Genomic DNA, 55,741 nt, shown 5'->3' on the forward strand with positions numbered 1-55,741 from the left:
AGCACCACCGCCGCGCCCAGCCGCTCGTGCCCCTCCCGGAACACCGTCGCCGACACCTCGACGGTCTCGCCCACCACCGCCTTCGCCGGCCACCGCCCGCACCCCACCACCGGCGCCACGTCGTCGATCGGGATGCGGCCGAGCTCCGCCTCCAGCTTCACCTGCATGTGCCCCGCTCCCGCTCGTCATGCCGTCCCGGCCCGGTCCGTGGTGCCGTCCGGTACCGGTCGCAGACATCCATGCCCCGTCCGCAACTCCCCGGCATCCCTGGAGCCACAAGATCAAGTAAAGAACCGCCCGACCGCGGTGCGCCCGCCCGACCGCGGTGCGCCCGTGCGGTGCGGGGCGGACCGGTGGCCGGGCGGCTCGTCGCGGCGCTAGGTTGGGCGGAAACCGAAGATCGTGGAGGTGCCGCCGTGGCCGAGGGACCGGAGATCGACACGAACGTCCCGCATTCGGCGCGGGTCTGGAACCATCTGCTCGGCGGGAAGGACAACTACGAGGTCGACCAGCGGGCCGCCGAGCGGTTCCGGGCCGTGTTCCCGCAGATCGTCGACATCGCCCTCGCCGACCGCGCGTTCCTCGGCAGGTCCGTCCGCCACCTCGCGGGCGAGGCCGGCGTCCGCCAGTTCCTCGACATCGGCACCGGCCTGCCGACCATGGACAACACCCACGAGGTCGCGCAGCGCGCGGCGCCGGACGCGCGCATCGTCTACGTGGACAACGATCCCCTGGTGCTGACCCACGCGCGGGCTCTGCTCAGCAGCAGCCCCGAGGGCGCCTGCCACTACATCCACGCCGATCTGCGCGAACCGGGCGACATCCTGGCGAAGGCCGCCGCGACGCTCGACTTCGGAAGGCCGGTGGCGATCATGCTGCTGGGCATCATGCACTTCGTCCACGACGACGGCGAGGCCCGCCACGTCCTCGACGTGCTGCTGGACGCCGTGCCGTCCGGAAGTCACCTGGTGATGACGCACGCCACCCTGGACTTCGACGCGGGGGAGACCGCCCAGGCCGAGGCGCAGCAGGACTGGAACGAGAGGTCGGCCAATCCGATGGTGCCGCGCACGCGCGCGGCCGTCACCCGCTTCTTCGACGGCCTCGAACTCCTGGACCCCGGAGTCGTCTCCATGTCCAGGTGGCGTCCCGAGCACACTCCCTGGGGCGAGCCCGCCGAGGTGGCCGGTTACGCCGCCGTCGCCCGCAAGCCCTGACCCTTCCCTCACGGGGGGAGGCGGACGGCGCCCGCGGGCGTCGGCGGGCGGCGCGCTAGCCGGCGGCGCGGATGACCGAGGCGATGCCGCCGGACGTCGTGACGAGGCGCTGGTACTCCGGCCTGCGCAGCTCCCCGCCCATGAACGGGTACGGGTTGCGGTGCACGGCCGGGCTCGGCTCCTCGCTGAGCGCGGCGAAGTGGATCTCGCGGGCGCCGGTCTCCGCCACGACCCGCGCGACGTTCCGGTCGGTGACGCCGCCGCCGGGCATCACGATGACGCGGTCCCCGGCGTGCCGCACCAGCTCGGCGATCAGCGGCGCGCCCTCCAGCGCGGTCGCGTCCTGCCCGGACGTCAGGACGCGGGCCACGCCGAGCCCGGCGAGGACGTCCAGCGTGCCGAACGGGTCGGCGGCCATGTCGAAGGCGCGGTGGAAGGTGACGGGCAGCCCGCCCGCCGCCGCCATGAGCCGCTCGACGACCGGGCGGTCGACCGTCCCCTCCGGGGTGAGCGCGCCGATCACCACGCCGTGCGCGCCGGCCTCCCGGACGAGCGCGACGTCGTGCTCCATCGCCGCGACCTCGTGCTCGTCGAAGATGAAGTCGCCGCCGCGCGGGCGGATGATGACGTGCACCCTGATCGACGACACGGCGGCGAGCGCGGCGCGGACGGTGCCCAGGGTCGGGGTGAGCCCCCCGTCGAACAGCGCCGCGCACAGCTCGACGCGGTGGGCGCCCGCCTTCTCGGCGGCGACGGCCCCCGCGACGCTGTCGATGCAGATCTCGTAGGTGAGGCTCACGGACGTCCTTCCGGAATGGTGCGGATCTCGCCCACCGGGCGCCCGCCGCCGAGGACGGGGACGGCGCCCAGCGGGTCGGCCTGGGTGGTGTCGGCGCCGAGCGCGGCGAGCGCGCGCAGCGCGATGGCGGTGGTGGCGCGGGGGCTGCCGTCGATGACCTTCACCGCGACGGCGCGGCCCTCGGCGGTGGCGGCGACGAGCACGCCCTCCGCGCCGCCCTTGGCGACCGAGCCGGGCAGCGCCCGCATGAGCTCGGTGTTGACGTGCCCGGTCCCGCCCACGTACTCGGGGTGGGCGCGCATGGCGTCCGCGACCGGGCGGGCGTCCTCGGTCAGGACGAGGGACCGCGCGGCGCGGGCGAGGCCGGTCAGGGTGAGGCCGAACAGCGGCGCGCCGCACCCGTCGATCGCGACGGGGGAGGGGTCCTCCCCGGCGCAGTCGGCCATCACCTGCCGCACCAGCTGCTGCAGGGGGTGCGACGGGTCGAGGTAGGTGTCGAGCGGCCAGCCGTTGGCGGCGCACGCGGCGAGCATGGCGGCGTGCTTGCCGGAGCAGTTCATCCGCACCCGCGACTCGCTCTCGCCCGCCCTGACCAGCGCGTTCCTGGTCGCCTCGTCCTCGGGCCAGGACGGCGGGCACCGCAGTGCCTCCACGCCGAGGCCCGCGTCCGCGAGGATCCCCTCGACGGCCTTGACGTGGAAGTCCTCGCCGGTGTGGCTGCCCGCCGCGATCGCGAGGCGCTCCCCGCGCAGCGCCGCGCCCGCCTTCAGGCAGGCGAGCGCCTGGAACGGCTTGGTCGTGGAGCGCGGCAGGACCGTCTCCTCGACGGCGCCCCGCGCGTGGGCGAGGGAGCCGTCCGGGGCGAGCCCGGCGACGCTGCCGTAGTGGCGGCTCTCGGCGAAGCCGTTGCGCACGACCTCGGCCAGTGCTTCGTACATGTCGATCCTCACGGTCGCGCCGCCGGGGCGGCCTCGCGGACGGCGCGGGACGGACGGGTCCGCTGCCGCGCCTCCAGCGTCCGCGCGAGCTTGGCCAGCGACGCGTTGATCACCAGGTAGATCAGCGCGATCACCAGGTAGGTCTGGATGAGCAGGTGGTTGTAGTTCGCCAGCACCTTCCCGCTGTAGAGCAGTTCGGCGTAGCTGACGACGTAGCCGAGCGAGGTGTCCTTCAGCAGCCCGGCGGACTGGCTGACCAGCGACGGCAGGACGCGCCGGGCCGCCTGCGGCAGCACGACCAGCCGCATCGCGCGCCCGCGGGTCAGGCCGAGCGCGAGCCCCGCCTCCAGCTGCCCGCGCTCCACCGACCGGATCCCGGCCCGGAAGATCTCGGCGAACGCGGCGGCGTTGGACACCGACAGCGGGACGACGAGCTTCCAGAACAGCGGGAGGTCGAGGCCGTACTTGGGCAGCGCGAACAGCACGACGTAGACCAGCAGCAGCGCCGGGACCGTCCGGACGATCTCGACGTAGGCCGCGGACGGGACGCGCAGCCACCGCGCCGGCGACAGCCGCCCGAGCGCGAGCGCGACCCCGGCCGCCATGGCGAGGGCGATCGAGACGACCGCGGCGTAGAGCGTGGAGCGCAGTCCCTCCAGCAGGTACCGCCACATCGGCCACGTCCCGTACGGGCGCCACCGGTCGGCGGCGAGCTGGCCGTTCTCGCCGAACTGGCGCAGCGCGAGCGCGACCAGGACGGCGCCGCCGAGCAGGGTCAGCGCGGTGGCGATCCGGATGCGGCGCCGGGCGCGCGGGCCCGGCTCGTCGAACAGCAGGCGCGGGGAGCTCATCGCAGGATCGCCAGCTTCCGTTCCAGGCCGCCGGTCACCAGCCCGAAGACCGCCGACAGCGCCATGTAGGCCAGGCCCGCCGTCACGAAGATCCAGATCGGCTGAGCCTCGGCGAGGTTGACCCGGTTCGCGGCGGCGGTCAGCTCGACCACGCCGACCGCGGCGGCCAGCGCCGTGTTCATCAGCGTCATGATCGCGATGTTGCCGAGCGGCTGGACGACCGTCCGCAGCGCCTGCGGCAGGACGACCAGCCGCAGCGACTGGACGAACGTCAGCCCGAGCGCGCGGGCGGCCTCGCCCTGCCCGGCCGGCACCGCGTTGATCCCGGAGCGGATCGCCTCGGCCGTGTACGCCCCCTGGTAGAGGGCGATCACGACGACCGAGGTGGTGAACAGCCCGGCGATCACCCCGATCTCGGGCAGCCCGAACACGGCGATGACGAGCCACACCAGCAGCGGGATGTTCTGCAGCACCTCGACGTAGGCCATCCCGGCGGCGCGCAGCACGCGCACCGGGCTGACCCGCATCGCGGCGACCGCGGTCCCGGTCACGAGGGCTCCGGCGAGGGCCAGCAGCGTCAGCTCGACGGTGAGCAGCAGGCCGTCGCCGAACTCCCCGAGGTGGTCGGTGATGACGTTCATGACAGGGCGGGGCCTCCGCTCACTCCGAGCCCGGGGCCGAGCCGATCGCGGGCGGCTGCGGCGCCTCGCCCTGCACGACCGTCCCGATCGAGTTCTTCCAGACCTTCGCCCACAGGCCCGACTGCTGGATCTGCTTGAGCCAGTCGTTGACGAACTGCTTCATCTGCGCGTCGCCGTGCTTGAGGCCGATGCCGTACGGGTCGCTGGTGAACGGCTTGCCCTGGATCTGGATCGACGGGTCCTGCTTGGCGGTCGCGAGCAGCACGGCCTCGTCCTGGACGTAGGCGTCGCCGCGGCCCTGCTTGAGGGCCTGCACGCACTCGGGGTCGCTGCCGAACGTGACGATCTTCGCGCCGGGGGCGGCCTTCTTGATGGCCGGGATCGCCGGGGTGTTGGCGCCCGCGATGACGGTCTTGCCCTTGAGGTCGGCCGGGGTCTTGATGCCCGTCTCGTCCTTCTTGGTGGCGATGACCAGGCCGGAGCTGTAGTACGGCCCGGCGAACGCGACCTGCTTGGCGCGCTCCGGAGTGATGCTGTAGGTCTGGAACACCACGTCCACGGTGCCGTTGGACAGCAGCGCCTCGCGGGTCTCCGACGCCGAGTTGACGATCTTCACGTTGGGCTTGCCGATGATGTACTTGGCGAGCAGCCGGCCGAAGTCGGCGTCCAGCCCCTCGACCTTCTTGGTCGCCGGGTTCTGCTGGGAGAGCAGGGGCGCGTCCAGCGAGCCGCCCACCACCAGCTCGCCGCGCTGCTTGATCTTCTCCATGGTCGAGCCGGCGGGCAGGCTCGCGGCGACCGGGGCCGAGGCCGCCAGGTCGTCGCCCTTGCCGCCGCCGGAGCCGGGCACCGCGGAGTCGGAGTCGCCGCCGGAGCAGGCCGCCAGGCCCGTCAGCGACAGCGCGGCCACCGCGGCCACCGCCGCCCGCCGCATCCCCGCAGGGGTACGCACCATGATCATCAACCTTTCTCGGGTGGCGCGCCATGGGCGGCGCGCCGGGGTCGCACTAGTGGCTGAGGACCTTGGCCAGGAAGTCCCGGGCCCGGTCGCTGGCGGGGGAGTCGAAGAAGGCGGCCGGCGTCGCGGTCTCCACGACCTCGCCGTCCGCCATGAACACGACGCGGTCGGCGACCCGGCGGGCGAAGCCCATCTCGTGGGTGACGACCACCATCGTCATGCCGTCGCGGGCGAGGCCCGTCATCACGTCGAGGACCTCGCCGACCATCTCCGGGTCGAGCGCCGAGGTCGGCTCGTCGAACAGCATCGCCTTCGGCCGCATGGCGAGCGCGCGGGCGATCGCGGCGCGCTGCTGCTGGCCGCCGGACAGCTGCGCGGGCAGCTTGCCCGCCTGCTCGCCGATGCCGACCCGGTCGAGCAGCTCGCGCGCGGTCCGCTCGGCCTCGGCGCGCGAGACGCCGCGCACCCGGGTGGGCGCGAGCGTCAGGTTCTCCAGGACGGTCTTGTGCTGGAACAGGTTGAACGACTGGAAGACCATGCCGACGTCCGCGCGGAGGCGGGCGAGGGCGCGGCCCTCCGCGGGCAGCTCCTCGCCGTCGATGCGGATGACGCCCGCGTCCGGCGTCTCCAGCCGGTTCAGGCACCGGCACAGCGTCGACTTGCCCGACCCGGACGGGCCGATCACCACGACGACCTCGCCGCGGGCCACGTCCAGGTCGACCTCGCGCAGGGCGGTGTGGTCGCCGAAGCGCTTGTACAGGCCGCGAACCTCGATCATTCGGTCACCTACGTCCCAACTTCCTTCGATATCGAAGTCAAAGAGGACGATAGAGCGTCAAATCGACGTAAGTCAACGCGTTGCCGTATCAAGTTCGCGCATGCTATCTATCTGGGGTGCGTAACAGCAGAGACGACGGACCGGCGGCACTCGTGCGGCTGGTGGCGACCGGCCAGGCGGAGTCGCGGGCCGAGCTCGCCCGGCTCTCCGGCCTCGCCGCCTCCAGCGTCTCGCTGCGGGTCGAGCAGCTCATCGAGGCCGGCCTGTTCGCAGAGGAAGGCGCCGGGGCCTCGCGCGGGGGCCGGCGGCCCCGCCGCCTTCGGCTCGCCCGCGCGGCGGGCGTGTACCTGGTCGCCGACCTCGGTGCGCACCACGCCCGCCTCGCGGTCGCCGACCTCGCGGGTACGCCCCTCGCATTGTCCGACCTCGCGTGCGACATCGCCCTCGGGCCCGAGGAGACGCTGGCGGCAGTCCTGCGCAGCCTGCACGCCCTCGCCCGCGAGCACGGCCTCGGGGACGTCCCCGTCCGCGGCGTCGGGATCGGGCTGCCCGGTCCGGTCGACCCGGCGACGGGCCAGGTCGTCTCGCCCTCGCGCATGCCCGGCTGGAACGACTTCCCCGTCCGCGACTACGTGGCCGGCGGCGCCGGCGTCCCGGCCCTGGTCGAGAACGACGCCAACCTCATGGCCGTCGGCGAGCACCGCGGGTCATGGCCGTCCCTCGACAACGTGATGGTCATCAAACTCGGCAGCGGCATCGGCTGCGGCGTCATCGTCGACGGGCGGCTGCACCGGGGGCGCGGCGCGGCGGGCGACATCAGCCACGTCCGGATCCTGTCCGAGGCCACCGTCGACTGCTCCTGCGGCCACCCCGACTGCCTGGAGGCCCACGCCAGCGGCGCCGCCCTCGCCGCGTCCCTCGCCGCCCAGGGCATCGAGGCCGACAACCCGTCCCGGATCGTCGACCTCGTCGCCGACGGCGTCCCCCAGGCGACCAGCGCGGTGCGCACGGCCGGGCGCCTCATCGGCGACGTGCTGACCGCGCTCGTGAACTTCTTCAACCCCGACGCGCTCGTCATCGGCGGCAGCCTGTCCAACGCCGAGCCGCTCGTCGCGACGATCCGGGGCGTCATCTACGAGCGCTGCCTGCCGCTCGCCACCCGCAACCTGGAGATCGCGACCTCCCGCGCGGGCCGCGACGCCAGCATCCTCGGCGCGGGCCACCTGCTCCTCGGCGTCGCGGACGAGTGGATCGACCGCGCCCTGGAGCGCTGAGGCGCTACCCGCTCGCGGACGCCGAGAGCGCCTCGCGGGCCGTCGCCACGTCCGGGGCGATGGCGACGCGGCGCTGCAGCCCCGCCACCTCCGACACCCGGCGGACGATCCCGCGCGGCGGCAGCACCACCCACATGGGCACGCCCAGCTCGGTCGCCCGCATCTGCGACCGCGTGATCACGTTCAGCCCGTTGGAGTCGCAGAACGTGCAGCCGGTCAGGTCGAGGATCAGGGCGGGCGTCCCGGAGTCCAGAAGCCGGACGGCCTGCGCCAGGACCGCCTCGCCGTTGCTGAGGTCGACCTCGTCCGGGAACGTCAGCGTCCCGCAGGTCTCCGTGCGCTCCACTCGTCCCACTCCGAGATCCATGACTCGCCCCAAAGCCGATTTCCTCACCTGGATGACAACGGGGGGTACTTCACTGCGACTGTAAGCTCCAAAGCTGGACGAAACCTGAAAGAAAGAGTCAAGTCTAGGACCTCCCTCATCCATATCGCCGACGAACCCGTTCGCTAGCGATTGATCCTGTTTTGTCGCCTTGGAGGACGCGCGCCCCGACGCCGTCTTGCCGCACCGGACACGAACTTGACGCTCAGATCCCGGTCCCGGATGACCCGCGCGGAAATCTTTGATCAAAGCGTGCCCGTCGGCGCCAGGGAGGGCCCGAACCCGGCGGTGCGCACGGGCTCGCCCGGTCTGACCACCACCCTTGTCACACCAAAGCTCTATATTTCCCCCTACGCCGGAAAGCCTCGTGGACCCCGGAGGTGGGAATGAGCTCGGACCCGGTCGTCATCGACGGCGGCGACCGTTCCTGCGTGCGCCTCCTGCTCGAACTGCGCGGCCGCATCGCGGACCTGGCGCCCGGAACCGTCGTCCACCTCATCGCCGCCGACCCGGCGGCCCCCATCGACCTGCCGGCCTGGTGCCATCTGACCGGCCACGACTACCTGGGCCCCGTGGACGGCGCCCCGACCCCCACCTACGCGCTCCGGGTGGCGGCCGACGCCCGCCCCACCTCCGCCGAGTCTCCCTGGCGCCCCCGCTGACCCGCCGCGCTACCCCTCGCCTCGCGCCTTCGCCGCTTCCACCGCGTCCGCCATGGTCGTGTCGCCCTGGGCGCGGTAACCCGCGACGACGCCCGCGATGTCGGCCTCGGGGCGGTTCTGGCTCATCTTCGCCTTGGCCTCGACGCGCGTGACGCGCAGTTCCAGCCCCACGATCGCCCGCAGCTGACCGGCGACGAACGCGGGCGGGGCGTCGTCGACCGTCCAGGACGGGGCGCGGCCCCGCTCGTGGCGCTCGGTCAGGCGGCGGACCATCGACTCCACCCACGCCGGGTCGTCGTGCACGACGAGGCGGCCGTAGACGTGGGCGGTGAGATAGTTCCACGTCGGCACGACCCGCCCGTGCTCGGCCTTGGACGCGTACCAGGACGGCGACACGTACGCGTCCGGCCCGTGGACGATGAGCAGCGACTCCCCGGCGGCGGGCTCGCGCCACTGGTCGTTGTTGCGCGCCACATGCGCCAGCATCGCGCCGTGCTCGCCCACCGACGGGTCGTACAGGACGGGCAGGTACGTCGCGACCAGCCCCCGCGGGGAGGCGGTGACGAGGTCGGCGGCCCCGCACCCGGCCAGCAGCTCCCTGACCTCGGCGTCGTCCGCCGAGAAATGCGCCGGTACGTACATGGGGGCGACGCTACCCCACGGCGCTGTCGGCCCCGCGTGCGAAGCTGGTGGGGTGAGCGCCGATGAAGAGCGTGACGGGGTTCGGCTGACGAACCTCGACCAGCCCCTGTTCGAGGGGGCGGACGCGACGAAACGCGACCTGGTCGACTACCTGGACGCCGTCGCCGGATGCCTGGTCCCGCAGCTCGAAGGCCGGCCGCTGTCGGTCAAGCGCGTGCTGCGCGGCCAGAAGCCGTTCATGCAGAAGAACACGCCGAAGTACACGCCGTCCTGGGTGCGGACGGTGGCGGTGTGGGCGGCGACCTCGCAGCGGGAGGTGTCCTACGCGCTGTGCGACGACCGCCGCACCCTGCTGTGGTTCGCGAACCAGCGCGCCGTCGAGTACCACCCGCCCCTCGTGCGCGCCGAGACATGGGACAGGCCCACCCACCTGGTGCTCGACATCGACCCGCCCGGCCCGGACGCGTTCGGCGACGCGGTCGCCGCCGCCCACCTCGTGCGCCGCGCGATGGCCGACTCGGGCCTGCGGGGCGCCGTCAAGACGAGCGGCGCCAAGGGCGTCCACGTGTTCGCCCCCCTCGACGGCGCCACGCGCGTCGAGGACGTCGCCGCCGCGACGCGCGCCCTGGCCGTCCGCGCCGAGCGGCTCGACCCCGGCCTGGTCACGACGGCGTTCATCCGCGAGGACCGCGGCGGCAAGGTGTTCCTCGACTCGACCCGCGCGGGCGGCGCGACCGTCGTCGCCGCCTACAGCCCGCGGATCCGGCCGGGAACGCCGGTCTCGTTCCCGGTCGCCTGGGACGACCTCGACCGGGTGGCGCCCTCGGACTTCACGATCCGCACGGCCGCCGCCCTGCTCGCGGGCCGCGACGTCTGGACCGGCCTCATGCCGGAGCCGCAGCCGGTCCCCGCCGACCTCGTCGAGCAGGGCCACACGATCCCGATCGCCCGGGTCCAGGCGATGCACGAGGGCAAGCGCCGGGCCCGGGCGCGCCGCGAGGGGTAGCGGGGGCTCAGGAGCCGAGCACGACCGGAAGGGTCCGGTGGCCGTTGGAGATGAACGACTCGACCGGCCGCAGCTCGGCGGGGTCGACGGCCAGCGCCAGGTCCGGGAAGCGTCCGAAGAGCGCCGGCAGCGCGATCTCGGCCTCCAGCCGCGCGAGGTGGGAGCCGACGCAGTAGTGCACGCCGTGCCCGAACGAGATGTGCTCCTTGTTCGCCCGCCTGACGTCGAACAGGTCGGCGTCGTCGCCGTGCAGGGCGAGGTCGCGTCCCGCGGCGGCGTAGGCGACGAGGATCGCCTCGCCCTTCCCGATCGTCACGCCGTCGACGTCGATGTCCTCCACGGCGTAGCGCAGCGGCAGGTTCGCGACCGGCGCCTGCCAGCGCAGCGCCTCCTCGATGACCTCCGCCCACGGCACCTCGCCGGACCGGACGAGCGCGCGCTGCTCCGGGTGCGTCAGCAGCGCCGTGATCGCCTGGTCGAGCAGGTTCACCGTCGTCTCGTGCCCGGCGGAGATCATCAGGATCAGCGTGTCGACCAGCTCCTGCTCGCTCAGCCGCGAGCCGTCCTCGTCGCGGGAGGAGATGAGCTCCCCGGCCAGGTCGTCGGCGGGCTCGCGGCGCCGGAACGCCACGAAGTCCTGCAGGATGCCGTACATCTCGGTCTGGTTGGCGAAGGCCTCCTCGGAGGTCAGCGCCGTGTTGAAGACGCCGTCCACGCAGCGGCGCAGCGCGGGGCGGGTCTCGTCGGGGACGCCGAACAGCCGGCAGATCACCTCGATGGGCAGCGGGTAGGCGAACGCCTCGCGCAGGTCGGCGCGGCCGCCGGGGGCGGCGGCCAGGCCGTCCAGCAGCGACCGGGTGATCTCCTCCACGTCCGGCCGCAGCGCCTCGGTGCGGCGCGGGGTGAACGCCCGGGAGATGATCGTGCGGAGCCGCCGGTGGTCGTCGCCGTAGGCGGTGAACATGTTCCGCACCGAGACCCACAGGCTCAGCGGCCAGTCCTCCGCGATCTCGCCGTCGATCCATTTCGTCCAGTGCAGGTTCGGGTCCTTGGACACCCGCGGGTCGGCCAGCAGCCGCTTGAGCTGCTCCTGGCCGGTCACCGCCCAGGCGACGACGCCGCCGGGCAGCTCCACGGGGGTCACCGGCCCCCGCGCCCGCAGTTTCGCGGCCTCTCCCTGGACGTCGCTGCCGGCCGGGTCGATGACGAGCGGGATCTCCATTGAGGTCCTCTCCAAGCGGGATATGGAACATGTCCGTAACGACATGCATGCGATGAGCGACGGAGCCAACGTAAGGGTTCGTGGCGCCATGCCGCCAATTCACCTGGAAACGGACACGTCTCGCCTGTTTCGGCCTTTCCTTAAAATGTCGCTTGGTGAATCCCTATCTCAGCCGGCGGCCGAGGCGAGGCCGGGAGGGGCGGCGGCGAGGGCCGCCTGGATGGCCTCGATCAGCGCCAGCGCCGACTCCTCCGTCAGCTCGACCGCGACGCGCGCGGACGGCCCCTCCCCGGCGTTGGTGAAGTCGATGTTCACGGTGTGCTCGTGGCAGGCGTGGTACGGGTGGTCGACGTAGACCGCGCCGCCGGTCACCGTGAACCAGCCGTTCGCTCCTTTCGCCGCGCCGTCCAGTTCCATCTTCACCGTCTGGTAGGTGCACATGAGGGTCTCCTTTCAGGCGCCCAGGTGGCGGTCGAAGAAGGCGAAGATCTTCCCCCAGCCGTCCTTGGCGGCGGCGGGACGGAAGGCGGGCCGCTCGACGGCGAAGAACGCGTGCCCCGCGCCGGGATAGGTGTGGAACTCGTGCTCCTTGCCGAGCCTGGTCAGCTCGGCGTCCAGCGCGGCGACCTCCTCGGGCGCGGGGAACCGGTCCTCCTCGCCGAACAGGCCGAGCAGCGGGCACGACAGGCCGGGCGCCTTGGAGACGATCGACCGGGCGGAGGTCGGGTAGTCCTCGGGCGGGTCGTCGACGACGAAGGCGCCGTAGCAGTCGACCGCCGCGTCGAGGTCCAGCTCGCAGGCGGCCAGGAACGCGTGCCGCCCGCCCGAGCAGTGCCCGATCACGCCGACCCGGCCGTTGGCGTGGTCGAGCGAGTTCAGATGCGCGGCGGCCCCGGCGACGTCGCCGACGAGCTGCTCGTCCGGGACGCCGCCCTTGGCGCGGGCGGCGGCGGCCTGGTCGTCCGGGCTCGCGCCCGCGCCCTCGCGCGAGTACAGGTTCGGGGCGATCGCGGCGTATCCGTGCGCGGCGAACGTCCGGACGAACTCCTTGGTGCCGGGGTCGTAGCCGGGCATGTGGTGGATCACCACGACGCCGCCGCGCGGGGCGTCGCCCAGCGGCCGCGCCAGGTACGCCTCCAGCTCGTCCTTCCCGTGCCCGGTGATGGAGACCGTTCCGGCCCACATCGCGTCGTTCATGCTCGGCGCTCCGTTCCTCAGCGGGGTGTGCGCGCACGCGGTGCTCCCACCGGCGTGCGGACCGTGACAGTCTTCCGCATACCCCGCGAGGCTCAGGCGTTCAACGTTCCCGCGCCGAGGAGGCCGAACAGCAGGAGGCCGACGACGATGCGGTAGACCACGAACGAGGTGAAGCTGTGCCGGGCCACGAACCGCAGCAGCCAGGCGATGGAGGCGTAGGCCACGACGAACGACACCGCCGTGCCCACCGCGAGCGGCAGGACGCCGGCGCCCGAGCCGAGCGCGGACGGCAGCTCGTAGATGCCGGCGCCGGTCAGCGCGGGGATGCCCAGGAAGAACGACAGGCGGGTCGCGGCGACCCGGTCGAGGCCGAGCATGAGCCCGGTCGACATCGTCGCGCCCGAGCGGGAGAAGCCGGGGAACAGCAGGGCGAGGATCTGCGAGGAGCCGATCAGCATCGCGTCGGTGAGGGACGTGTCGTCCTCGCCGCGCTTGTGCGTGCCGAGCCGGTCCGCGGCGAACATCACGGCGCTGCCGCCGATCAGGGACCCGGCGACCACCCACAGCGAGGCGAGCGGGCCTTCGATGAGGGGCTTGGCGGCGACCCCGACGATCACGACCGGGATGGTGGCGTAGATGACCCACCAGGCGAACTTGTAGTCGTGGTGGTAGCGCTCGGACGGCCGGGCGATCCCGACGCCCCACGCCTTGACGATCCGGACGATGTCGGAGAAGAAGTACACCAGCACCGCCGCGATCGCGCCGACCTGGATCACCGCGGTGAACCCGACCACGGACTTGTCGTCCACCGGGATGTTCATCAGACCCTCGGTGATCTTCAAGTGCCCGGTCGAGGAGACCGGGAGGAACTCGGTCAGGCCCTCCACGATCCCGAGGACGATCGCCTGCCCGACATTGATCACGCTCAAGGGCCCGGTTCCTCTCCGACCTGCGCTGGTTTCGCGCCGAGCCTACTGCCGTGCCGTGACCGGGTCCCGCGATGAGAGCGATAACTTCACTGATCGTTAACCGGGTGGACGGGCCCCGGCCATGCCCGGTCCCCGATCTCCTGGACTACCCGGCGGCCTCCGGGGCGGCGACCGCCGCCCCGTGCACGGCGGCGACCGCCGCGAGATCGCGCCAGGCGTCGCCCGGGCGCCGGGTCTCGTCCGGATCGCCGTTGAAGGGGTCGAGGAGGACCGTGCCCGAGCCGAGCAGCCGCAACTGCTCGAGGTCGCCGGCGACCTGCTCCACGGTCCCCTCGCCGGCGAGCCGGTCGGGGCCGGTGACAGGGGAGGACGTCACCCGCAGGGCGATGCGGGGCTCCAGGGCGGGCACCGGACGTCCCTGCTCGTCCGCGACGGCCTTCAGCCGCTCCAGCGCGCCGCGGAGCCAGGGGAGGGTGAAACGCAGAGGGTGCCAGGCGTCGCCGATGCGCACGGCCCGCCGGAGCGCGGCGTCGCTGTTGCCGCCGATCCAGAGGGGGATGCGCCCCGCGCGGTAGTCGCCCTCGTCCTCCCAGGCGGCGCGGATCGCCCGCAGATGCTCGTCGGTGAGGGCGCCGCGCCGGGTGAAGGGCACGCCGAGCGCCGCGAACTCCTCACGGGCCCAGCCGACTCCCACGCCGAGGACGAGCCGCCCGCCGCTCAGGTCGTTGAGGTTGGCGGCCATGCGGGCGACGAGCAGCGGATGCCGGTACGGGACGACCAGCACGGTGGTGCCGAGCCGCACCCGCTCGGTCACGCCGGCCAGCCAGGACAGCGTGGTGAACGGCTCGTAGAACGGGGCCGGGTACTGCGCGGCGACGTCGCCCGTGACCGCGACGTGGTCGGAGACCATCAGCAGGTCGAAGCCGAGGCCCTCGACCGTCCGCGCCCACTGCCGCAGGACGCCCGGGTCGGTGCCGGGGCCGAAATTGGGGACGTTCACACCGAGGCGCATCGCCCCAGGGTAACGGCGCGGCCGGGGCTTGCCGACACTCCGGCTAGGGGCGGGGCCAGGGACTTCCGGCGAGGCGCTCGATGTCGGTGTTGAAGCGCTGGAGGAAGGAGGCGAAGGCCTCGACCTCCTCCGCCGTCCAGTCCGCCATGATCTTGTCGATCCCGGCGACGATCTGGCCGCGCTCGCTGTCGAGGCGGCGCTCGCCCTCGGCGGTGATGCGGAACTTGCGGGCGATGCCGCCGGCCGGGTCGGGGATGCGCTCGACGAGGCCGTCGCGCAGCATGGCCGAGGTCTGCCGGTTCAGCGTCGAGGGGTCCAGGTCGAACGCCTCGCTGAGCTGCCGGATCGACATCGGGCCGTCGATGCGGATGCGGCTGAGCAGGATGTAGGCGCTGCGCTCCAGCAGGCCGCCCTCGCGCCGGGAGCGGCGGGTGGCCAGGCTGTGCCGCCCGAGCAGCATGGTCTCGTACTCGATCAGATCCGTGGGCTTGTGCATGCCGGTCCTTCTCCCGGACGCGCTCCGCCCGGGTCGCTCCTGCCTCGATGCTCGCCCCCCATGCCTACCACAGGGATATGCACCGTACATAAGTTGTGCATCGACCATAACGTATGTATGGTGCACAAGTTCCTCGACCCGACAGAAGGGATGTCACGTGGACGAGTCCGCGCCCGCCGTCCGACCCGGCGGGATCGTCGGCGTTCTCGCCGTGGGCGGCATCGTCGCCGCGTTCATGCAGACCCTCGTGGTGCCGCTGATCGCCCAGCTGCCGCGGCTGCTGGACACCACGCCCTCCAACGCGACCTGGGTGGTCACCTCGACGCTGCTGGCCTCCGCGGTCGCCATGCCGATGATCGGACGGCTCGGCGACCTGTACGGCAAGCGCCGGATGCTGCTGGTCTGCATGGTGCCCCTGATCAGCGGGTCGGTGATCTGCGCGCTGTCCGGCTCGCTGATCCCGATGGTCGTCGGGCGAGGCATGCAGGGGGTCGGCATGGGCATGATCCCGCTCGGCATCAGCGCGCTGCGCGACCTGCTGCCGCCCGAGCGGCTGGGGTCCTCGATCGCGCTGCTGAGCTCGTCGATGGGGATCGGCGGGGCGTTCGGGCTGCCGCTCGCGGCCCTGATCGCCGAGAACACGAGCTGGCGGGTGCTGTTCTGGGGCTCGGCCGCGCTGAGCGCGCTCGTCGCCACGCTGATCTACCTGCTGGTGCCGGCCACGCCCGTCCAGGCACGGGGCCGCTTCGACACCGTGGGCGCGGTCGGTCTCGGCGCCGGCCTCGTGTGCCTGCTGCTCGGCGTCTCCAAGGGCGCCGACTGGGGGTGGGCGAGCGGCACGACCATCGGCCTTTTCGCCGCCACGGTCGTCGTCCTGCTGGCGTGGGGCTGGTGGGAGCTGCGGAGCCGCGACCCGCTGGTCGACCTGCGCGTCACCGCGCGCCCCCAGGTGCTGCTCACCAACGCCGCCTCGGTCGTGATCGGGTTCTCGATGTACGCCCAGGCGCTGATCGTGCCGCAGCTGCTGCAGCTGCCGAAGGAGACCGGGTACGGGCTCGGCCAGTCGATGGTCGCCGCGGGCCTGTGGATGGTGCCGTCCGGCCTGCTGATGATGGCGGTCTCCCCGCTCGGCGCGCGGCTGTCGGCCGCCCGCGGGCCCAAGGTCACCCTGGTCGCCGGAAGCCTGGTGATCGCGCTCGGGTACGGGTCGTCCACGCTGCTCATCGGCGCCGCGTGGGGACTGATGATCGTCACGGCGATCTGCGGCATGGGCGTCGGCCTCGCCTACGGCGCGATGCCCGCCCTCATCATGGGCGCGGTGCCGCGGTCGGAGACCGCCTCGGCCAACAGCTTCAACACGCTGATGCGCTCGGTCGGCACCTCGGTGTCGGCGGCCGTGGTCGGGGTCGTGCTGTCCCAGCTGACCATCGACCTCGGCGGGCACGTGCTGCCGTCCGAGGACGGCTTCCGGGCCGGTCTGCTGATCGGCTGCGGCGTGGCGCTGCTCGCCGGGATCGTCGCGCTGGCCATCCCCGGGCGCGGGCGTTCGGTCACCGCCGCGGGCGGGCAGGCCGCCCCGGCCGAGGAGCGCGCCGCGTTCAGGGCCTGACGCCCGCCGGCGCCGCGCCCGCCGGCGCCGGTCAGGGGCGCGCCGGGGACTCGCGCCGCAGGAGGTAGGTGTCCATGATCCACCCCTTGCGGGCGCGGGCCTCGGCGCGCACGGCGCGGATCTCCTCGGCCACCTCCGCGACCGGGCCGGAGACGAGGATCTCGTCGGGCGTGCCGAGGTAGGCGCCCCAGTAGATGTGGTAGCCGTCGCCCGCCTCGGCGAACGCGCAGTGCGCGTCCAGCATGACGAGCACGTCGTCGGCGGTGGGTCCCTCGGCGGCGAGGCGGCGCCCGGTGGTGACGTGGACGGGACGGCCCACCCGCGTGAGCCCGACGCGGTGCCGCGCGGTGAGCGCCGAGACGCTGCTGATGCCGGGGATCACCTCGACCTCGAACTCGGCGCCCACCTCCTCCAGCGCCGCGAGGGTGCTGTCGTAGACGCCGGGGTCGCCCCAGACGAGGATCGCGCCGGTCTGCCCGTCGGCCAGCTCGCCGGTGACGAACGACTCGTAGATCCGCGCGCGCCGCGACCGCCAGTCCTCCACGGCGGCGGCGTAGGCGGCGGCGTCCCGGTCGCGCTCGGGGTCGCGGGCCTCCACGATCCGGTACGGGTGCCGGCCGTGCGCCGCGATGAGGTCGTGCCGCAGCCCGGCCAGGTCGTGCTTGGCCTCGCCCTTGTCCACGACGAGGAAGACGTCGGCGGCGGCGATCGCCTTGGCCGCCTGGAACGTCAGGTGGTCGGGGTCGCCCGCGCCGATGCCGATGATCAAAAGCCGCTTCACCTGGCCAAGTGTGCCAGTTGTAGACTTGGCGCCGCATTTCGCTCAAGGAGGCCAGTGGACGCGCGTGTCATCACCGTCGTGGGCGTCGGAGCCGACGGGTGGGACGGCCTCGCGGAGGACTCCCGCGCGGCGCTGCGGGCGGCGGACGTGCTGCTCGGGGGCGCCCGGCACCTCGCCCTCGTCCCGGACGGCCCCGCCGAGCGCGTGCCCTGGCCGTCCCCGCTGCTCCCCGCTCTGCCCGGCCTGATCGAGCGGTACGCGGGGCGGTCGGTCGCCGTCCTCGCGAGCGGCGACCCCATGTTCTACGGGATCGGCTCCACGCTCGCCGAGCTGGTCGGCCCGCGGCGCCTGCGGGTGCTGCCGCACCCGTCGTCGGCGTCGCTGGCGTGCGCGCGCCTCGGCTGGCCGCTGGAGCGGGTGGAGGTCGTCAGCCTCGTCGGGCGCCCGGCGGAGACGCTGAACGCCGTCGTCGCCCCCGGCCGCCGCGTGCTGGTCCTCGGCGCGGGGCGGCAGGCCCCGGCGGTCGTGGCGGCGCTGCTCACCGGGCGCGGTTTCGGCCCCAGCCGGATGACCGTCCTGTGCGACCTCGGCGCGGAGAGCGAGACGGTCGCGCACGGCGTCGCGTCCCACTGGACGGACCCGGCCGCCTCGGCGCTCGCGGTGGTGGCCGTCGAGTGCGCGCCGGGCCCGGACGCCGCCCCGCTGCCGCGTGTCGCCGGGCTGCCCGACGACGCCTTCGAGCACGACGGGCAGATCACCAAGCGGGAGGTCCGGGCGGTGACGCTGTCGCGCCTCGGGCCGCTGCCCGGCGAGCTGCTGTGGGACGTGGGCGCCGGGTCCGGCAGCGTCGCGATCGAGTGGGCGCGGGCGCACCCGTCGTGCGCGGCGGTCGCGGTCGAGAGCCGCCCGGAGCGCGCGGAGCGGATCGGCCGCAACGCCGGGGCCCTCGGGGTGCCCGGCGTCCGCGTCGTGGCGGGCCGCGCGCCGGACGCGCTGGAGGGCCTCCCGCCGCCCGACGCCGTCTTCGTCGGCGGCGGGCTCACCGTCCCCGGCCTGCTGGAACGCTGCTGGGACGCGCTCCGGCCCGGCGGGCGCCTCGTCGCCAACGCCGTCACCCTCGAATCGGAGGCCAAAGTGGTCGAGCTCCGCCGGACCCACGGCGGCGAGCTGGTTCGCCTCGGCGTCGAGCGCGCCGCCCCGCTCGGCGGGTTCACCGGCTGGCGCCCCGCCATGCCCGTCACCGTCTGGACGACGCGGAAGGACACCCTGTGACGGTCCACTTCGTCGGCGCGGGCCCCGGCGCCGCCGACCTCATCACCGTGCGCGGCCTGAGGATCCTGGAGTCCTCACCCGTCTGCCTGTACGCGGGGTCGCTGGTGCCGGCCGAACTGCTGGAGGCGTGCCCGCCCGGCGCCCGGCTCGTCGACACCGCGAACATGACGCTGGACGAGATCGTCGCCGAGCTGACCGCCGCCCACCAAGGCGGCCTGGACGTCGCGCGGCTGCACTCGGGCGACCCGTCGGTGTTCAGCGCGGTCGCCGAGCAGATGCGCCGCCTCGACGCGGCGGGCGTGCCGTACGAGGTCGTCCCCGGCGTTCCCGCGTTCGCGGCCGCGGCGGCCTCGCTCGGCCGGGAGCTGACCGTCCCCGGCGTCGGCCAGACCGTGATCCTGACCCGCACGGCCGTGCGGGCCACCCCGATGCCGGACGGCGAGGACCTCGCCACCCTCGGCGCGAGCGGCGCCACGATGGTGCTGCACCTGGCCGTCCAGCGCATCGAGGAGGTCGCCGCCGAGCTGCTGCCCCGCTACGGCGCGGACTGCCCGGTCGCCGTCGTCGCCCGCGCCAGCCGCCCGGACGAGCTGGTCCTGCGCGGCACCCTCGCCGACATCGCCGCCCGGGTGCGCGAGGCCGGGGTGCGGCGCACCGCGGTGATCGTCGTCGGCCGCGTCCTCACCGCGTCGGCGTTCCCCGACAGCCACCTCTACAGCGCCGGCCGGGACCGGGCGTGCGGCGCGTCCTGATCCTCGGCGGGACGGCGGAGGCCCGCGCGCTCGCGGCCCGGCTGACCGGCGTGCACGTCGTCTCCTCGCTCGCCGGGAGGGTGTCGGACCCGCGCCTGCCCGCCGGCGAGGTCCACATCGGCGGGTTCGGCGGCGCCGAAGGGCTCGCCGCGTGGCTGCGGGAGCACCGGATCGACCGCCTCGTCGACGCGACCCACCCGTTCGCGGAGCGGATGAGCGCCTCCGCCGCGCACGCGTCGCGGCTGACGGGCGTGCCCCTGCTCGCGCTGCGCCGCCCCGGCTGGGACGAGGAGGACGGTGACGACTGGCGGCGCGTCCCGTCCCTGCCGGACGCCGCCGCCGCGCTGCCGGACGGCGCCCGCGCGTTCCTCACCACCGGCCGCCGCAGCCTTCCGGTGTTCGCCGCGCGGACCGATGTGTGGTTCCTCGCCCGGTCGGTGGACCCTCCGGAGCCGCCCGTCCCGCCCCACGTGCACGTCCTGCTGGCGCGCGGCCCCTACACCGTGGACGGCGAGCGCGCCCTGATCCGCGAGCACCGCCTGGACGTGCTGGTCACCAAGGACAGCGGCGGCGCGATGACCCGCGCGAAGCTCACCGCCGCCCGCGAGGCCGGGCTGCCGGTCGTGATGGTCGACCGCCCGGCCCTTCCCGAGGGCGTCGCGGCGGCCGCCGACGTGGCGGCCGCCGCGGCCTGGGCTCAGGGGTAGCGGCGCGGGGTGAAGACCACGCCCCGCTCGGTCACCCGGGTGGCGGACGACCCGACGATGAGCAGGCAGCGCATGTCGACCCGGGCGGGGTCCAGCTCGCCGAGCGTCGTCACCGTCACGCTCTCCTCCGGCCCGCCGACGTCCCGCCCGACGACCACCGGGGTCTCGGGGGAGCGGTGCTTGAGCAGCAGCTCGCGCGCCGCCGGGAGCTGGTGCCTGCGCCGGCTCGACGAGGGGTTGTAGAGGGCCAGGACCAGGTCGGCCTCGGCGGCGGCGGCGAGCCGCCGCTCCACCACGTCCCACGGCTTGAGGATGTCCGACAGCGACAGGACGCAGAAGTCGTGCCCGAGGGGCGCGCCGGCCCGGGCGGCCACGGCCTGCGCCGCCGTCAGCCCCGGCACGACCCGCACCGGCACGTCCGCGAACTCGTCCTCCGCCGCCGCCTCCAGGACGGCCGTGGCCATCGCGAACACGCCGGGATCGCCGGACGAGACGACGGCCACCCGGGCCCCGTCCCGCGCGAGCGCCAGCGCGTGCCGGGCCCGGTCGGCCTCCACCCGGTTGCCGGACCCGTGCCGCCGCTGCCTCGGGTTCGGCGGCACCCGGTCCAGGTAGGGGCCGTAGCCGACGAGGTCGGTCGCGGACGCCAGGACGTCCTGCGCCTCCGGCGTCAGCCACGGCCGGCCCGCCGGTCCGAGCCCGACGACCCACACCCCGCCGGCCCCCTCAGGCCGCGCCGGGGGAGGCGCGGCGAACGAGCGCTCCGCCGGGCTCGTCAGCAGCGCGAGCGCCATGTAGGGAACGTCCGCCGGATCGACGTCGGCGAGCGGGAGGACCCGCTGCCGGTCGGTGGCGGCCCGCTCGACGTACCAGCCGTCGCCGAGCCGCCCCGCGTCCTCGAACGCCTGCCTGACCTTGGGGAACGTCCGGCCGAGCTTGAGGACGGCCGCCGCGTCCGCGCTGCGCAGCCGCTCGGCGAGCTCCTCGCCGGCCAGCGTCCCGGGCAGGACGGTCAGCGTCTCCTCCCGCTCCACCAGCGGTCGCCCCGCCGCCGCGGACGCGGCGCTCAGCGACGTCACGCCCGGCACCACCTCGGCCGGGTAGTGCGGCGCGAGCCGCTTGTGCAGGTGCATGTACGACCCGTAGAACAGGGGGTCGCCCTCGCTGAGCACCACGACCGTCCGCCCCGCGTCGAGGTGCGCGGCGAGGCGGGCGGCGCAGTCGGCGTAGAAGTCCTCCAGCGCCCCCTGGTAGCCACCGGGATGGTCGGTGGTCTCCGTCGTCACCGGGTAGACGAGCTGCTCCTCGATCCGCCCGTCCCGCAGGTACGGCTCGGCGACGGTCCGGGCGATGCTGCGGCCGTGCCGCGCGCAGTGGAAGGCCACCACGTCGGCCTCGCCGATCAGCCGCGCCGCCTTCACCGTGACCAGCTCGGGGTCGCCGGGCCCGACGCCCACGCCGAACAGCCGTCCCGCCATCACTCCGCCTCACTGGCGATGGCGTTGACCGCCGCCGCCGTCATCGCGCTGCCGCCGCGCCGCCCGCGGACCACCAGATGGTCCAGGCCGCTCGCGGCGAGCGCCTCCTTGGACTCGGCCGCCCCGATGAACCCGACCGGGATCCCGAGGACCGCCGCCGGGCGCGGCGCGCCCTCCTCCACCAGCTCCAGCAGCCGGAACAGCGCGGTCGGCGCGTTGCCGATCGCGACGACCGCGCCGCCGAGCCGGTCGCGCCACAGCTCCAGCGCCGCCGCGCTGCGCGTGGTGCCGAGCCGCCCGGCCAGCTCCGGCACGCCCGGCTCGCCGAGCGTGCACACGACCTCGTTGCCGGCGGGCAGCCGCGCGCGGGTCACGCCGGAGGCGACCATCCGCGCGTCGCACAGCACCGGCGCGCCCGCCAGCAGCGCCGCCCGCGCCCGCGCCACGACCCCCGGCGACCAGGCCAGGTCCTTGACCAGATCGGTCATGCCGCAGGCGTGGATCATGCGGACCGCGACCCGCGCCACGTCGTCCGGCAGTCCCGACAGGTCGGCCTCCGCGCGGATCGTCGCGAACGACCGCCGGTAGATCTCGGCGCCGTCCCGGACGTAATCGATCACTGCTGTCCCTCCGCCGTCCTCAGCTCGACCGGGCCGCGGGGCATCCCGCAGCGCCGCTCGCATCCCGTCCAGTGGACGGGGGTCTCGGGCGCGCGGCCCAGGCCGTCCACGAAGCGCCGCGCCTCGGCCTGCACGTCGCCGCGCGACTTCGCGCATCCCGGGCTCCCGGTGCAGGCCGTCACGCCCACCCAGGGCGACGCGGGATCGGTCGCGAACCCCGCCGCCGCGAGCTCCGCCGCCGCGCGGCGCGCCTCGTCCCGCTCCAGGTCGCGCACCACCACGCTGCGCCACGGCGTCACCCGCACCTCGTCCGCGACTCCGGCGAGCGCCTCGGCCTGCGCGCCCGACAGCCGGCCCAGCGGAGGCACGGCCTCCAGCGCGGCGAGCCCGTCCCGCTGCGCGAGGATCCCGGCGTGCGGCGGCGCGGGATCCGGGCGCGGCGGCGTCTCCGCCACGGCCGCGCCCAGCCGCTCGGCGACGAGCCGCGCGCCGTCCGGCACCTCCGCGAGCCGCCAGGCGTCGCCCCTGACCTCCAGGAACGCCTCCGCCGCCGCGAGCAGCGCCGCGACGGGATCGCCGGGGACGGGCCCGAGCCGCGTCCCGGCCAGCCGCAGGCCGCCGGGGGTGTGGGCCGCGTCGGCGTCCAGCGCGGCCGTGTCGCCGGTGCCGTCGTCGAGCGCGAACAGGAACCGCCCCGGCAGCCGGGCCAGCTCCGCACGCGCGCAGAGCGCCTCGTCCAGCGCCGTGACCAGCGGATCCGTGGCGAGGGCGCCGCGCGGGCCGCGCCCGCCGAGCGGGGACGCGACGATGTTGCGCACCCGCTCGTGGGTCGCCGACGGAAGCAGCCCGGCGGCCTCCAGCCGGGCCGCGAGCGCTCCGGTGTCGCGGACGCCGCGCACCTGGAGGTTGCCGCGGGACGTGAGTTCGATCACGTCCCGCCCCAGCTCGCGGGCGGCGGCGCCGAGCACCGCGAGCTGCGCGGCGGACACCGCGCCGCCCGGGACGCGGACGCGCGCCAGCGGCCCGTCGGCGGCGTCGTGGGTGCGCAGCGCCCCGGGGCACGCGTCGGGACGGGCTCTGACATTCGGCACGGGGAGGATGTTAACCACAGTTTGCAGGGCGACCGCGCTGCCGTACTCTTCTGCTCAGACGATGGCAATGGGAGGAAGCCGGTGCGAATCCGGCGCGGTCCCGCCACTGTGACCGGGGAGCGAACCCCGCTGTAGGCCACTGTCCGCGAGGACGGGAAGGCCGGGGCGAGCGTCGATCCGGGAGCCAGGAGACTCCTGCCGTCGCGACACCCGCGACCGGGGCGAGGACCCCAGGGGGAGGATGCGCCGTGCCCGAGCACAGCCGCACGGTCCTGTTGCTGTCGACGTCCGACACCGATCTGCTGAGCGCCCGAGCGTCCGGCGCCGCCTACCGGCTCGGCAACCCCGCGCGGCTCACCGCCGCCGACCTGCCCGGGCTGACCGAGGGCGCCGACCTCGTCGTGGTGCGGCTGCTCGGCGGCCGCCGCGCCTGGGAGGACGGTCTCGACGCGCTCCTCGCGGGCCCCCGGCCGGTCGTCGTCCTCGGCGGCGAGCAGGCCCCCGACGCCGAGCTGATGGAGCTGTCCACGGTCAGCGGCGGCGTGTGCGCCGAGGCGCACGCCTACCTCGCGCACGGCGGCCCCGCCAACCTCGCCGAGCTGCACGCGTTCCTGTCCGACACCGTGCTGCTGACGGGGCGCGGCTTCGCGCCGCCGGCCGCGACGCCGACCTGGGGACGGCTCGACCGCGCCGCCCGCGACGGCGGCGGGCCCGTGGTCGGCGTGCTCTACTACCGCGCTCACCACATGGCGGGCAACACCGCGTTCGTGGAGGCGCTCTGCGCCGCCGTGGAGGACGCCGGCGGGCGCGCCATGCCGGTGTTCTGCTCGTCGCTGCGCACCGCCGAGCCCGAGCTGCTGGACACGCTCCGCCAGGCGGACGCGCTGGTGGTGACGGTGCTCGCGGCGGGCGGGTCGCGGCCCGCGACGGCCGGGGCGGGCGGCGACGACGAGGCGTGGGACGTGGGCGCGCTCGCCGCGCTGGACGTCCCGATCCTGCAGGGCCTCTGCCTCACCACGAGCCGGTCCGACTGGGAGGGGAGCGACGACGGGCTGTCCCCGCTGGACGCGGCGTCGCAGGTCGCGATCCCCGAGTTCGACGGGCGGATCATCACCGTCCCGTTCTCGTTCAAGGAGGTCGACGAGGACGGGCTCACCGTCTACGCCGCCGACTCCGAACGGGCGGCCCGGGTCGCCGGGATCGCGGTCCGGCACGGCCGCCTGCGGCACACCCCGGCCGCCGGGCGCCGCCTCGTGGTGATGCTGTCGGCGTACCCGACCAAGCACGCCCGCGTCGGGAACGCCGTCGGTCTCGACACCCCGGCGAGCACCGTCCGGCTGCTCGCCCGGCTCCGCGACGCGGGGTACGACCTGGGCGAGGGCTTCCCCGGCGTCGACGAGCAGGACGGCGACGCGCTCGTCCACGCGCTCATCGCGGCGGGCGGCCAGGACGAGGACTGGCTCACCGAGGAGCAGCTCGCGGGCAACCCCGTCCGCATCTCCGCCGCGTCCTACGAGCGCTGGTACCGCACCCTGCCCGCCGACCTGCGCGAGGGGATGGAGCGGCACTGGGGCCCGCCGCCCGGCGAGCTGTTCGTCCAGGGCGGCGACATCGTCCTCGCCGCCCTGCGCGCCGGCAACCTCGTCGTGATGGTGCAGCCGCCGCGCGGCTTCGGGCAGAACCCCATCGCGATCTACCACGACCCCGACCTGCCGCCCAGCCACCACTACCTGGCCGCGTACCGGTGGCTGTCGGACGAGTTCGGCGCGCACGCGATCGTCCACGTCGGCAAGCACGGCAACCTGGAGTGGCTGCCCGGCAAGGCGGCGGGGATGTCGGCGTCGTGCGGCACCGACGCGGCGCTCGGCGACGTCCCGCTGGTCTACCCGTTCCTCGTCAACGACCCCGGCGAGGGCACGCAGGCCAAGCGCCGCGCGCACGCCGTCCTCGTCGACCACATGGTCCCGCCGATGGCCCGCGCCGAGACCTACGGCGACATCGCCCGCCTCGAACAGCTCCTGGACGAGCACGCGACGATCGCCGCGATGGACCCGGCGAAGCTGCCCGCGATCCGCGCCCAGATCTGGACCCTCATCCAGGCCGCCAAGCTCGACCACGACCTCGGCCTGGACGACCGCCCGCACGACACCGAGTTCGACGACTTCCTCCTGCACGTCGACGGCTGGCTGTGCGAGGTGAAGGACGCGCAGATCCGCGACGGCCTGCACGTCCTCGGCCAGGCGCCCGCCGGCCCGGTCCGCGTCGACCTGGTGCTGGCCATGCTCCGCGCCCGCCAGATGTGGTCGGGGCGCGAGACGCTGCCCGGCCTGCGGGAGGCGCTCGGGCTCAGCGAGGCCGGCGGCGAGGCGCTCGCCGACGTGGACGCCGCCGAGGCCGCCGCCCGCGCCCTCGTCCAGGCCATGGAGGACGCCGGCTGGGCCGTGGACGCGGCGCGCGAGGCCGCCCGGGACGTTCCGGCGGAGCGCCGCGAGGCGGTGACGCGGGTCCTGGAGTTCGCCGCCGCCGAGATCGTCCCGCGCCTGGCCCGGACGACCGACGAGCTCGACCACGTCCTGCACGCCCTGGACGGCGGCTACGTCCCGGCGGGCCCGAGCGGGTCGCCGCTGCGCGGCCTCGTCAACGTCCTGCCGACCGGCCGCAACTTCTACTCGGTCGACCCGCGCGCCGTCCCGAGCCGCCTCGCCTGGGAGACCGGGCAGGCGATGGCGGACTCGCTCCTGGAGCGCTACCGCGCCGACCACGGGGAGTGGCCGCGCTCGGTCGGGCTGTCGGTGTGGGGGACGAGCGCGATGCGCACGGCGGGCGACGACGTCGCCGAGGTCCTCGCGCTGCTCGGCGTCCGCCCGGCCTGGGACGAGGCGTCCCGCCGCGTCACGGCGCTGGAGCCGGTCCCGCTCGCCGAGCTCGGCCGGCCGCGCATCGACGTGACCGTCCGCATCAGCGGCTTCTTCCGGGACGCGTTCCCGCACGTCGTCGCCATGCTGGACGACGCCGTCCGGCTCGTCGCCGGGCTGGACGAGCCCGACGCCGACAACCACGTCCGCGCCCACGTGCGGGCCGACCGGGAGCGGCACGGCGACGAGCGGCGCGCCACGATGCGCGTGTTCGGGTCCGCGCCCGGCGCGTACGGGGCCGGGCTGCTGCCGCTCATCGACAGCCGCAACTGGCGCGACGACGCCGACCTCGCCGAGGTGTACGCGGTGTGGGGCGGCCACGCCTACGGCCGCGACCTCGACGGGGTGCCCGCCCGCGCCGACATGGAGAGCGCCTACCGGCGCATCGCCGTCGCCGCCAAGAACGTCGACACCCGCGAGCACGACATCGCCGACTCCGACGACTACTTCCAGTACCACGGCGGCATGATCGCCACCGTCCGCGCGCTGACCGGCAGGGCGCCGGAGGCCTACGTCGGCGACAGCACCCGCCCGGACGCCGTGCGCACCCGCACCCTCTCGGAGGAGACCGCGCGGATCTTCCGGGCCCGCGTCGTGAACCCGCAGTGGCTCGCCGCCATGCGCCGGCACGGCTACAAGGGCGCGTTCGAGCTGGCGGCGACCGTGGACTACCTGTTCGGCTACGACGCCACCACGGGCGTCATGGCCGACTGGATGTACGACAGGCTCACCGCCGCCTACGTCCTGGACGAGGAGAACCGCGCGTTCATGGCGCAGTCGAACCCGTGGGCGCTGCACGGCATCGCCGAGCGGCTGCTGGAGGCGGCCGAGCGCGGCATGTGGGAGCACCCCGACCCGGCGGTCCTCCAGGGCCTCCAGGAGGTCTACCTCAAGACGGAGGGCGACCTGGAGGACGACACCAGCCGCTGAGCCGCCTCCGGCGACCCCGCCCAGTGCAGGTGCAGGTAGGAGGCGGTGATCCGGTCGTCGCCGTACCCGTCGCGGCCGTCGCGCCACCGGAACAGCGGCTCGGCGCCGGTGTCCAGCGCGGTCCGGTGGAACTCGTGGCCGCGGAACCGCTCGCCCGGACGGGTCAGCGGCGACTCGGCCACCGCGACCGCCTCCCGGTAGCCGAGCGCCAGCCGGGACGTCATCCGCGCGCGGCCCGGCACCCGCCCGCACATCGCCCGGCCGTCGAGTTCCTCGCACAGGTAGAGGAGCCCGGCGCACTCGGCGGCGATCGGGCCGCGGAACGCCGCGACCTCGGCGAGCATCGGCGCGTTGGCTGCCAGCTCGGCGGCGTGGACCTCCGGGAAGCCGCCGCCGATGACGAGCGCGCCCGCCCCGTCCGGCAGGGCCTTGTCCCGCAGCGGGTCGAAGACGGCCACGTCGGCGCCCGCCGCGCGCAGCAGCTCCACGTGCTCGGCGTAGGAGAAGGTGAACGCCGCCCCGCCCGCGACCGCGACGACCGGCCCGCCCTCGACCGGGACGACCTGCTCGGACGGGTCCCACGCGGGCCCCGGCAGCGGGGGAGCGGCGGCCGCCAGGCGGAGCAGGGCGTCCAGGTCGCAGGAGCGCTCCACGAGCGCGCCGAGCCGCTCCACCGCGCCGACGGCCTCCGCGCCCCGCTCGGCCGCCGGGACCAGCCCGAGGTGCCGGGACGGGGTCACGACCGCGTCGTCCCGCCGGATCGCGCCGAGCACCGGCACGCCCGTCGCCTCCAGCGCGCCGCGGCACAGCTCCTCGTGCCGCTCCGAGCCGACCCGGTTGAGCACGACGCCGCCGATCCGCACGCCCGGCTCGAACGTCGCGAAACCGTGCACGAGCGCCGCCACCGACCGGCTCTGCCGCGCGGCGTCCACGACCAGCACCACCGGCGCCGCGAGCAGTCGCGCGACGTGCGCCGTGGAGGCGAACCCGGTGTCGCCCTTCCCGTCGAACAGGCCCATCACGCCCTCGACCACCGCCACGTCGCAGCCGGCGGCGCCGTGCAGGAACAGCGGCGCGATCCGCTCCTCGCCCGCGAGCCACGGGTCCAGGTTGCGGCCGGGCCGTCCCGCCGCCAGCGCGTGGTAGCCGGGGTCGATGTAGTCGGGGCCGACCTTGTGCGGCGACACGGCGAGGCCGCGCGCCCGCAGCGCCGCGATCAGGCCGGCCGCCACGGTCGTCTTGCCGCTGCCGGACGCCGGCGCGGCGACGACCAGCCGGGGGATCACCACTCGATGCCCCGCTGCCCCTTCTGCCCGGCGTCCATCGGATGCCGGACCTTGCCCATCTCCGTCACCAGGTCGGCGGCCTCGACCAGCCGGCCGGGCGCGTCCCGCCCGGTGACGACGACGTGCTGGGTCCCGGGACGCGCGGCGAGGGTCTCGACCACGTCGTCCAGGTCGAGCCAGCCCCACTTGAGCGGATAGGTGAACTCGTCGAGCACATAGAAACGGTACGTCTCGGCGGCCAGGTCCCGCTTGATCTGCGCCCAGCCCTCGCGGGCGTCGGCCGCGTGGTCCTCCTCGCTGCCGGGGCGCTGGATCCATGACCAGCCCTCGCCCATCTTGTGCCAGGCGACCGGGCCGCCCTCGCCGCTCTCGCCGAGCACGCGCAGCGCCCGCTCCTCGCCGATCCGCCACTTGGCCGACTTCACGAACTGGAACACCCCGACCGGCCAGCCCTGGTTCCAGGCCCGCAGCGCCATCCCGAACGCCGCCGTCGACTTCCCCTTCCCGGGACCGGTGTGGACGATCAGCAGGGGCCGGTTGCGGCGCTGCCGGGTGGTGAGGCCGTCGTCGGGGACGGACACGGGCTTTCCCTGGGGCATCTCAAGCCGCCTTTCCCTTTTCGCGCCCGCGGTGGGCGCGGACGATGCCGTCGAGGTCGCCGAGCGGGACGAGCTGCGCCCCGAGCCGGGCCGCGAGCCGTCCCGCGAGGCCGAGCCGGACCGGGCCGTCCTCGCAGTCCACGACGATCCCGGCGGTGCCCGCCAGCAGCCCGGCGGCCCGGTCCACGTCGCCCCCCGCGGTCGCCCGCCCGTCGGTGACGACCACGAGCAGCGGGCGGCGCGCCGGGTCGCGCAGCCGCTCGGCGCGCAGCACCTCGGCGGCGCGCGCGAGCCCGGCGGCCAGCGGCGTGCGGCCCCCGGTCGGCAGGGCCCGCAGCCGCGCCGCGCCCGCCTCGACCGACGACGTCGGCGGCAGCACGAGCTCGGCGGTGCGCCCCCGGAAGGTGACCAGGCCGACCTTGTCGCGGCGCTGGTAGGCGTCCAGCAGCAGGCTGAGGACGGCCGTCTTCACCGTCGTCATGCGGCGGCGGGCGGCCATCGAGCCGCTGGCGTCCACGACGAACAGCACCAGGTTCCCCTCGCGGCCCTCGCGGACCGCCTCCCGCAGATCGTCCGGGCGCAGCACGAGGCCGGCGCCGGACCGGCCGCGCGCCCGCTGCCGCGGCGCGGCGGCCAGCAGCGTCGCCACCACGTGGGGGTCGCGGACCTTCGCGGCCGGGCGCCGCGCCCCGGTGACCCGGCCCCGCGCCGTCCGCGACCGCGACCGCCGTCCCGCGGTGCCCTCGCCGACGCCCGGAACCTCCAGCAGCGGCACGGCGTGCGGCGCGGCGACCGCAGCGACCCGCTCCCCACCCCCGCCGGCGGACCGCTCGTCCCGCGACGAACCCGCGTCCTGCGCCGGGCCCGCGTTCTGCGACAGGCCCGCGTCCTCTGACGGGGCCGTGTTCTGCTCCGAACCCGTGTTCCGTTCGGGGGCCGCGTCCTGCGACGGACCCGCGTCGTGCGACGAGCCCGCGTTCCGCTCGGGGCTCGCGTCCTGGGACGTGGCAGGGTCCTGCGGCGCTCCGTCCTGCGGCGGGGACGGGAGCCGGCCGCCCCCTCCGCCGTCCGGGGGAGGATCGTCGAGGGACGTGCGGTCGAGCAGCTCGTCGAGCAGCGCCTCGTCCAGTCCGGGGGCGTCGAACGGGTCGCGGCGGCGCCGGTGCGGCAGCGACAGGCGGGCCGCCGCGCGCACGTCCTCGTCGGCCACCGCGCCGCGCCCGTGCCAGGCGGCGTGCGCGAGCGCGGCGTTGGCCGTGACCAGGTCGGCGCGCAGTCCGTCGACCTCGAAGCCCGCGCACACGGCCGCGATCTGCTCCAGCCGCTCGTCCGGCAGCCGGACCCCGGCGAGCCTGTCCCGCGCGGCCGAGATGCGCTCCGCCAGCTCCGCCTCGGCGTCCGCCCAGCGCGCGGCGAACGCGGCGGGGTCCGCCTCGAACGCCAGCCGCCGCCGCACGACCTCGGCCCGCTCCTTCGGATCCCGCGACGCCCGCACCTCGACCGTCAGCCCGAAGCGGTCGAGGAGCTGGGGACGCAGCTCGCCCTCCTCCGGGTTCATCGTCCCGACCAGCAGGAACCGGGCCGCGTGCCGCACCGACACCGACTCGCGCTCCACGTAGCAGGTGCCGAGCGCGGCGGCGTCCAGCAGGAGGTCGACCAGATGGTCGTGCAGGAGGTTCACCTCGTCCACGTACAGGACGCCGCGGTGCGCCGCCGCGAGCAGCCCCGGCTCGAAGGCCTTGACGCCCTCGGTCAGGGCCCGCTCGACGTCCAGCGACCCCGCGAGCCGGTCCTCCGAGGCGCCCACCGGCAGCTCCACCAGCGCGGACGGCCGCCGCTCGGACGGGCCGCCCGGCTCGTGGGGGCCGTCCGGGCAGGACGGGTCGGGCGCCGCCGGGTCGCAGGCGAACCGGCAGCCCGGCACCGTGTCCACGGCGGGGAGCTGCGCGGCCAGGGCCCGGACGATCGTCGACTTGGCGGTGCCCTTCTCGCCGCGCACCAGCACGCCCCCGACCCGCGGCGAGACGGCGTTGAGCAGCAGCGCCAGCTTCAGATCGTCCAGCCCGACGACGGCGCTGAACGGGTAGGCGGTGTTCACACCTGGACCTTCCGGTTGACATGGGCGACCCGCCAGCCGCTCCCGGCGGCGGTGAGCCTCGTGGTGGACAGCGGCGCGAGGTCGATCCGGTCGGCCGCGAGGACGCCGGCGCCGAGCGCGTGGGCGAGGGCCGCCCGGATCACGCCCGCGTCGCAGACGGCGACGCCGGACGGGCGGCCACCGAGCCACGCCGCGACCCGTGCCGCGAGCGCGGACCGGCTCTCGCCGCCGTGGGGCGCGGCGTCCGGGTCGGTCAGCCAGGCGGCCAGCGCGTCCGGATCGGCGTCCGCGAGGCGGAGCCCCGCCCAGGAGCCGTGGTCGGCCTCGGCGAGCGCCGCGACGGGGCGGGCGTCGAGGCCGAGCGCGGCGCAGGTCTCCCGGGCGGCGCGGGCGGGCGACGTCCACACCGCCCCGTCCGGTAGCGCCCCGGCCAGGGCCCTCGCCCTCGCCAGGCCGGACGGGTCCGCGGCGGGGTCGGCGGGGAAGCGGGCTTGCCGCATCCCCGCCGACGTCGCGTGCCGGACGAACAGCACGCCGGTCAGGGCGGCCCGCTCACGCCGGCGCCGGGGCCCGGGCGGCCCGGTCGCAGAACCACCCGAACAGGGTCCCGAAGCACGCCCAGAACACCAGCTGCGTCCCGAGCGAGGTGATGCGGAACTGCCACAGCAGCGTGGCGGGGAACCCGTCCGGCACCTCGTCCACGGTCGGCAGCAGCACCGACGCCACCGCCACCGGGACGACGAACGCGAGGACGGCCGCCGGCCAGCGCGCCCACGGCCCGCCGCGCACGCCGCGCGCCGTGGTCACCGCGATGGCGGTGGAGAGCAGCCCGACCCCGATCATCGCCAGGTACAGCAGGGTGCGGGTGTTGATCGTCTCCGGGTCGCCCACCGCGGGCGGGTTCGCCGGATACTTCAGGAACGGCACGACGATGACGGCGGCGAAGGCCGTCCCGGCCGCGGCGAGCGCCAGCGCGGCGTCCGAGCGCGGCCCGACGCGCCCCCGCAGCCCCGCGAAGGCGAGCGCGAACACGCCGCCCACCGCGAGGCCGTAGAGACCCGTGGCGAGGAAGAGCCCGGCCTTCTGCGTGCCCCGGCCCACCTCCTCGCCGTGCTCGTGTGTTCCGGACTCCTGTTCGTGTGTTCCGGACTCGTGCCCGTGTGCTGCCACGTGCCCGCGTGGCGCGGACTCGGGCTCGGCGGCCGCGCCGTGCTCGTGCACGGCGGCGGCCTTCTCCAGGGCGATCGCTTCGTCGATGCGGGGTTCGCCGACCGCGAAGGCGAAGGCGCCCGCGACGAGACCGGCCAGCAGGCCCAGAAGAAGGCCCCTGACCAGCAGGGTGCGTACCACGCGGCGGTCTAGTGGCAGGGCACGCCGAGCAGGTGCCGCCCGTCGTGCATCAGCTCGTGGAGGTAGCCGCCGGTCTGCGACACGGCGCCGTTGTCCATCAGGACGAGGTAGCCGAGGAGCAGCAGCGCGGGCACCGCGAGCAGCCAGGGAACGAGGTGGGAAAGGGGAATGTGGCGAGCCGACAGCGTGCTCACGGAGCCTCCGTAGGGGATCTTGCGCGTCCCGGACAATGAGGTCGCGATCACCCGAGCGACCTGGCTCCCGGGATCGTCGTCCCGGATACAGTGGCGCGTCCGCACCGGCATCTCACCGGATTTCCCTCGGGCAACCGTGAATCAGCCGAACCGTACGGGCCCGCCGATCGCCCTGTCAACAGCGCGGCCCCGCCCCCGCCTCGCCCGTTGAACCGGATACACGGCCAGCAAGGGGCCGAAATCCGGCTTTGTTGCCATGAAGAGCGACTCACCTATCATGGCGATTTTCGTCCCCCGTCCCCGTCCCCCGCCGCCCCGAGAACGACCGACGTTGGAGCTCCCCACGTGATCACCCAAGAGACCGGCCCGCCCTCCTCCCTCGACGACGTCAAGGGGTGGTTCCCGAAGATCGACCAGCTGCTCTTCACCTGGTTCCTGGAACGCCAGGAGAGGCTCGGCCAGCGCGGCGACCTGGTGGAGCTCGGCTCCTACCTCGGCAAGAGCGCCATCCTGATGGGCCGCCACCTGCGGGAGGGCGAGACCTTCACCGTGTGCGACCTGTTCGACACCGACGCCCCCGACGACTCCAACCAGGCGGAGATGCGGGGCTCCTACTCCACCCTGACCCGCCGGGCGTTCGAGTCGAACTACCGCGCCTTCCACGACCGGCTCCCGGAGATCGTCCAGGGCCCGACCTCGCTGATCCTGGACCACGTCCAGCCGGAGACCTGCCGCTTCGTGCACGTGGACGCGTCCCACCTGTACGAGCACGTGCAGGCCGACATCCGCGCCGCGCACGTGCTGCTCCCGGCCGGGGGCCTCATCGTCTGCGACGACTACCGGTCCGAGCACACTCCCGGGGTCTCCGCCGCGGTGTGGGAGTCGGTGGCCACCGACGGTCTGCGCCCGATCTGCGTCACCACGCAGAAGCTCTACGGCACCTGGGGCGACGCCGACGCGGTCCAGGATGACCTCCTGGACTGGCTGGCGGCGCGGGACGACGCCTGGCACGAGGTCCAGCAGGTCGCCGGGCGCCGGCTCGTCCGCGTCAAGGGCATGGGGGCGACGCGCCCGCCGAACGAGGCCGGCCGGCTGAAGGAGCGGCTCGCGCGGGCGGAGAAGCGGCTCGCCAAGGCGGAGGACAGGCTGGCCCGCGCGCGCGGCGAGCTGGAGGCCGTCCGCGGCTCGGTCAGCTTCAGGCTGGGGCGGGCGGCCACCGCCCTCCCGCGCGCCCTGCGCGGCGGCCGCCGGCCCTAGCCCCGCCCTCGGCACCTCGATAGAACGCGTTCTAGTATCGGCGGCATGCGACACGGCATCGTGCTCTTCACCAGTGACCGGGGCATCACGCCCGCCGCCGCCGCGCAGGCCGCCGAGGAGAACGGGTTCCACACCTTCTACGTGCCCGAGCACACCCACATCCCGGTCCGGCGCGACGCCGCGCACCCCGGGACGGGCGACGAGACACTGCCCGACGACCGCTACACGCGGACGCTCGACCCCTGGGTCGCGCTGGCGTCCGCGGTCACCGTCACCTCGCGGATCCGGCTCGCGACGGCCGTCGCGCTACCGGTGGAGTCGGACCCGATCACGCTCGCCAAGACCGTCGCCTCGCTCGACCACCTGTCGGGCGGCCGGGTCACCATCGGCGCGGGGTTCGGCTGGAACACCGACGAGCTCGCCGACCACAACGTGCCCGCCGACCGGCGGCGGACGGTGCTGCGCGAGTACGTGGAGGCGATGCGGGCGCTCTGGACGCAGGAGCAGGCCTCCTACGCGGGGGAGTTCGTCTCCTTCGGGCCGTCCTGGGCGTGGCCCAAGCCGGTCCAGCCGCACGTCCCGCTGCTGATCGGCGCGGGCGGCGGACCGAAGACGCTCGCGTGGATCGCCGCCCACGCCGACGGCTGGATGACCACCCCGACCGAGCGCGACATCCTCCCCAAGGTCGCCGCCCTGCACGCGGCCTGGGCGGACGCGGGGCGCGCGGGCCGGCCGGAGGTCTGCGTCCTGGCCGCGGCACGCCCCTCGCCCGAGGACGTCGCCGCCTGGGAGGAGGCCGGGGTCACCGAGATCATGTGGGGGCTGCCGGACCGGCCCGCCGACGAGGTGGTCGCCTTCCTGGCCCGCCACGCCGCCCGCCTCGGCCTGTGACGCGGCCGGGCCGCGCGGTGCATTCGCGAGGGCCTTTAATGTGTTTTGTCTGACTCGTCCGAAATGCCGGAGACAATGGCGCGACCGTGCCGTTCAGAGCTTTCGGCCGACTCCCGCATAGCACCATTGGCGGTCCGCGCGGGGCGGCACGACCGTGCCCGCGTCGGGGCGCCACATCGACAGGGTGGTGAGGCCGGGCTCCACGAGCTCGAAACCGTCGAACAGGCGCGTGACCTCCGCGTGGCTGCGCAGGGTGATCTGGTACGTGGCCCGCTCGTACACGGCGCCCGCGTGCCGGACCCTCCTGTCGGCGTCGAAGTCGCCGGTCACGTGCGACACCGCCAGGTGGCTGCCGGGTGCCATCGCCTCGCGGAGCCGCGCCACGATCCCGGGCGGGTCGTCGCCGTCGCCGATGAAGTGCAGTACGGCCAGCATCAGCACGGCGACCGGCTGGTCGAAGTCGATGAGCCCCTTCAGCGCGGGGTTCGCCAGGATCTCGTCCGGACGGCGGGCGTCGCCCTGGATGACGGTCACCCCGGGCGTTCCCGCGAGCAGCGCCCGCCCGTGGACCAGCACGACCGGCTCGACGTCGACGTAGACGACGTGGGAGTCCGGCGCGACCTGGTGGGCGATCTCGTGCACGTTGCCCTGGGTGGGCAGACCCGAGCCGATGTCGATGAACTGCCGGATCCCGGACTCGGCGAGGAAGCGGACCGCGCGCCGCAGGAACGCGCGGTTCTGGCGCGCCATGAAGGGGGTGTCGGGAGCGTGCTTGACGACCTCCTCCACGGCCTCCCGGTCCGCGGCGTAGTTGTCCTTTCCGCCCAGAAGGTAGTCGTACATCCGCGGGACGTTCGGCGTGTGCGGATCGACGGTGTCCAGCGTCCTCTCCCCGGTTCGCGGCGACGCGACCTCCGGTCTGGGAAATGTCGCGAAGTTACCCGGGACATGTAAGCATTGCGATCAACTCGGAAACAACCGAAACGACGATGCCGACGCGGAGGACGCGAAATGCGAAGCGACGCCGGAACCCCATCGCCGATCCCCGGTCCCCCCGCGCGGGACGACGGCGCGGCGGCCATCGCGGAAGCCGGCGGGCTGCACGAGTACCAGCTGAGGCTGCACGCCGAGTACGGGCCGGTGGTGCGGTTCCCCCTGCCCGGCGCGGGGATGGCGGTGTCGGTGGCCGACCCGGTGCTGCTGGAGGCCACCGCGAAGATCAACAAGCGGCCGGAGAAGCTGTTCGAGTTCCTGGCGCCCCTCCAGGAGTCGGGCAACCTGCAGACGATCCCGGCCGACGAGCACGGCCCCTGGCGCCGGGTCATGCTGTCGGTGCTGGCCGGGCGCCCCTCCCACGAGGCGCACTTCGCCCGCTTCACCGCGCTCGCCGCCGAGCTGGCCGACCGGTGGGAGGCGCACGACGGCCCCGTCGCGCTCCAGCGGGACCTGAGCGAGCTGTCGCTGCGCATGATCTGCCAGTACGCGCTCGGCAGCGGCCTGGAGTCCCCGGACTCGGCCGCGCGGGTCGTCTCGGCGTTCGAGACCGTCCTCACCGAGTACATGGGGCAGGCGGGGGACGGGCCGGGGAGCCGCGCCCAGGAGGCCCTGGCCTACCTGCGCGCCACCGTCGACCAGGTGCTCACCGCGCACCGCGAGCAGGGCGGGACGGCGCCGGCCGGGCGCAGCGACCTGATCGCCGCGCTGGCGGAGGCGGGCGAGTCCCCGGCGCGCATCCGCGACACGGTCCTGATGACGATGCTCGCCGCCCACCACACCACCGGCGTCGCCATCTCCTGGACGCTGTACCTGCTGGCCCGGCACCCGGACGCCGCCGAGCGCGTCGCCGAGGAGCTGGACCGCGTGCTCGGCGACCGGTCCGTCCCCGAGTACGGCGACCTCAGGCGGCTGACCTACCTGGACATGGTGCTCAGGGAGACCATGCGCCTGTACCCGCCGGGACCCTACGGCGCGCGGGAGGCCACCGAGGACATCGTGCTCGGCGAGTACACCGTCCCGGCGGGGACGACCGTCTTCTACCCGTTCTGGGCCGTGCACACGAACCCCGACTACTGGCCCGACCCGCAGCGGTTCGACCCCGGCCGGTTCGCTCCGGAGGCGTCAGCGGGCCGCCCGCGCCTGGCCTACATCCCCTTCGGGATCGGCCCGCGCAGCTGCGAGGGCGCCGCGCTCGCGACGGTCGAGGCCCAGCTCGTCCTGGCCGTCCTGCTCAAGCGCTTCGCCTTCCGCCTGGCGCCCGGCCAGACGGTGGAGCCCATCGAACGCTTCGTCCTCTGGGCCGCCGAGGACATCCACATGACCGTCACCCCGCGCGAGACCGCCTGAGCTCGGCGGGTGGTAGAACAGCCGGATGGAGTTCTTCTGCTACCACCGTGACCGTGCAGGCTCGATCGGGCTCCGCGAGGAACTGGGGGAGCAGCACTGGTCCTACATGGACCGGTACGACAAGGAGCTGATCGCCCGGGGCCCCACCTTCGTCGGCGAGGTCCCCACCGGCAGCGTCCACATCGTGGACCTGCCCGACCCCGCCGCCGCCCGCGCGTTCGCCTTCGACGAGCCGAACTACCAGGCGGGCGCGTACCGGGACGTCATGGTGCGCCGGTGGCGCAACGCGCTGGGCCGCACGATGTGGGACTTCCCGGGCGGCCGGACCGGCGGCGACCGCTTCCTCGTCATCGGCCTGGGCGAGGGGGAGGGCGCCGACCTCGACGTCCCGGCGGACGACGACCTGATCGCCTACGGCCCCCTGCTCTCCGACGACGGCGAGGCCTGGCTCGGCACGGTCGCCCTTGTCCGCGCCGCGGACGCGGACGCGGCCCGGGCCGTCCTCACCCCGGACCGCTACGCCGCCGTCGAGGTCCACCAGTGGGAGTTCGGCGGACGCCGCTGACCTCGCCCGCCCGCGGCCGCGGGGTCAGACGTTGCGCAGGACCGACACGACGACGCCGAGGACGGCGGCCTCGTCGCCGTCGATGACGTCGTAGGCGGGGTTGCGGGGTTCGAGCAGGACGTGCCCGTCGCGGCGCCGGTAGACCTTCACGGTGGCCTCGCCGTCGATCATGGCGGCGACGATCTGGCCCGAGTGGGCCTCGGGCTGCCGGCGGACCACGACGATGTCGCCGTCGCAGATCGCCGCGTCGACCATGGAGTCGCCGCGCACGCGCAGGCCGAAGACGGTGCCGCGCCCGGTGAGCTCGCGGGGCAGCAGCAGCGTGTCGTCGGCGTGCTCCTCGGCCGGGATCGGCGTGCCGGCGGCGATGTCCCCGACCACGGGCACGGGCACCTGGCCGCCGCCGGGCTCCCGCGCCGGGCCCTCCCGCAGGAACGCGCGCACGTCGATCGGCCGGGCCACCGCGTCGCCGCGCCGCAGGAAGCCCTTGTCCTCCAGGTTCGCCAGGTGCCGCGACACCGACGACGGCGACCGCAGGCCCACGGCGTCGCCGATCTGGCGGGTGCTCGGCGCGTACCCGTACCTGACCGCCCAGTCGCGGATCATGGCCAGGATCCGCTGCTGGCGCGGGGGCAGCGCGGAGGCGTCCAGGTCCCCGAACGGGTCGAGATCACTGTAGGCGGTCACCCACGGAATTGTAGGGGCGCGGCGGCCGGCGGAGCGGCCGGACGCGCGGCGGCGGAGCGGCCGGGACGCGCGGCGGCGGCTCTCAGGAGCGCATCGCGGCCTCCAGCGCCGCCGTCTCGAACTCGGCGGCCAGTTCCACGACGTCCGCGGGCGCGCGCGACGGGGAGCCGGCGTCGAACGGAGGCCGCGGGTCGTACTCCGTCCAGAGTTGGACGGCCTGGGCGGTGCGCGTGTCGGTGAGGAAGTCCACCAGCCGCAGCGCCATGTCGATCCCGCTGGAGACGCCGGCTGCGGTCACGATGCGGGCCTCGCGCTCGACCACCACGCGCTCCTGGGCCGGGACGGCGCCGAACAGGGGGAGCTTGTCCAGGTGCCGGTAGTGGGTGGTCGCGCGCAGCCCGTCGATGAGGCCCGCCGCTCCGAGGACGAGGGAACCGGAGCACACCGAGGTCGTCCAGCGGGTGGTCGGATGGACCTCGCGCAACCAGGCGGGGAGGGCCCCATCGAGCACGTGCACGGTGCCGGGCCCGCCGGGGACGACCACCACGTCCGGGCGCGGCGCCTCGTCGAGCCCCACGGCGGTCAGCCGGAGGGTGCGGCAGTCGTCGAGCACCGGCCCGGCCTTCTCGGCGGCGAACACCACCCGCACGCCGGGGGTGAGGGCCAGCATCTGGTAAGGGCCGACGACGTCCAGGGCGGTGAAGCGGTCGTACAGCGGGACGACGACCGTGATCTCGGGAGTGGTCATGGCGGCGGCTCAGTGGCAGTACTCGCGGCGGCGCCGGAGCAGAACGGCGAGCATCGCGACCATCATCAGCACGTGCGCGGCCGTCATGAACGCCATCCCGCTCATGACGTCGGCCCACACGAGCGGGACCAGCACCGCCGGAACGTACATCGCGGCGCACATCTCCAGCGTGCAGGCCCGGCCGTGGCGGCGCAGCAGCATCCAGGCGGCCATGCCGACCGCCATGTCGGTGGCCATGAGCAGGTAGTGGGCGCCCGGATGCGCGTCGAACGCGACCGTGAGCCCGAGAAGCGCCCGGAGGCCGCCGAAGACGAGCATTCCGGCGAACATCGCGAGCACCATCTCGACGTAGTGCAGGGTGAGCCGCAGCCAGGGGGTGCGCGGGTGCGCGGCCGCCCCGGAATCGGGGTCCAGGGCGCGGGACGTGGTAGCCATGCCACCACTGTCGGCGCGCCGGGGCCCCTCCGCCAGTCCCGGACGCGGGCAGGTCCGAAAACTTGGGGTGGCCGTCTATCGGACATAGGTGATAGGTGTCGTCCCGCGCAATACCGTGGCGGCATGCACGAAATGCGTCGCGTCCTCGTGGTGGGCTACCCGGCGGCCGAACTGCTGGACATCGCCTGCGTCGTCTCGGCGCTCCAGGTGGCCAACTTCCTGAACGGGCGCGGCGTCTACGAGGTCTCCCTGGCCTCGCCGGGCGGCAGGCCGATCCACACCGGGACGGGTCTGACGCTTCAGGCGCAGCGGTCGCTGGAGCGCGCCGCCGGGCCGCTCGACACGCTGGTGGTGTCGGGGGGCATCGGCTTCGTCGACGCGATGGAGGACAGCCGGCTGGTCGCCCACGTGCGCAGGCTCGGCCTGGAGTCCCGCCGCGTGGCGTCGGTGTGCACCGGCGCCGGGGTCCTCGCCGCGGCCGGGCTCCTGGACGGACGGCGCGCGTCGACCCACTGGGAGCACGCCGACTTCCTGGCGCGCCGGTTCCCGGCCGTCGACTTCGACAGCGGGCCGATCTTCGTCTCCGACGGGAAGGTCTGCACGTCCGCCGGTGTGACCGCGGCCCTGGACCTCACCCTGTCGTTCATCGAGGCCGACGTGAGCCCCGACCTGGCCCGGAGCGTGTCGCGGCAGCTGGTGACGTACCTGCAGCGGCCCGGCAACCAGGCGCAGATGAGCATGTTCACCGCGCCCTCGGCGCGCAACTCGCTGGTCCAGGACGCCGTCGCGCACATCGCCGGGAACCCGGCGGCGGACCTGTCGACGGCGGCGCTGGCGGCCCGCGCGGGGGTGAGCCAGCGCCACCTGGCCCGCCTGTTCCTGGCCGAGCTCGGCATGACCCCGGGACGGTTCGTGCGCCGGGCGCGCGGCGAGGCGGCGGCGCACCTGCTGACCGGCACGGCGCTGACCGTGGAGACCATCGCGGCCCGCTGCGGCTTCGGCAGCGAGGAGGCGCTGCGCCAGGCGTTCCGCGGCCTGTACGGGGTCTCCCCGTCCCACTACCGCGCCACGCAGAGCACCACCCGGTGAGCCGGACGGGTTCGCTTCCGCGGTTTCGCGCGATCGAGCACCTCGGGCACCAGGGGAATGTTTAGATCGAGGTCGGGGCGGTAGCGAGCGGACCGATTGCTTCGGTCGCCTCGGGAGACGAGACATGCCACTTTCAGACCAGCCGCACCGCGACCAGTCATGCGCATCCGAGGACCCGGCCGGCGACCAGGCGGGCGGGCTCCCGGCCTCCACCGCCGCCCGCTACGCCTCCTTCACCGCGGCGACCTCGCCCACCCCGGCCGCCCGCTCCCCGCTCACCGCGTCCGACTCCTCCTGACCCCGGCGCGGCTCGCCCCGGCCGGACGCCCGGCGGCGGCGCCACGCTCACTGCTCGCTTCGGGTCGCGTCCCCGGCGGTGCCGCTCGCGCCCGTCCCGAGGTGCCGGACGCGGCGCTCGACGTCCCTGCGGGCGCCGCCGGTGTCGGGCGCCGGATCCGACCCGAGCGTCCCGGCGGCCTGGCTCGCGCCCGTCCCCACACCCCGGACGCGCCGCTCGACATCGGCGCGGGCCCGCTCGCCCGCCGCCTCCGGCGCGCGGTCGCCTGCGGCGCCGTGCCCGCCCGTCCCGAGGTGCCGGACGCGCTCCCGCACGTCGCTCTCGGCCTCGTCCCCGCCCGGCCCGGCCTCGGTCTCCAGCATCCCGGGCCGGTCGCTCGCGCCGGTGCCGACGCGCTGGACGCGCCGCTCGACGTCCGTTTCGGCGTCCAAGCCCCTGGTCTCCTCGCGCACGGCTTCCCCCCGGCGTCCGTCCCGGCCTCATGTCCCGAGGACTGCTGATACCCGCTCTGAGCTGGCGACACGCCCTCGCGGGCGCAAAGACGCCGCCCGGCGCGCGGACCCGGGCGGGCCGCGCTGCTCTGGGCGGATCCGCCCAGAGCAGCACAGGCTTCGACCGGTGCGCGGGCGGGCGCAGAGTGAAGGGCATGAGCGAGGAACAGGCAATCCCGTTGTTCAACGAACGAGTGCGGCGTGAGCTCTACCAGCAGCGCGTCCTCGTCCTCGACGGCCCGCTGGACGACGACAACGGCACGCTGCTGGCGACGCAGCTGATGATCCTGGCGAGGGAGGACGCCTCGACCGACATCGCGCTGTGGATCCATTCCCCCGGCGGGTCGGTGCCGTCGATGCTGGCGATCCGCGACGTCATGCGGCTCATCCCGTGCGACGTGTCCACACTGGTGCTCGGCATCGCCTACAGCGCCGGGCAGTTCCTGCTGTCGTCCGGCACGCCCGGCAAGCGCCGCGCCATGCCGCACGCCCGCGTGCTGATGCACCAGGGCTCCGCCGGGATCGCGGGCGCCGCCGTCGACATCGAGCTGCAGGCGAACGACCTGCGCCACACCCGCGACACGGTGCTCGGGCTCATCGCCGAGGACACCGGCCAGCCCATCGAGCGGGTCTTCGAGGACTCGCTGCACGACCGCTGGTACACGGCGGGCGAAGCGCTCGAATACGGCTTCGTCGATGCGATCGTCAGCACGTTCGACGAGGTCATGCCGACCCGACACCGACCCGTGGGGCTCGGCGCCCCGTCCGGAGGAGCCGCACGATGAGCACCTACACGATCCCGAACGTCATCGCGCAGCACCCCCGCGGCGAGCGCATCATGGACGTCTACTCGCACCTGCTGACGGAGCGGATCATCTACCTCGGCACCGCCATCGACGCGGGCGTCGCGAACGCGCTCGTCGCGCAGCTGCTGTACCTGGAGTCCGACAGCCCCGAGCGCGACATCCAGCTGTACATCAACTGCGAGGGGGGAGACCCGAGCGCGATGCTCGCCGTGTACGACACGCTGCGCTACATCCGCCCGCAGGTGGCGACGACGTGCGTGGGGCAGGCGGTCGCCGTCGGCGCCGTCCTCCTCGCCGCGGGCACTCCCGGCAAGCGCGCGGCGCTGCCCCACACCCGCGTCGTCCTGCACCAGCCGATGGGCCAGGGCCGCGGGGCGATCCCGGACCTCATCCTCCAGGCGGACGAGGTCGTCCGGGTGCGCGCCGACATCGAGAGCATCCTGTCCCGGCACACCGGGCAGGACATCGCGACGCTGCGCGCCGACACCGACCGCGACCGCGTGTTCACCGCGCACACGGCGCTGGACTACGGCCTCATCGACCACGTGATCGAGGAGCGGCAGCCGATGCCCGCGTAGCGGACCGCCTACGCCGCCAGGGCGTACGCGGCCTGGCAGGTCGGGCCGGCCGGAGCCCTTCCGGCCGGCACGGCCAGCAGGGTCGTCGCGATCGCGAGCGTCAGGTCGCCGAGCGTCACGTCCAGCGCGCCGGCGACGGCGGCGATCATCTCGCTGGACGGCTCCTTGACGCCGCGCTCCATCTCCGAGAGGTACTGCGGCGACACCCCGGCGCGGCGGGCGGTCTCCACGAGGATCTCGCCCCGTTCGAGGCGCAGGCGCCTCAGGCAATGGCCGAGCGCGTCGCGCCACAGCGGCTCCTCCGGACGGGGCGCGCTCGGCTCGCGAGGCGCCTCGTCGGCGGGCATGTCGTCGGCGGGCATGTCGTCGGCAGGCATGAGCGGTCGCACGGTCTCGGCCATGCGCACATCGTAGATCGGCCGTGCCGCGGGCCCCAGAGATTCCGCGCACCGCAGAACCGCGGGGCGGGGACGGGTGTCATCCTGGGGGCATGCGCGTCCTGGTCGTGGGAGCAGGGATCATCGGCGCCGCGCTGGCGGACCGGCTCACCCGCCCCGCGCCCGGCGCCCCCGCTCGCGTCACCGTGGTGGAGGCGGAGGGGCCCGGCGCCGGGACGTCCGGCACGAGCTACGCCTGGATCAACGCCAACGACCCCGCGGACCCGGCCTACCACCGGTTCCGGACGGCGGCGATGTCCGCCTGGCGCGACCTGGCGGCCGGGTTCGGCGACCCGGCCTGGTACCGGCCGTCGGGCAACGTCACCTGGGCGGCCGCCGACGGCGCGAAGGAGCGGCTGGCCGACCGGGTCGCCCGCCTCTCCGGCCTCGGCTACGCCGCCGGACTGATCACTTCCCACCGCCTCCGCGAGCTGGAACCGCACGTCGCCGCTCCACCGGACGCGCTCATCGCGCACTACCCCGGCGAGGCCCACCTGCACGGAGGCCCCGCCGCGCGGGCCCTGGTCCGGCGCGCCCGCGACTCCGGCGCCGACCTGGTGGCGGGCCGCCGGGCGGTCCGCCTCACCACGGACGGCGACCGCGTGACCGGCGTGCGGCTCGACGACGGCCGCGACCTGGACGCCGACCTCACGGTCTGCGCGGCGGGCCGGCACAGCCCCGCGCTGCTGGCCACCGCCGGGGCCGCCCTCCCGCTGGTCGACCCGTCCGAGCCCGGTTCGGCCGCCCCGTGCCTCGTCGCCACCACCTCGGCGGCAGAGGGCGTCCTCAACGGACTCGTCCACGCCCCCGGCCTGTCCGCCCGCCCCGCCGCCACCGGGGGACTGGTCCTGGAAGCCGACGACCTGGACGCCGGAACCGACGAGACGGCCTCCCCGGCGCACGTCCGGGCGGTCGGCGACGAGCTGCTCGCCCGCGCGCGTGCCCTCGTCCCCGCCCTCACCGCGCAGGTCGCCGAAGTGCGGCGCTGCGTCCGCCCGCTGCCGGTGGACGGCTACCCCCTCGTCGGCTTCCAGCGCCCCGGCCTGTACACCGCCGTCACCCACAGCGGCATCACCCTCGCCCCCCACCTCGCCGCCCTGATCGCCGAGGAGATCGCCGGCCGGCCGTCCGGAGCGCTCGCCCCCTACCGCCCGAACCGCGCGGCCCCTCACCCCTAGAGGTACCGGGCCGCGACCTCGCCGATCTGCTCGCCGGTCGTGAGGAAGGCGCGCAGGTCGTCGCCCCAGCCCGGCGGCGGCTCGGACGGGACGGCGGGCGCCGGGCTCGGCGACTCCGGCGACGGCTCCTGCGCCTTGAAGACCGGGAACGCCTCGGCGAGCGCGGTCCGCCAGGCGTCGTCGTCGTCGCGGGCGGCCTTCTCCAGCTCCACCAGGGGGTGGCCGGGGCCGGCCGCGCCGAGCAGGCTCACGACATGGGGCCAGCGGATCGCGAACGCGGCCAGCTTGGCGATCTGGCTCTGGGACGGCACCGCGACGCCCAGCAGCCGCTGCCGCTCGGCGATGAAGCTGTAGAAGCGGAACAGGTTGACGAAGCGCTTGATCTCCCGCGGGTTGCGGGACGGCAGGACCGCCATCACGCCCGACAGCGCGGAGTAGGCGTCGGTGTCGCTGTAGAGGTCGGAGACGACGCGGCTCGCCGCGGTCAGGGCGGCCGGGCGCAGCGGCGCGGGCAGCCCGAGCACCTCCGCCTGGACCGCGAGCGCCGTCTCCCGGAGGGTCTGCGGCGTCGGGCGCCGGGCCCGTATCCCGGCCTCGATCTCGGCGACGACCCGCGGGTCCGGCCGTTCCCCGGCGTTGTCCCCGCCGTCGGGCGGCGGCGCGCCCTCGGGCATCCGCCGGGGTGGACCGGCGGCGGGCGGAGCGGGGGCGGGCGGAGCAGGGGCGGAGGGCGAGCGCCTGAGCGGGCCGCGGCGCCGCCGGGACACCGGCCGCTCCGGCGGGGGCGCGGCGGTCCGCGCTCCGCCCCGGGGCGCGGGCGGCTCGGTCAGGGAGCGCAGGTAGCCGTCGAACGCCTCGCCGGGCCCCGGGACGCTCAGCGGCAACTGGACGATCTTCTCCAGGAAGCGCCAGCCGAGCGTGGACCAGTCGCCCGCGAGCCTCCCGTCGCGCTGTGCCCTGGCCAGATCCTGGTAGGCCGCCTCCACATGGGCCGCCACCACGCCCGGCTCCATGCCGAGGACGAAGACACAGTGCCGGAACTCCCCGGCGAGGAACAGGTTGATGGCCTCGATGACCTGGGTGACCGTGCCGGGGGAGCACCGGTCCAGGTCGTCCACGAACACCACCAGCGGCCGCTCCTCCGTGGCGATGAGGTCCAGCACCCGCTTCATGTCGGTCTGTATCAGGTGCAGGAAGCCCAGCCTTCCCGCGTAGCCGGGGTCGGGCACCAGCTTGTCGAAACCGGCCTTCATCTCACCGGCCAGAAGGCGGTGGCCGCCACCGAGGAGATCCGGCTTGCGCACCAGCGCGCTGAACGGGCCGGCGGCGGTCCCGCCGAGGAACGCCAGCGTCCGCCACACGCCGGCCCCGAGCAGCGCGAGCGTCCCGCCGCCGATCAGCGGGGCGACGGCGTCGTCGAGCAGGCCGCGCACCGGCCCGGCGAGCCGGCCGACGGCAAGCCCGGCCAGGATCACCACCACCGCGACCGCCCAGACCGCGAGGAGCGGCAGCAGCCGCTCGGCCACCAGCCGGTACGCGCGCCGCCGGACGACGCCGCGGTCGACGCGCGCGAGGTTGAGCCGCAGCCAGAACCGCTCCCGGTCGGCGGCGGGGAGCCGCTCGGTGACCTGCGTGATGATCTCGTGGGCGAGCCCCGCCCAGACCTGCTCCCCGTTCTGGTACATCCAGGGGTTGAACCAGACCGTGGGGCGCCAGGCGTCCCGGTCCAGCGGCGCGTCCTCGGCGAGCGTCACGTTCAGCGGCGCGGGCGCGGCGGGGGCGTTCGCCTGCCGCAGGACCTCCCGGTTGGTGACGCCGTCGTCTTCGGCGGCGCCGCGTCCCCGCCGCCACCGGCGCGGCCGGAACCGCCGCAGCCTCGCGCGGGACGGGCCGTCCAGCCTGACGCGGCACGGGCGGCCGCCGTCCCGCGGGTCCAGTTCGTTCTGGAGCATGCGCATCAGCGACGTCTTGCCCGCGCCCCAGGGGGCCTTCAGGCCGATGGTCAACGGGGGACCGGTCTGGGGATGGCGCAGGAACGCCGCGATCGCCTCGACGAGATGGGAGTGGTCGAGGCGGTCGCGCAGCGTCCAGAGGTCCGTGGCGATCAGCGGCTCGGGCCGGGACTGGTAGCCGCGGTCCAGCAGGAAGAAGCGGCGCGCCCGCTCGCGGATCGCCGCGACCTCCACGGGCGGGTCCTCGGCCTCCGCCCGCTCACGGGCGTACGCGCGCACGAGGCGGTGGACGCGGACCTTCTCCCCGTCCGGGGAGGTCTCGGCCAGTGCGGACCGCGTGAGCCGCTGGACGGCCTGGGAGATCTCGCCGGGGTCCATTTCTTCGGCGAGAAAGGAGATCAACCGCAGCGGAACCTCCTCCGGCTCGTGGTCGTCCACGAGCCCCAGCGTGCGGAGCACCCGCGCGGCCGTTTCCCCCAGATCCTCGTAGGCGCCGTCGAAGGCGGCCCTGCCGGCCGTGCCCGCGTCGGCCCTGGCGGTGCGCAGCCGGACCGCGAGGTCTGCCACGGACCAGTCCGGGTGGGTGCTGAGACGGCCCGCCACGATCATCAGCGCCAGCGGCAGCGCGTCGCAGAGTCTCACGATCTCCGCCGCCGCCTCCGGCTCGGCCTCGATCCGCTCCGTCCCCGCGACCCGCCTCAGCAGTTCCAGCGCCGCGGGTTCGTCCAGCGTCGAGAGATCCAGCGTCTCTGCCCAGGAGCGCGAACGAACGGACTTCCGCGTGGTCGCGATCACCAGTGACCGTGCCGGGCCCTCGCCGTCGGTGAGCCGCTTGACGATCTCAGGATCCGGGACGTCGTCGAGAACGAGCAGCAGGCGCCGGGACTCCAGCTGGTCGCGAAGCAGGCGGTACTGCTCCGGGAGCGTGGAGGGGATGTCGCCTGCGGGCGTGCCTATTCTCGCCAGGAGGTCGTCCAAAGTATCTGCGATCGAGTTCTGCTCACCGTCCTCCGCATGGAACGCGACGAAGTGGCTTCCGTCCGGGAAATAGGAGGTCAGGTAATGCGCCGCCCTGGTGGCCAGCGCCGTCTTGCCGACACCGCCCATCCCGCCGATGAGGATGGGCGTTTGAGCGGCACCGTCAAGGAAGGCGGCCTCCACTCTGGACACCAGACGGTGGAGCTCATCTTCTCGGCCCGCCAGGTTCACGGGTTCTGGCGGCAGCGAGGAAGGGGCGGCGGGCTGCTCGCCCGGCTCGGTCGAGGAGGGCTCCGGCTGACTCGGCTCTTGTGTCAGGTTCCGGCGGAGGTCCTCGTAGCGGGCGCGCCACCGTTCGAGGTCGAACAGGTCGTCATCGGTGACGCCGATGCGTTCGGCGTAGACCTGGCAGGCGTTCACGAAGTTCGCCACGAACTCCCAGGAGGGAACCGACTTGCTCGTGAGCGTGTCGGCGATGGCACGCTCCGGTATCTCCACACCGCCATTCGAGAAGATGACCTCGCTCAGGCCCTGCCAGGAGGGATCACCGGCAGCCCCGCGCACGCGTTCCAGTTCGGCGATGAATTCGGCGATGACGGCGGGCCGGTCCGAAGGGGACCCCGCCGCGCTCAACGCGCACCTTCCCGCATGGCGAGATACTCCCGGACGGCTCGCTGGCCGGGGTCGTCGTCCCCGTACAGGCCGGTCCACCGCTGCCGGGCCAGCTCGGCGAGTTCCCGCGCGCTGCGCCGGTCGCCGCCGGCCGCCAGGTAACGCATCTGCAGGACGACCAGATGCCGGACCTCCGGCAGATGGCAGTCGTAGACCTCCGACGGCAGCAGATGCGGCTGGATGTCCTTGAAGCGGCCCCAGCCCGCCGGATCGGCCGGGTCCTCCGGCGCGTACCGGTGCAGGAGCAGGTGTGCGGCGTGGCCGACGTTGACCCGGCGCAGCTCCGGCAGCGCCTCCTTGCGGCGCACGATCGTCTGGATCAGCCGGTGGACCTCCACGGTCTCGCGGTCGGTGTCGATCCGGACGAGCGCGAAGCGGCCGAGCCTCCGGAGGGCGACGTTGAAGGCCGCCGCGTCCCCGAGGAGCGGCGCGTACGGGCCGGGGAGGCCGCGGGCGCCGCCGCCGGACAGCAGGGCCAGCGGGATCGGCTCCGGGGCGAACATCGAGCACAGCTCCAGCAACGCCACCGCGGACGGATCCTCCTCGCGGAGCCGGTCGATGGCCATCTGCCAGGTCGCGTACAGCCGGACCGGGTAGCCCGCCGGGAGGTCGTCGGACAGCATGGACGGCAGCAGGTCGTCGAAGCGCCGCAGATGCTCCTCGATCGGCATTCCCGTCATGGCCCGCCACCGGGCCGCCTGCACGAGGGCGATCGGCAGCCACCCGGCGGCCTCGGCCATCCGCTCCGCGTCGGCGTCCGAGAGCCGCCGGCGGCCCCGCAGGAGGCGGTGGAGCAGGGTGACGCTCTCCTCGACGGTGAGCGTGCCCACGTCCACCGCTCCGCTCTGCAGCGCCCAGACCGGGTTGCGCGAGGTGACGATCAGGTGCCCGGAGCCCTGCGGCATCAGCTCTCCCAGCTCGCCCGGCTGCCCGGCGTTGTCGAAGACCAGCAGCCAGCGCGCGTGAGGCTCGCCCCGGCGCAGGGCGGCGAGCGCCCGGGACCAGGGTTCCCCGGCGTCGTCCGGCCCGGCCAGTCCGAGGCGGTGGGCGAGCTCGGTCAGGGAGGCGCGCACGGTGGCGGGCTGTTGGGCGGGCACCCACCAGACCAGGTCGTAGTCGTGGGCGTGCCGGTGCGCGTACTCGATGGCGAGCTGCGTCTTGCCCACCCCGCCCATCCCGAACAGGGTGAAGGGGAGTGGCGAACCGCCGACGTGGAGTGCGCCGCGCAGTTCCTCCAGCGTGCTCCGGCGTCCGGTGAAGTCGGGGTTCCTGCCGGGGACGGCGCCCCACACGGCCGGCGACCGGGGCGGGCGATGGGGCAGGGGAGGCGGTCGTCCGGTCGATGGCGACTCCGCCACGCGCGCCGTGTCCGGCGTGCGGACGGGGAGGGGGCGCACGACGCTTCGCAGCACCGTCTGGCTGACGCGCGCCCGGGATCCCGGCCCGGCCTCCTCGCCCGTCGGGCGGGCGGGGGCGAGGCCGGGCCGCTGCGAACTGAGCGCGTCCGAGACGACGCCGAGGACGCGCATGGCCTCGGTGCGCGTCAGGCGGGCGAGCAGGATGTCGCGGACGCCGGGCCGGAAGTCGTACTCGGCACGGTCCGGAGTGTCCGAGACGCGAAGGATGAGCCCGCTCAGCAGGAACTCGGCGAGGTGCCCGGTCTGGGTGTGCGGCGCCATCTCGCGCTGGACGAGCCGCATGGTCGGAAGGGACAGGGGCGCGGCCGCGAGGTAGCCGGCAAGGCTCAGCGCTTCGGGGGACGCGGAGGCGAGGAAGGCCAGCACGCGCTCGGAGGCGGACGGCGCGTCGCGGGCGGGATCCGCTGGACCGTCCTCCGCGCCGGGCTCCTCACGCGCTTCCGCGAGGTCGTCGGAGCCGATCACGTAGGCCACGCCGTGCGCCCATCCGGTGCCCTCCCCGGAGACGACGGTCGCCCAGGACCCGAACCAGCGGGGCTGGAACTCCAGAACGGGGACCGGCACGCCGCCCGGCTGCCGGGCGTCGGCCCGGTCCTGCCAGACCAGCCGGTCGTTGGGCGTGCCCGGCGGGGACCCGCACCGCCAGCGGACCCGCGTGAGCCGCAGGGCCGTCCGCCGCCACAGCCGCTGCGGCAGCATCTGCACGATCGCGGTCGGCTGGCTGCGCCCCCACCGCGCCAGCAGCCGCGCCATCGCGCCCGAGCGCCAGGCGGCCCCCACGCAGTCGCTCAGCACGAGGACCAGCTGCCGTCCCGAGGGCGTGACGACCTCGCCGGGCCGCCGCCCCCGCGCCCCGGCCCCGGTGCCCAGGACCGGCGGGTCCCCGCCCGCCCTCTGATCGGAGTCGACCGTCCAGACGCGGACGGCGCCGAACGCCCCGAGCTGCCCCAGCATCGTCCGCAGCGCGCGGGCGACCGGGCGCCAGACGTCCATGGACTCGCCGGTGTCGACGACGAGGACGAGCTCGGTCCGGTGGTCCCGACGGGGCGCGTCCACGGGCGGGAGCAGGCCGCGCCCGCCCGGCGCGAGGACCTCCCCGTCCCGCGGCGTCGCGGCCGTGGCCCGGCCGTCGCGCAGCGGCCTGAGCGCCCTCGCGAGATCGGCGGGGCGCGGCATCGTCGCCAGATCCGGCTCGTACACCCCGTACCGGACGGCGGGAGCCGGAGCGGGACGGTGATCGACCCGCATGTGCGCGGCCAGCCACAGCGCGTCGGCCACCTCCCGGCCCGTCAGGCCGAGGGCGCCGAGTTCGCCGAACAGCCGCTCGATCATGGGAGCTCGCCGGCCTCCGCGCTCCGCAGCAGGGTCTCGGCGAGCCGCTCGGCGTCCGGGGCCGCCCACGACGCGGTCAGGAAGATCGCGTTCAGCAGCTGGTCGACCCCGAGGTCGGCCCGGTCGCGGCCGTTGAGGAACTCCTCGATCAGCTTGATGCCGCGCGCCGTGAACTCGGTCCCGAGATGGGCCGTGACGATCGAGAGCAGCCGCTCGGCTTCGGGCCGGGCGACGTCCAGGCGCAGGCACCGCCGCAGGAAGCGGGGAGGGAACTCGCGCTCGCCGCTGCTCGTCACGACGATCATCGGGAGGTGGCGGCACCGGACGCGGCCGCCGCGCACGACGGCGGGCCGGCCGTCCTCGGTCACGACCTCCGCCTCCAGGCGGCCCGCCCCGGCCCCCCGCATCAGTTCCGGGATCATGAACTCGCCCTCTTCCAGCACCGCCAGCAGTTCGCTGGGGAGGTCGAAGTCGCTGTTGTCGAACTCGTCGATCAGCAGCACCCGGGGGCGCCGGGTCGGCAGCAGGGCGGTGCCCAGCGGGCCGAGGCGGATGAAGTCCCCGATCCTCTGGGACGGCGGACCGAGGCCGGCGGGCGTGGAGGCCTCCTGGAGGCGGCCGATGGCGTCGTAGGAGTAGAGCGCGGAGCGCAGGGTCGATCCGCGCGTGACCGGCCAGCGGATGACGGGGCCGAGCTTCAGCTCGTAGGCGATGCTGTAGGCGAGGCTCGACTTGCCGCTGCCCGGACTTCCGGTGACGAGGAGCGGGCGCCGCAGCAGGAGGGCGGCGTTCACCATCTGCACGGTCATGTCGTCCGCCCGGTACGACTGCGCCCGCTGCGCCCGGCGCACGCCCTCCGGCACCTCGTAGGTGACCGGACCGTCGTCGAACACCGACCAGGGCGGCGGCGCCGGCAGTCTGTCGATCCCGTCATGGGGTTCGCCGGTGCCCTGGTAGACGTACCCCCCGCCGTAGGGGTCGGGCTGGGCCATCAGGATGTCTCCTCTGCACGGTCGGGGACGTGTAAGGGGTCCGGCCGATCGCTCGGGAACCGTGCGGGGTCGTCCCAGATCAGCACTAATCGGTGGGGGAGGTCGCCGGACGCCTCGTAACCGTCCCGCTGAAGATCGCGGATCGCCTCGGGCAGGTCGGCGAGCCGCCTGCCCTCCAGCGACCTCTGGAGTTCGTCCGCCTCGTCGGACGCGGGGTCGCCGCTCGACCAGAAGACGACCGGCAGCCCCGCCGCGAGTGCCAGACGGAGTTGCCGGCGGCCGCCGGTGAGGAGGACGACGGGGCGTCCCGCCGCCTTCGGAAGATCTCGCTGGGCGGCCTCCAGGAGCACCGCCGCCACGACCGGGTCCGGGTCCGGCCGGCGCGGGCGGGACCCGCCCGGCCGGCCTCCGTGGGCGCGCATGCGGTCGAGGCTGCGGACCACGATCGGGAACCGCGCGCCGATGGGCGGCTCCGACGGGGTGCCGGGATCCAGCCGCCACTGGTCGACCGGGGCGCCGAGCAGGGCCGCCGGCAGGATGAACTCGATCACCAGTTCGTCGGAGGGGGGCGAGAGCCGGGCCCTGGCCTCGGGGAGCAGGGCGCGGATCTGCGCTTCGGTCTGCTCCAGCGTCCTCGGCTCGTCCGAGACGAGCAGTGGCACCGGTGGCCCTTCCTCCGGATGGAGCGACACGGTGGTCAGGAACCGGTGGGCGTCCAGGCCGTCCTCTTCGAGCTGGATCGTCAGGTAGGAGTGGCTCCTGCCGGCGGTGAGCTCCCGGGGCGCCGGCGCGGCCCGCACCTGCTCCAGGGGGAGGCCGATGCGCCGCGCGACCCGGACGGTCCAGTCGCGCAGTGCCGGGCCGAGGGCGGACGTCTCGTCCGCGGCCAGCCGGGACACGAAGTCCAGCAGCGGCGGCACTCCGTCCGGCGGCGCGGTGGCGTCCTCCAGCCGGTGCACCAGGTCGGCGAGGCCTTCCCCCGGGCCGAGCCGGGACGCGAACCGTCCGGCGCCCGAGGGCTGGAGCTCCTCCGCCCCGCGGACCAGCGGCACCAGTTCGAGCAGCTCCCGCCGCTCCGCGCCGGTGAGCAGGGGCGGCGGCACCAGGCGCTCGATCTGGCGGGTGAGCAGGTCGGCCTCCGCGCTCGCCGGGTGGAAGGTCCTGATCACCTCCAGCAGCGCGTGCAGCCCCCCGCCGAGCCCGGCGCACCATCGCGCCAGGCCCCACAGCTCCCTGCGGGTGGCGTCCGCCAGGCCGATCCGGGGACGCGAGCCCAGGCGCTCTTCCAGCATGTCGGCGTACACCGACCGGATGCGGGGCTCGGAGAGGCCGGGCACGGCCGCGAGCGCGTCGACCAGGACGCCGAGGTCGGCCAGTGACAGGGCCCCGTCGTCGTGACGGGGTCTCGCCGCCCCGTCCGCCAGCGGCGGCCACAGGTCCGCGATGTCCCGCACCGGGAGCATCCGCACCTCCTGCTCCGCCATCGAGGCCGACGTCACCATGCCGAGGACTTCGCCGGCCTCGGCCGACAGGACGGGCGCCCCGCTGAACCCCGGCGCCACGGGCAGGTCGACGCCGAGCGTCCGGGAGCCCGTGGCCCGCGCCGAGACCCACATCATCTCGTCACCATCGGAAGGAAAGCCGCAGATCCGCACCGTGGCCCCGAAGTCGTCGGCGGTCCGCACGGCCGGCAGCGGGTCGCAGTTCACCGGAGGACCGAGCAGGCTGAGGACCACCACGTCGCCCCGCCCGTCGCCCGCCGGCGGGAACCAGCCGCCGGGCAGCACCTCGGCCGCGCGCTTCTGGCCGAGCGCCGGCAGCTCCAGCGGGACCACCGCCGCCCGGCCCGGCGAGCCGATCAGATGAGCGCAGGTCAACGCCAGGCGGTCGCTGATCAGGAACGCCGTCCCGGTGACGTTGTCCCGCGGGTCCAGCACGCGTGCGAGCCACGGCGCCCTGCTCCCGCCGAGGGCCGGTCCGCCCACCGCTCACCGCCTTGAGCCGTCAGGAACGCCATTATTTCGGACGGCTCCGCTTTATCGCCATGGAGTTGGGCGAATGCTCAGAGCCTTTTCGGGAAGCGTTCGGGCGGGCGGGCACTTCAGAACCCACGGCAGCGAATAAAGCGTCAACCTCCGACATTTGTCGACCCTTTTTCGGGGTGGCAAAGAATAGCCGATGGGTGCGACCGGAACGGGGGCGGCGGATGCCGGCCGGCACGGGACGCGCCTGCGGGAGACTTACCGTGTACGGGTAGGGTGCGTCGGGAGGAAGATCCATGAGTTCACGGACCGGCGCCGACGAGGCGGCCGAGCGGCCGCGCGTCCCGCTGAGCCGCGGGCGGGTGCTGCGGGCGGCCGTGCGCCTCGCCGACCGCGACGGCCTCGAGGCGCTCACCATGCGCCGGCTCGCGCAGGAGGTCGGGGTCGAGGCGATGTCGCTGTACCACCACGTCGCCAACAAGGAGGCGGTCCTCGACGGCGTGGTCGAGGTGGTCCTCGACGAGATCATGGAGGCGGTGGAGAAGGCCGACGCCCCGCCTCCCGAGCGGGACTGGCGGGCGGCGCTGCGCGCGCGGATCCTGGCCGCCCGGGCCGTCCTGCTCCGCCACCGCTGGGCCCCGGGGCTGCTCGGCGCCCGCAGCACCGTGAACCCGTTCGTCATCGCGTACTACGACCAGGTCGTCGGGCTCCTCCGGGCGGGCGGTCTCTCGTACGACCTGTCCCACCGCGCGCTGCACGTCCTGGGCAGCCGGGCCCTCGGGTTCGCTCAGGAGCTGTTCCAGCCCGGCGAGGCCCAGGCCGCCGGCGACCCCGCGGTGATGGAGCAGATGGCCGGCCGGTTCCCCCACCTCGCCGGGATGCTCGCGGACGCCGTCCACGACGATCCGGACGGCACCCTGGGCTTCTGCGACGACCAGTTCGAGTTCGAGTTCGCCCTCGACCTGATCCTCGAAGGGCTGGAGCGGCGCCGAGCCGCCGGCGCCTGACCCCCTACCGGACGCTGCCCGCCGGAAGTCCGCCACGCCGCGCCCCTTGACTGCCTTACGCCGTACGATTACCTTACGGCGTATGAGAACCTTACGGCGTACGACGGACGCTTCCCCCGCCCCCGCGCACCCCAGGGCCGCCATGAAGGCCTGGACCTGGGACCGCTACGGCCCGCCCGACGTGCTGGCCCTGAAGGACGTCGACGAACCCGCCATCGGCCCCGACGAGGTGCTCGTGCGGGTGCGGGCGGCGGCCGTCAACCCCTACGACTGGCGCCACCTGCGGGCCGACCCGAAGCTGGTCCGGCTCAGCTGCGGCCTGCGGCGGCCGAGGCCGGGCCTCGTCCTCGGCGCCGACCTCGCCGGAGTCGTGGAGCGGACGGGCCCCGCGGTGACGGGGCTGCGCCCCGGCGACGAGGTCTTCGGAGAGGTCCGCCTCGGCTCGTTCGCCGAGGCCGCCGCCGTTCCGCGGGACCGGCTGGCGGTCAAGCCGGCCCGCCTCACCTTCGAGCAGGCGGCATCCGTGTCGATGGCCGCGCACACCGCGCTGCAGGGACTGCGGGACACGGGGAGGATCTCCGCCGGGCAGCGGGTCCTCGTCAACGGCGCCTCCGGCGGCGTCGGGACGTTCGCCGTCCAACTCGCCAAGGCGTTCGGAGCCGAGGTCACCGGCGTGTGCAGCATCCGCAACCTCGAACTGGTCCGTTCCCTGGGCGCGGACCATGTCGTGGACTACACCCGTGAGGACTTCACGCAGCGGAAAGGACGGTACGACCTGCTCATGGACATCGTGGGCGACCGGCCGTTCGCCGAACTGCGGCGCTGCCTGACGTCCCGCGGCACGCTGGTGATCGTGGGCGGCATCGCCTCGCCGCGCGGCGGGCTGCTCGGCCCCGCGGGGCAGATCGTCCGCGGC

General features: G+C 74.6%; 55 protein-coding genes and 2 riboswitches (1 of these 57 cut by a window edge). Of the genes, 20 read left to right on the plus strand and 35 right to left on the minus strand.

Annotated elements, in window-relative coordinates:
- Window positions 1-167, minus strand: a 167-nt coding sequence (locus tag AB0C87_RS31835; protein WP_360581023.1) for a maltotransferase domain-containing protein, incomplete at its 3' end; no start/stop codon positions are given.
- Between the two features lie 249 nt (window positions 168-416).
- Between AB0C87_RS31835 and AB0C87_RS31840 the strand changes: the two genes are divergently transcribed.
- The gene (locus tag AB0C87_RS31840; protein ID WP_353835168.1) at window positions 417-1,217 is read left to right on the plus strand and encodes an SAM-dependent methyltransferase; all 801 of its coding nucleotides are present in this window, start codon (window positions 417-419) and stop codon (window positions 1,215-1,217) included.
- A 55-nt stretch (window positions 1,218-1,272) separates the two neighbouring features.
- Here AB0C87_RS31840 and AB0C87_RS31845 read toward each other — a convergent pair whose 3' ends face one another.
- From AB0C87_RS31845 to AB0C87_RS31870, 6 genes are read right to left on the minus strand one after another with little or no spacing between them, the layout of a single operon-like run.
- The gene (locus AB0C87_RS31845) at window positions 1,273-2,016 is read right to left on the minus strand and encodes a copper homeostasis protein CutC (protein ID WP_345186868.1); all 744 of its coding nucleotides are present in this window, start codon (window positions 2,014-2,016) and stop codon (window positions 1,273-1,275) included.
- Entirely contained in the window at window positions 2,013-2,954 is a 942-nt protein-coding gene (locus tag AB0C87_RS31850) for an asparaginase (RefSeq protein WP_360580906.1), read from the minus strand. Before AB0C87_RS31850 ends, AB0C87_RS31845 begins: the two co-directional genes overlap by 4 nt.
- An 8-nt stretch (window positions 2,955-2,962) precedes the next feature.
- Window positions 2,963-3,805, minus strand: a complete 843-nt coding sequence (locus AB0C87_RS31855) for an ABC transporter permease subunit (RefSeq protein WP_353835166.1) — start codon at window positions 3,803-3,805, stop codon at window positions 2,963-2,965.
- Window positions 3,802-4,446 carry an amino acid ABC transporter permease gene (locus AB0C87_RS31860; protein ID WP_345186857.1) on the minus strand — a complete coding sequence of 215 codons (645 nt, stop codon included), beginning with the start codon at window positions 4,444-4,446 and terminating at the stop codon, window positions 3,802-3,804. The genes AB0C87_RS31855 and AB0C87_RS31860 overlap by 4 nt, the downstream gene beginning before the upstream one ends.
- A 19-nt stretch (window positions 4,447-4,465) precedes the next feature.
- Window positions 4,466-5,401, minus strand: coding sequence for a glutamate ABC transporter substrate-binding protein (locus tag AB0C87_RS31865; protein WP_345186855.1), 936 nt, complete (start codon window positions 5,399-5,401; stop codon window positions 4,466-4,468).
- Between the two features lie 52 nt (window positions 5,402-5,453).
- Window positions 5,454-6,182 (minus strand): amino acid ABC transporter ATP-binding protein, encoded by a 729-nt coding sequence (locus tag AB0C87_RS31870; RefSeq protein WP_345186853.1) that lies wholly within the window; start codon window positions 6,180-6,182, stop codon window positions 5,454-5,456.
- A gap of 116 nt (window positions 6,183-6,298) precedes the next feature.
- Between AB0C87_RS31870 and AB0C87_RS31875 the strand changes: the two genes are divergently transcribed.
- Window positions 6,299-7,456, plus strand: coding sequence for an ROK family protein (locus tag AB0C87_RS31875; protein ID WP_345186851.1), 1,158 nt, complete (start codon window positions 6,299-6,301; stop codon window positions 7,454-7,456).
- 4 nt (window positions 7,457-7,460) lie between these two features.
- On the opposite strand, the gene AB0C87_RS31880 is transcribed toward AB0C87_RS31875, so the two are convergent.
- Window positions 7,461-7,811 (minus strand): STAS domain-containing protein, encoded by a 351-nt coding sequence (locus tag AB0C87_RS31880; RefSeq protein ID WP_353835164.1) that lies wholly within the window; start codon window positions 7,809-7,811, stop codon window positions 7,461-7,463.
- A 416-nt stretch (window positions 7,812-8,227) separates the two neighbouring features.
- On the opposite strand from AB0C87_RS31880, the gene AB0C87_RS31885 reads away from it, so the two are divergent.
- A complete protein-coding gene (locus tag AB0C87_RS31885; protein ID WP_345186846.1) occupies window positions 8,228-8,503 on the plus strand; it encodes a sulfurtransferase TusA family protein in 276 nt (91 codons plus the stop codon).
- A gap of 9 nt (window positions 8,504-8,512) precedes the next feature.
- Here the strand turns inward: AB0C87_RS31885 and AB0C87_RS31890 are convergent, their stop codons facing one another.
- Window positions 8,513-9,145, minus strand: a complete 633-nt coding sequence (locus AB0C87_RS31890; RefSeq protein WP_360580909.1) for an FMN-binding negative transcriptional regulator — start codon at window positions 9,143-9,145, stop codon at window positions 8,513-8,515.
- 52 nt (window positions 9,146-9,197) lie between these two features.
- Here AB0C87_RS31890 and AB0C87_RS31895 point away from each other — a divergent pair, with 52 nt between their 5' ends.
- Entirely contained in the window at window positions 9,198-10,151 is a 954-nt protein-coding gene (locus tag AB0C87_RS31895; protein WP_345186840.1) for an ATP-dependent DNA ligase, read from the plus strand.
- A gap of 7 nt (window positions 10,152-10,158) precedes the next feature.
- Here AB0C87_RS31895 and AB0C87_RS31900 read toward each other — a convergent pair whose 3' ends face one another.
- The 6 genes from AB0C87_RS31900 to AB0C87_RS31925 form a co-directional block, all read right to left on the minus strand.
- A complete protein-coding gene (locus AB0C87_RS31900) occupies window positions 10,159-11,388 on the minus strand; it encodes a cytochrome P450 (protein ID WP_345186838.1) in 1,230 nt (409 codons plus the stop codon).
- Between the two features lie 153 nt (window positions 11,389-11,541).
- Window positions 11,542-11,814 carry a DUF6295 family protein gene (locus tag AB0C87_RS31905; RefSeq protein ID WP_345186836.1) on the minus strand — a complete coding sequence of 91 codons (273 nt, stop codon included), beginning with the start codon at window positions 11,812-11,814 and terminating at the stop codon, window positions 11,542-11,544.
- A gap of 12 nt (window positions 11,815-11,826) precedes the next feature.
- Window positions 11,827-12,570, minus strand: a complete 744-nt coding sequence (locus AB0C87_RS31910) for a dienelactone hydrolase family protein (protein ID WP_345186834.1) — start codon at window positions 12,568-12,570, stop codon at window positions 11,827-11,829.
- A gap of 92 nt (window positions 12,571-12,662) precedes the next feature.
- Entirely contained in the window at window positions 12,663-13,493 is an 831-nt protein-coding gene (locus AB0C87_RS31915; protein WP_345186877.1) for an undecaprenyl-diphosphate phosphatase, read from the minus strand.
- 151 nt (window positions 13,494-13,644) lie between these two features.
- Window positions 13,645-14,511 carry an LLM class flavin-dependent oxidoreductase gene (locus AB0C87_RS31920; RefSeq protein WP_360580911.1) on the minus strand — a complete coding sequence of 289 codons (867 nt, stop codon included), beginning with the start codon at window positions 14,509-14,511 and terminating at the stop codon, window positions 13,645-13,647.
- A 43-nt stretch (window positions 14,512-14,554) separates the two neighbouring features.
- A complete protein-coding gene (locus tag AB0C87_RS31925; RefSeq protein WP_345186828.1) occupies window positions 14,555-15,007 on the minus strand; it encodes a MarR family transcriptional regulator in 453 nt (150 codons plus the stop codon).
- 157 nt (window positions 15,008-15,164) lie between these two features.
- Here AB0C87_RS31925 and AB0C87_RS31930 point away from each other — a divergent pair, with 157 nt between their 5' ends.
- Window positions 15,165-16,616 (plus strand): MFS transporter, encoded by a 1,452-nt coding sequence (locus tag AB0C87_RS31930; protein ID WP_360580913.1) that lies wholly within the window; start codon window positions 15,165-15,167, stop codon window positions 16,614-16,616.
- Between the two features lie 31 nt (window positions 16,617-16,647).
- Here the strand turns inward: AB0C87_RS31930 and cobF are convergent, their stop codons facing one another.
- A complete protein-coding gene (gene cobF, locus AB0C87_RS31935; protein ID WP_345186824.1) occupies window positions 16,648-17,397 on the minus strand; it encodes a precorrin-6A synthase (deacetylating) in 750 nt (249 codons plus the stop codon).
- 54 nt (window positions 17,398-17,451) lie between these two features.
- Between cobF and cbiE the strand changes: the two genes are divergently transcribed.
- Genes cbiE through AB0C87_RS31950 form a run of 3 tightly spaced genes read left to right on the plus strand, consistent with a single transcriptional unit; the run spans window position 17,452 to window position 20,128 of the window.
- Window positions 17,452-18,669: a precorrin-6y C5,15-methyltransferase (decarboxylating) subunit CbiE gene (cbiE, locus tag AB0C87_RS31940; RefSeq protein ID WP_345186822.1), complete on the plus strand. Its 1,218-nt coding sequence runs from the start codon at window positions 17,452-17,454 to the stop codon at window positions 18,667-18,669.
- Window positions 18,666-19,421 (plus strand): precorrin-4 C(11)-methyltransferase, encoded by a 756-nt coding sequence (cobM, locus tag AB0C87_RS31945; protein ID WP_345186820.1) that lies wholly within the window; start codon window positions 18,666-18,668, stop codon window positions 19,419-19,421. The genes cbiE and cobM overlap by 4 nt, the downstream gene beginning before the upstream one ends.
- The gene (locus tag AB0C87_RS31950) at window positions 19,406-20,128 is read left to right on the plus strand and encodes a cobalt-precorrin-6A reductase (RefSeq protein ID WP_345186818.1); all 723 of its coding nucleotides are present in this window, start codon (window positions 19,406-19,408) and stop codon (window positions 20,126-20,128) included. The genes cobM and AB0C87_RS31950 overlap by 16 nt, the downstream gene beginning before the upstream one ends.
- Here AB0C87_RS31950 and AB0C87_RS31955 read toward each other — a convergent pair.
- From AB0C87_RS31955 to AB0C87_RS31965, 3 genes are read right to left on the minus strand one after another with little or no spacing between them, the layout of a single operon-like run.
- The gene (locus AB0C87_RS31955) at window positions 20,119-21,606 is read right to left on the minus strand and encodes a precorrin-2 C(20)-methyltransferase (RefSeq protein WP_345186816.1); all 1,488 of its coding nucleotides are present in this window, start codon (window positions 21,604-21,606) and stop codon (window positions 20,119-20,121) included. The two genes, AB0C87_RS31950 and AB0C87_RS31955, sit on opposite strands and share 10 nt — an antisense overlap.
- A complete protein-coding gene (locus tag AB0C87_RS31960) occupies window positions 21,606-22,226 on the minus strand; it encodes a precorrin-8X methylmutase (RefSeq protein WP_345186813.1) in 621 nt (206 codons plus the stop codon). The genes AB0C87_RS31955 and AB0C87_RS31960 overlap by 1 nt, the downstream gene beginning before the upstream one ends.
- Window positions 22,223-23,317: a precorrin-3B synthase gene (locus AB0C87_RS31965; protein ID WP_345186810.1), complete on the minus strand. Its 1,095-nt coding sequence runs from the start codon at window positions 23,315-23,317 to the stop codon at window positions 22,223-22,225. Before AB0C87_RS31965 ends, AB0C87_RS31960 begins: the two co-directional genes overlap by 4 nt.
- 71 nt (window positions 23,318-23,388) lie before the next feature.
- Window positions 23,389-23,512, plus strand: a riboswitch (cobalamin riboswitch).
- A gap of 53 nt (window positions 23,513-23,565) precedes the next feature.
- Here AB0C87_RS31965 and cobN point away from each other — a divergent pair.
- Complete coding sequence (cobN, locus tag AB0C87_RS31970) at window positions 23,566-27,162, plus strand: cobaltochelatase subunit CobN (protein WP_360580917.1); 3,597 nt, start codon at window positions 23,566-23,568, stop codon at window positions 27,160-27,162.
- Here cobN and AB0C87_RS31975 read toward each other — a convergent pair.
- The 6 genes from AB0C87_RS31975 to AB0C87_RS32000 are packed head-to-tail and all read right to left on the minus strand — an operon-like array spanning window position 27,117 to window position 32,689.
- A complete protein-coding gene (locus AB0C87_RS31975) occupies window positions 27,117-28,448 on the minus strand; it encodes a cobyrinate a,c-diamide synthase (protein WP_360580919.1) in 1,332 nt (443 codons plus the stop codon). The genes cobN and AB0C87_RS31975 overlap by 46 nt on opposite strands.
- Window positions 28,445-29,047, minus strand: a complete 603-nt coding sequence (cobO, locus tag AB0C87_RS31980) for a cob(I)yrinic acid a,c-diamide adenosyltransferase (RefSeq protein WP_353835783.1) — start codon at window positions 29,045-29,047, stop codon at window positions 28,445-28,447. Before cobO ends, AB0C87_RS31975 begins: the two co-directional genes overlap by 4 nt.
- 1 nt (window position 29,048) lies before the next feature.
- On the minus strand, window positions 29,049-31,145 hold the full coding sequence (locus AB0C87_RS31985; RefSeq protein WP_360580922.1) for a VWA domain-containing protein: 2,097 nt from the start codon (window positions 31,143-31,145) through the stop codon (window positions 29,049-29,051).
- Window positions 31,142-31,678, minus strand: a complete 537-nt coding sequence (locus AB0C87_RS31990) for a histidine phosphatase family protein (RefSeq protein WP_360580923.1) — start codon at window positions 31,676-31,678, stop codon at window positions 31,142-31,144. Before AB0C87_RS31990 ends, AB0C87_RS31985 begins: the two co-directional genes overlap by 4 nt.
- Before the next feature lie 19 nt (window positions 31,679-31,697).
- Entirely contained in the window at window positions 31,698-32,495 is a 798-nt protein-coding gene (locus AB0C87_RS31995; protein ID WP_345183679.1) for a CbtA family protein, read from the minus strand.
- Between the two features lie 8 nt (window positions 32,496-32,503).
- Entirely contained in the window at window positions 32,504-32,689 is a 186-nt protein-coding gene (locus AB0C87_RS32000) for a CbtB-domain containing protein (RefSeq protein WP_179835852.1), read from the minus strand.
- 59 nt (window positions 32,690-32,748) lie between these two features.
- A riboswitch (cobalamin riboswitch) is annotated at window positions 32,749-32,809 on the minus strand.
- Window positions 32,810-33,034: 225 nt separating this feature from the next.
- Between AB0C87_RS32000 and AB0C87_RS32005 the strand changes: the two genes are divergently transcribed.
- Window positions 33,035-33,946 (plus strand): class I SAM-dependent methyltransferase, encoded by a 912-nt coding sequence (locus AB0C87_RS32005; protein WP_353833382.1) that lies wholly within the window; start codon window positions 33,035-33,037, stop codon window positions 33,944-33,946.
- Between the two features lie 45 nt (window positions 33,947-33,991).
- Window positions 33,992-34,837 (plus strand): LLM class F420-dependent oxidoreductase, encoded by an 846-nt coding sequence (locus AB0C87_RS32010; RefSeq protein ID WP_345183684.1) that lies wholly within the window; start codon window positions 33,992-33,994, stop codon window positions 34,835-34,837.
- Window positions 34,838-34,930: 93 nt separating this feature from the next.
- On the opposite strand, the gene AB0C87_RS32015 is transcribed toward AB0C87_RS32010, so the two are convergent.
- Window positions 34,931-35,719 (minus strand): SAM-dependent methyltransferase, encoded by a 789-nt coding sequence (locus tag AB0C87_RS32015; RefSeq protein WP_345183824.1) that lies wholly within the window; start codon window positions 35,717-35,719, stop codon window positions 34,931-34,933.
- Window positions 35,720-35,848: 129 nt separating this feature from the next.
- Here AB0C87_RS32015 and AB0C87_RS32020 point away from each other — a divergent pair, with 129 nt between their 5' ends.
- Both AB0C87_RS32020 and AB0C87_RS32025 read left to right on the plus strand, forming a co-directional pair.
- Entirely contained in the window at window positions 35,849-37,180 is a 1,332-nt protein-coding gene (locus tag AB0C87_RS32020) for a cytochrome P450 (protein ID WP_345183686.1), read from the plus strand.
- A gap of 25 nt (window positions 37,181-37,205) precedes the next feature.
- Entirely contained in the window at window positions 37,206-37,745 is a 540-nt protein-coding gene (locus tag AB0C87_RS32025; RefSeq protein ID WP_345183688.1) for a YciI family protein, read from the plus strand.
- A gap of 24 nt (window positions 37,746-37,769) precedes the next feature.
- Here AB0C87_RS32025 and lexA read toward each other — a convergent pair whose 3' ends face one another.
- The 3 genes from lexA to AB0C87_RS32040 all read right to left on the minus strand — a co-directional run bounded on the left by lexA (window position 37,770) and on the right by AB0C87_RS32040 (window position 39,615).
- Window positions 37,770-38,432: a transcriptional repressor LexA gene (gene lexA, locus AB0C87_RS32030; RefSeq protein ID WP_360580927.1), complete on the minus strand. Its 663-nt coding sequence runs from the start codon at window positions 38,430-38,432 to the stop codon at window positions 37,770-37,772.
- A gap of 82 nt (window positions 38,433-38,514) precedes the next feature.
- Window positions 38,515-39,180 carry a DJ-1/PfpI family protein gene (locus AB0C87_RS32035; RefSeq protein WP_353833380.1) on the minus strand — a complete coding sequence of 222 codons (666 nt, stop codon included), beginning with the start codon at window positions 39,178-39,180 and terminating at the stop codon, window positions 38,515-38,517.
- A 9-nt stretch (window positions 39,181-39,189) separates the two neighbouring features.
- On the minus strand, window positions 39,190-39,615 hold the full coding sequence (locus AB0C87_RS32040) for an LPXTG cell wall anchor domain-containing protein (RefSeq protein ID WP_360580929.1): 426 nt from the start codon (window positions 39,613-39,615) through the stop codon (window positions 39,190-39,192).
- Between the two features lie 123 nt (window positions 39,616-39,738).
- Here AB0C87_RS32040 and AB0C87_RS32045 point away from each other — a divergent pair, with 123 nt between their 5' ends.
- Window positions 39,739-40,704, plus strand: coding sequence for a helix-turn-helix domain-containing protein (locus AB0C87_RS32045; RefSeq protein WP_345183696.1), 966 nt, complete (start codon window positions 39,739-39,741; stop codon window positions 40,702-40,704).
- Between the two features lie 124 nt (window positions 40,705-40,828).
- Entirely contained in the window at window positions 40,829-41,002 is a 174-nt protein-coding gene (locus AB0C87_RS32050; protein ID WP_345183698.1) for a hypothetical protein, read from the plus strand.
- A 47-nt stretch (window positions 41,003-41,049) separates the two neighbouring features.
- Here AB0C87_RS32050 and AB0C87_RS32055 read toward each other — a convergent pair whose 3' ends face one another.
- Window positions 41,050-41,433 (minus strand): hypothetical protein, encoded by a 384-nt coding sequence (locus AB0C87_RS32055; RefSeq protein ID WP_360580932.1) that lies wholly within the window; start codon window positions 41,431-41,433, stop codon window positions 41,050-41,052.
- Between the two features lie 215 nt (window positions 41,434-41,648).
- Here AB0C87_RS32055 and AB0C87_RS32060 point away from each other — a divergent pair, with 215 nt between their 5' ends.
- Window positions 41,649-42,278: an ATP-dependent Clp protease proteolytic subunit gene (locus AB0C87_RS32060; RefSeq protein ID WP_345183701.1), complete on the plus strand. Its 630-nt coding sequence runs from the start codon at window positions 41,649-41,651 to the stop codon at window positions 42,276-42,278.
- Window positions 42,275-42,877 carry an ATP-dependent Clp protease proteolytic subunit gene (locus AB0C87_RS32065; protein WP_345183703.1) on the plus strand — a complete coding sequence of 201 codons (603 nt, stop codon included), beginning with the start codon at window positions 42,275-42,277 and terminating at the stop codon, window positions 42,875-42,877. The genes AB0C87_RS32060 and AB0C87_RS32065 overlap by 4 nt, the downstream gene beginning before the upstream one ends.
- Window positions 42,878-42,885: 8 nt before the next feature.
- Here the strand turns inward: AB0C87_RS32065 and AB0C87_RS32070 are convergent, their stop codons facing one another.
- Entirely contained in the window at window positions 42,886-43,278 is a 393-nt protein-coding gene (locus tag AB0C87_RS32070; protein WP_360580934.1) for a helix-turn-helix transcriptional regulator, read from the minus strand.
- A gap of 89 nt (window positions 43,279-43,367) precedes the next feature.
- Between AB0C87_RS32070 and AB0C87_RS32075 the strand changes: the two genes are divergently transcribed.
- Window positions 43,368-44,492: an FAD-binding oxidoreductase gene (locus AB0C87_RS32075; protein WP_360580936.1), complete on the plus strand. Its 1,125-nt coding sequence runs from the start codon at window positions 43,368-43,370 to the stop codon at window positions 44,490-44,492.
- Here the strand turns inward: AB0C87_RS32075 and AB0C87_RS32080 are convergent.
- From AB0C87_RS32080 to AB0C87_RS32095, 4 genes are read right to left on the minus strand one after another with little or no spacing between them, the layout of a single operon-like run.
- A complete protein-coding gene (locus tag AB0C87_RS32080) occupies window positions 44,489-48,055 on the minus strand; it encodes a P-loop NTPase fold protein (protein WP_360580938.1) in 3,567 nt (1,188 codons plus the stop codon). The genes AB0C87_RS32075 and AB0C87_RS32080 overlap by 4 nt on opposite strands.
- Window positions 48,052-50,844, minus strand: coding sequence for an FxSxx-COOH system tetratricopeptide repeat protein (fxsT, locus tag AB0C87_RS32085; RefSeq protein ID WP_360580940.1), 2,793 nt, complete (start codon window positions 50,842-50,844; stop codon window positions 48,052-48,054). The genes AB0C87_RS32080 and fxsT overlap by 4 nt, the downstream gene beginning before the upstream one ends.
- Entirely contained in the window at window positions 50,841-51,836 is a 996-nt protein-coding gene (locus AB0C87_RS32090; protein ID WP_360580942.1) for a MoxR family ATPase, read from the minus strand. The genes fxsT and AB0C87_RS32090 overlap by 4 nt, the downstream gene beginning before the upstream one ends.
- Window positions 51,836-53,821: a trypsin-like peptidase domain-containing protein gene (locus AB0C87_RS32095; RefSeq protein ID WP_360580943.1), complete on the minus strand. Its 1,986-nt coding sequence runs from the start codon at window positions 53,819-53,821 to the stop codon at window positions 51,836-51,838. The genes AB0C87_RS32090 and AB0C87_RS32095 overlap by 1 nt, the downstream gene beginning before the upstream one ends.
- 293 nt (window positions 53,822-54,114) lie before the next feature.
- Here AB0C87_RS32095 and AB0C87_RS32100 point away from each other — a divergent pair, with 293 nt between their 5' ends.
- On the plus strand, window positions 54,115-54,825 hold the full coding sequence (locus AB0C87_RS32100) for a TetR/AcrR family transcriptional regulator C-terminal domain-containing protein (RefSeq protein WP_345183721.1): 711 nt from the start codon (window positions 54,115-54,117) through the stop codon (window positions 54,823-54,825).
- Window positions 54,826-54,967: 142 nt separating this feature from the next.
- Window positions 54,968-55,741, plus strand: the 5' portion of a protein-coding gene (locus AB0C87_RS32105) for a zinc-binding dehydrogenase (RefSeq protein ID WP_353833372.1). The gene runs 207 nt beyond the window's last position; only the first 774 of its 981 coding nucleotides appear in the window; it begins with the start codon at window positions 54,968-54,970; the stop codon falls past the right edge of the window.

The organism is Actinomadura sp. NPDC048021 (assembly GCF_040653135.1).
Lineage (GTDB): Bacteria > Actinomycetota > Actinomycetes > Streptosporangiales > Streptosporangiaceae > Spirillospora > Spirillospora verrucosospora.

Excerpts from the sequence above, each read along its gene's own strand:
- AB0C87_RS31850 (WP_360580906.1), bottom strand. The coding sequence starts at position 2,954 with ATGTACGAAGCACTGGCCGAGGTCGTGCGCAACGGCTTCGCCGAGAGC.
- AB0C87_RS31855 (WP_353835166.1), bottom strand. The coding sequence starts at position 3,805 with ATGAGCTCCCCGCGCCTGCTGTTCGACGAGCCGGGCCCGCGCGCCCGG.
- AB0C87_RS31860 (WP_345186857.1), bottom strand. The coding sequence starts at position 4,446 with ATGAACGTCATCACCGACCACCTCGGGGAGTTCGGCGACGGCCTGCTG.
- AB0C87_RS31865 (WP_345186855.1), bottom strand. The coding sequence starts at position 5,401 with ATGGTGCGTACCCCTGCGGGGATGCGGCGGGCGGCGGTGGCCGCGGTG.
- AB0C87_RS31870 (WP_345186853.1), bottom strand. The coding sequence starts at position 6,182 with ATGATCGAGGTTCGCGGCCTGTACAAGCGCTTCGGCGACCACACCGCC.
- AB0C87_RS31885 (WP_345186846.1), top strand. The coding sequence starts at position 8,228 with ATGAGCTCGGACCCGGTCGTCATCGACGGCGGCGACCGTTCCTGCGTG.
- AB0C87_RS31890 (WP_360580909.1), bottom strand. The coding sequence starts at position 9,145 with ATGTACGTACCGGCGCATTTCTCGGCGGACGACGCCGAGGTCAGGGAG.
- AB0C87_RS31905 (WP_345186836.1), bottom strand. The coding sequence starts at position 11,814 with ATGTGCACCTACCAGACGGTGAAGATGGAACTGGACGGCGCGGCGAAA.
- AB0C87_RS31910 (WP_345186834.1), bottom strand. The coding sequence starts at position 12,570 with ATGAACGACGCGATGTGGGCCGGAACGGTCTCCATCACCGGGCACGGG.
- AB0C87_RS31920 (WP_360580911.1), bottom strand. The coding sequence starts at position 14,511 with ATGCGCCTCGGTGTGAACGTCCCCAATTTCGGCCCCGGCACCGACCCG.
- AB0C87_RS31925 (WP_345186828.1), bottom strand. The coding sequence starts at position 15,007 with ATGCACAAGCCCACGGATCTGATCGAGTACGAGACCATGCTGCTCGGG.
- AB0C87_RS31955 (WP_345186816.1), bottom strand. The coding sequence starts at position 21,606 with ATGGCGGGACGGCTGTTCGGCGTGGGCGTCGGGCCCGGCGACCCCGAG.
- cobO (WP_353835783.1), bottom strand. The coding sequence starts at position 29,047 with ATGCCCCAGGGAAAGCCCGTGTCCGTCCCCGACGACGGCCTCACCACC.
- AB0C87_RS32010 (WP_345183684.1), top strand. The coding sequence starts at position 33,992 with ATGCGACACGGCATCGTGCTCTTCACCAGTGACCGGGGCATCACGCCC.
- AB0C87_RS32020 (WP_345183686.1), top strand. The coding sequence starts at position 35,849 with ATGCGAAGCGACGCCGGAACCCCATCGCCGATCCCCGGTCCCCCCGCG.
- AB0C87_RS32025 (WP_345183688.1), top strand. The coding sequence starts at position 37,206 with ATGGAGTTCTTCTGCTACCACCGTGACCGTGCAGGCTCGATCGGGCTC.
- AB0C87_RS32035 (WP_353833380.1), bottom strand. The coding sequence starts at position 39,180 with ATGACCACTCCCGAGATCACGGTCGTCGTCCCGCTGTACGACCGCTTC.
- AB0C87_RS32040 (WP_360580929.1), bottom strand. The coding sequence starts at position 39,615 with ATGGCTACCACGTCCCGCGCCCTGGACCCCGATTCCGGGGCGGCCGCG.
- AB0C87_RS32045 (WP_345183696.1), top strand. The coding sequence starts at position 39,739 with ATGCACGAAATGCGTCGCGTCCTCGTGGTGGGCTACCCGGCGGCCGAA.
- AB0C87_RS32050 (WP_345183698.1), top strand. The coding sequence starts at position 40,829 with ATGCCACTTTCAGACCAGCCGCACCGCGACCAGTCATGCGCATCCGAG.
- AB0C87_RS32060 (WP_345183701.1), top strand. The coding sequence starts at position 41,649 with ATGAGCGAGGAACAGGCAATCCCGTTGTTCAACGAACGAGTGCGGCGT.
- AB0C87_RS32065 (WP_345183703.1), top strand. The coding sequence starts at position 42,275 with ATGAGCACCTACACGATCCCGAACGTCATCGCGCAGCACCCCCGCGGC.
- AB0C87_RS32070 (WP_360580934.1), bottom strand. The coding sequence starts at position 43,278 with ATGGCCGAGACCGTGCGACCGCTCATGCCTGCCGACGACATGCCCGCC.
- AB0C87_RS32075 (WP_360580936.1), top strand. The coding sequence starts at position 43,368 with ATGCGCGTCCTGGTCGTGGGAGCAGGGATCATCGGCGCCGCGCTGGCG.
- fxsT (WP_360580940.1), bottom strand. The coding sequence starts at position 50,844 with ATGATCGAGCGGCTGTTCGGCGAACTCGGCGCCCTCGGCCTGACGGGC.
- AB0C87_RS32090 (WP_360580942.1), bottom strand. The coding sequence starts at position 51,836 with ATGGCCCAGCCCGACCCCTACGGCGGGGGGTACGTCTACCAGGGCACC.
- AB0C87_RS32100 (WP_345183721.1), top strand. The coding sequence starts at position 54,115 with ATGAGTTCACGGACCGGCGCCGACGAGGCGGCCGAGCGGCCGCGCGTC.